This window comes from Methanomassiliicoccaceae archaeon DOK (assembly GCA_009911715.1).
Classification (GTDB): domain Archaea; phylum Thermoplasmatota; class Thermoplasmata; order Methanomassiliicoccales; family Methanomethylophilaceae; genus Methanoprimaticola.
In genome coordinates, this window is record CP047880.1 from 1264491 (window position 1) to 1322161 (window position 57671).

At 58.2% G+C, this 57671-nt stretch carries 50 protein-coding genes and 3 pseudogenes (2 of these 53 cut by a window edge); 42 read left to right on the forward strand and 11 right to left on the reverse strand.

Features of this window, described 5'->3' with window-relative positions; genetic code table 11:
* The 11 genes and pseudogenes from mtbB to JS82_06485 all read left to right on the forward strand — a co-directional run.
* Positions 1 to 43: pseudogene (gene mtbB / locus JS82_06435) on the forward strand ([dimethylamine--corrinoid protein] Co-methyltransferase); it begins 1358 nt to the left of the window's first position.
* 118 nt (positions 44 to 161) lie between these two features.
* Positions 162 to 1568 carry an amino acid permease gene (locus JS82_06440; GenBank protein ID QHK18422.1) on the forward strand — a complete coding sequence of 469 codons (1407 nt, stop codon included), beginning with the start codon at positions 162 to 164 and terminating at the stop codon, positions 1566 to 1568.
* Between the two features lie 55 nt (positions 1569 to 1623).
* Positions 1624 to 2118 carry a hypothetical protein gene (locus tag JS82_06445; GenBank protein QHK17763.1) on the forward strand — a complete coding sequence of 165 codons (495 nt, stop codon included), beginning with the start codon at positions 1624 to 1626 and terminating at the stop codon, positions 2116 to 2118.
* A 203-nt stretch (positions 2119 to 2321) separates the two neighbouring features.
* Positions 2322 to 2957, forward strand: a complete 636-nt coding sequence (locus tag JS82_06450; protein QHK17764.1) for a dimethylamine methyltransferase — start codon at positions 2322 to 2324, stop codon at positions 2955 to 2957.
* Between the two features lie 29 nt (positions 2958 to 2986).
* Positions 2987 to 4375: pseudogene (locus JS82_06455) on the forward strand (monomethylamine:corrinoid methyltransferase).
* A 230-nt stretch (positions 4376 to 4605) separates the two neighbouring features.
* Positions 4606 to 5985: pseudogene (locus JS82_06460) on the forward strand (monomethylamine:corrinoid methyltransferase).
* 301 nt (positions 5986 to 6286) lie between these two features.
* Positions 6287 to 7111 carry a hypothetical protein gene (locus JS82_06465; protein ID QHK17765.1) on the forward strand — a complete coding sequence of 275 codons (825 nt, stop codon included), beginning with the start codon at positions 6287 to 6289 and terminating at the stop codon, positions 7109 to 7111.
* A gap of 8 nt (positions 7112 to 7119) precedes the next feature.
* A complete protein-coding gene (gene pylB / locus JS82_06470) occupies positions 7120 to 8175 on the forward strand; it encodes a methylornithine synthase PylB (GenBank protein ID QHK17766.1) in 1056 nt (351 codons plus the stop codon).
* A gap of 16 nt (positions 8176 to 8191) precedes the next feature.
* The gene (gene pylC, locus JS82_06475) at positions 8192 to 9337 is read left to right on the forward strand and encodes a 3-methylornithine--L-lysine ligase PylC (protein ID QHK17767.1); all 1146 of its coding nucleotides are present in this window, start codon (positions 8192 to 8194) and stop codon (positions 9335 to 9337) included.
* Positions 9337 to 10146, forward strand: coding sequence for a 3-methylornithyl-N6-L-lysine dehydrogenase PylD (pylD, locus tag JS82_06480; GenBank protein QHK17768.1), 810 nt, complete (start codon positions 9337 to 9339; stop codon positions 10144 to 10146). The genes pylC and pylD overlap by 1 nt, the downstream gene beginning before the upstream one ends.
* Positions 10147 to 10150: 4 nt before the next feature.
* Complete coding sequence (locus JS82_06485) at positions 10151 to 11788, forward strand: methylamine methyltransferase corrinoid protein reductive activase (protein ID QHK17769.1); 1638 nt, start codon at positions 10151 to 10153, stop codon at positions 11786 to 11788.
* An 84-nt stretch (positions 11789 to 11872) separates the two neighbouring features.
* On the opposite strand, the gene JS82_06490 is transcribed toward JS82_06485, so the two are convergent.
* Positions 11873 to 12364, reverse strand: a complete 492-nt coding sequence (locus JS82_06490) for a regulator of amino acid metabolism, contains ACT domain protein (protein QHK17770.1) — start codon at positions 12362 to 12364, stop codon at positions 11873 to 11875.
* Between the two features lie 133 nt (positions 12365 to 12497).
* On the opposite strand from JS82_06490, the gene JS82_06495 reads away from it, so the two are divergent.
* The 7 genes from JS82_06495 (at position 12498) to JS82_06525 (ending at position 18145) form a co-directional block, all read left to right on the forward strand.
* Positions 12498 to 12770: a chorismate mutase gene (locus tag JS82_06495; GenBank protein QHK17771.1), complete on the forward strand. Its 273-nt coding sequence runs from the start codon at positions 12498 to 12500 to the stop codon at positions 12768 to 12770.
* Positions 12771 to 12827: 57 nt separating this feature from the next.
* The gene (larE, locus tag JS82_06500; protein ID QHK17772.1) at positions 12828 to 13610 is read left to right on the forward strand and encodes an ATP-dependent sacrificial sulfur transferase LarE; all 783 of its coding nucleotides are present in this window, start codon (positions 12828 to 12830) and stop codon (positions 13608 to 13610) included.
* A complete protein-coding gene (larB, locus tag JS82_06505) occupies positions 13610 to 14362 on the forward strand; it encodes a nickel pincer cofactor biosynthesis protein LarB (protein QHK17773.1) in 753 nt (250 codons plus the stop codon). Before larE ends, larB begins: the two co-directional genes overlap by 1 nt.
* Before the next feature lie 67 nt (positions 14363 to 14429).
* Complete coding sequence (locus tag JS82_06510; protein QHK17774.1) at positions 14430 to 14987, forward strand: DUF4365 domain-containing protein; 558 nt, start codon at positions 14430 to 14432, stop codon at positions 14985 to 14987.
* Positions 14984 to 16093 carry a hypothetical protein gene (locus JS82_06515; GenBank protein QHK17775.1) on the forward strand — a complete coding sequence of 370 codons (1110 nt, stop codon included), beginning with the start codon at positions 14984 to 14986 and terminating at the stop codon, positions 16091 to 16093. The genes JS82_06510 and JS82_06515 overlap by 4 nt, the downstream gene beginning before the upstream one ends.
* Positions 16094 to 16171: 78 nt before the next feature.
* Positions 16172 to 17236, forward strand: coding sequence for an aspartate-semialdehyde dehydrogenase (gene asd, locus JS82_06520; GenBank protein ID QHK17776.1), 1065 nt, complete (start codon positions 16172 to 16174; stop codon positions 17234 to 17236).
* A 114-nt stretch (positions 17237 to 17350) separates the two neighbouring features.
* Positions 17351 to 18145 carry a sirohydrochlorin cobaltochelatase gene (locus JS82_06525; GenBank protein ID QHK17777.1) on the forward strand — a complete coding sequence of 265 codons (795 nt, stop codon included), beginning with the start codon at positions 17351 to 17353 and terminating at the stop codon, positions 18143 to 18145.
* Positions 18146 to 18193: 48 nt separating this feature from the next.
* Here JS82_06525 and JS82_06530 read toward each other — a convergent pair whose 3' ends face one another.
* Complete coding sequence (locus JS82_06530) at positions 18194 to 18733, reverse strand: hypothetical protein (GenBank protein ID QHK17778.1); 540 nt, start codon at positions 18731 to 18733, stop codon at positions 18194 to 18196.
* 61 nt (positions 18734 to 18794) lie between these two features.
* On the opposite strand from JS82_06530, the gene JS82_06535 reads away from it, so the two are divergent.
* The 7 genes from JS82_06535 to JS82_06565 all read left to right on the forward strand — a co-directional run bounded on the left by JS82_06535 (position 18795) and on the right by JS82_06565 (position 23308).
* Positions 18795 to 19127: a QacE family quaternary ammonium compound efflux SMR transporter gene (locus JS82_06535; GenBank protein QHK17779.1), complete on the forward strand. Its 333-nt coding sequence runs from the start codon at positions 18795 to 18797 to the stop codon at positions 19125 to 19127.
* Positions 19124 to 19486: a QacE family quaternary ammonium compound efflux SMR transporter gene (locus JS82_06540; protein ID QHK17780.1), complete on the forward strand. Its 363-nt coding sequence runs from the start codon at positions 19124 to 19126 to the stop codon at positions 19484 to 19486. The genes JS82_06535 and JS82_06540 overlap by 4 nt, the downstream gene beginning before the upstream one ends.
* A 104-nt stretch (positions 19487 to 19590) precedes the next feature.
* Positions 19591 to 20454, forward strand: a complete 864-nt coding sequence (locus JS82_06545; protein QHK17781.1) for an ATP phosphoribosyltransferase — start codon at positions 19591 to 19593, stop codon at positions 20452 to 20454.
* Position 20455: 1 nt separating this feature from the next.
* Positions 20456 to 21517, forward strand: coding sequence for a histidinol-phosphate transaminase (hisC, locus tag JS82_06550; GenBank protein ID QHK17782.1), 1062 nt, complete (start codon positions 20456 to 20458; stop codon positions 21515 to 21517).
* Positions 21514 to 22110, forward strand: a complete 597-nt coding sequence (hisH, locus tag JS82_06555) for an imidazole glycerol phosphate synthase subunit HisH (protein ID QHK18423.1) — start codon at positions 21514 to 21516, stop codon at positions 22108 to 22110. The genes hisC and hisH overlap by 4 nt, the downstream gene beginning before the upstream one ends.
* Positions 22107 to 22820 (forward strand): 1-(5-phosphoribosyl)-5-[(5-phosphoribosylamino)methylideneamino] imidazole-4-carboxamide isomerase, encoded by a 714-nt coding sequence (locus JS82_06560; protein QHK17783.1) that lies wholly within the window; start codon positions 22107 to 22109, stop codon positions 22818 to 22820. The genes hisH and JS82_06560 overlap by 4 nt, the downstream gene beginning before the upstream one ends.
* Before the next feature lie 86 nt (positions 22821 to 22906).
* Entirely contained in the window at positions 22907 to 23308 is a 402-nt protein-coding gene (locus JS82_06565; GenBank protein ID QHK17784.1) for a transcriptional regulator, read from the forward strand.
* Between the two features lie 72 nt (positions 23309 to 23380).
* Here JS82_06565 and JS82_06570 read toward each other — a convergent pair whose 3' ends face one another.
* The gene (locus JS82_06570; protein QHK17785.1) at positions 23381 to 24385 is read right to left on the reverse strand and encodes a metalloregulator ArsR/SmtB family transcription factor; all 1005 of its coding nucleotides are present in this window, start codon (positions 24383 to 24385) and stop codon (positions 23381 to 23383) included.
* A 378-nt stretch (positions 24386 to 24763) separates the two neighbouring features.
* On the opposite strand from JS82_06570, the gene JS82_06575 reads away from it, so the two are divergent.
* The 10 genes from JS82_06575 (at position 24764) to JS82_06620 (ending at position 32829) form a co-directional block, all read left to right on the forward strand.
* Positions 24764 to 26110, forward strand: a complete 1347-nt coding sequence (locus JS82_06575; GenBank protein ID QHK17786.1) for an ABC transporter substrate-binding protein — start codon at positions 24764 to 24766, stop codon at positions 26108 to 26110.
* 40 nt (positions 26111 to 26150) lie between these two features.
* The gene (locus tag JS82_06580) at positions 26151 to 26870 is read left to right on the forward strand and encodes a methyltransferase domain-containing protein (GenBank protein ID QHK17787.1); all 720 of its coding nucleotides are present in this window, start codon (positions 26151 to 26153) and stop codon (positions 26868 to 26870) included.
* Entirely contained in the window at positions 26867 to 27937 is a 1071-nt protein-coding gene (locus JS82_06585; GenBank protein QHK17788.1) for an iron chelate uptake ABC transporter family permease subunit, read from the forward strand. Before JS82_06580 ends, JS82_06585 begins: the two co-directional genes overlap by 4 nt.
* 4 nt (positions 27938 to 27941) lie before the next feature.
* Positions 27942 to 28718: an ATP-binding cassette domain-containing protein gene (locus JS82_06590; protein QHK17789.1), complete on the forward strand. Its 777-nt coding sequence runs from the start codon at positions 27942 to 27944 to the stop codon at positions 28716 to 28718.
* 194 nt (positions 28719 to 28912) lie between these two features.
* On the forward strand, positions 28913 to 29461 hold the full coding sequence (locus JS82_06595; GenBank protein ID QHK17790.1) for an imidazoleglycerol-phosphate dehydratase: 549 nt from the start codon (positions 28913 to 28915) through the stop codon (positions 29459 to 29461).
* A gap of 4 nt (positions 29462 to 29465) precedes the next feature.
* Complete coding sequence (gene hisF, locus JS82_06600; protein ID QHK17791.1) at positions 29466 to 30218, forward strand: imidazole glycerol phosphate synthase subunit HisF; 753 nt, start codon at positions 29466 to 29468, stop codon at positions 30216 to 30218.
* The gene (locus tag JS82_06605) at positions 30215 to 30820 is read left to right on the forward strand and encodes a bifunctional phosphoribosyl-AMP cyclohydrolase/phosphoribosyl-ATP diphosphatase HisIE (protein ID QHK17792.1); all 606 of its coding nucleotides are present in this window, start codon (positions 30215 to 30217) and stop codon (positions 30818 to 30820) included. Before hisF ends, JS82_06605 begins: the two co-directional genes overlap by 4 nt.
* Entirely contained in the window at positions 30817 to 31467 is a 651-nt protein-coding gene (locus JS82_06610) for a histidinol phosphate phosphatase domain-containing protein (protein QHK17793.1), read from the forward strand. The genes JS82_06605 and JS82_06610 overlap by 4 nt, the downstream gene beginning before the upstream one ends.
* An 87-nt stretch (positions 31468 to 31554) precedes the next feature.
* A complete protein-coding gene (locus tag JS82_06615; GenBank protein ID QHK17794.1) occupies positions 31555 to 32118 on the forward strand; it encodes a hypothetical protein in 564 nt (187 codons plus the stop codon).
* A 51-nt stretch (positions 32119 to 32169) separates the two neighbouring features.
* Positions 32170 to 32829, forward strand: a complete 660-nt coding sequence (locus JS82_06620) for a hypothetical protein (protein QHK17795.1) — start codon at positions 32170 to 32172, stop codon at positions 32827 to 32829.
* Positions 32830 to 33272: 443 nt separating this feature from the next.
* Here JS82_06620 and JS82_06625 read toward each other — a convergent pair whose 3' ends face one another.
* A complete protein-coding gene (locus JS82_06625; GenBank protein QHK17796.1) occupies positions 33273 to 34739 on the reverse strand; it encodes an amino acid permease in 1467 nt (488 codons plus the stop codon).
* A gap of 506 nt (positions 34740 to 35245) precedes the next feature.
* Between JS82_06625 and mtnP the strand changes: the two genes are divergently transcribed.
* The 4 genes from mtnP (at position 35246) to JS82_06645 (ending at position 39309) form a co-directional block, all read left to right on the forward strand.
* A complete protein-coding gene (mtnP, locus tag JS82_06630; GenBank protein QHK17797.1) occupies positions 35246 to 36022 on the forward strand; it encodes an S-methyl-5'-thioadenosine phosphorylase in 777 nt (258 codons plus the stop codon).
* A gap of 48 nt (positions 36023 to 36070) precedes the next feature.
* Complete coding sequence (locus tag JS82_06635; GenBank protein QHK17798.1) at positions 36071 to 36487, forward strand: hypothetical protein; 417 nt, start codon at positions 36071 to 36073, stop codon at positions 36485 to 36487.
* Positions 36488 to 36575: 88 nt separating this feature from the next.
* Positions 36576 to 37868 (forward strand): hypothetical protein, encoded by a 1293-nt coding sequence (locus JS82_06640; protein QHK17799.1) that lies wholly within the window; start codon positions 36576 to 36578, stop codon positions 37866 to 37868.
* A 31-nt stretch (positions 37869 to 37899) separates the two neighbouring features.
* Complete coding sequence (locus JS82_06645; GenBank protein QHK18424.1) at positions 37900 to 39309, forward strand: aminopeptidase; 1410 nt, start codon at positions 37900 to 37902, stop codon at positions 39307 to 39309.
* Positions 39310 to 39348: 39 nt separating this feature from the next.
* Here JS82_06645 and JS82_06650 read toward each other — a convergent pair whose 3' ends face one another.
* The 4 genes from JS82_06650 to JS82_06665 form a co-directional block, all read right to left on the reverse strand.
* Complete coding sequence (locus tag JS82_06650) at positions 39349 to 39600, reverse strand: zinc-ribbon domain-containing protein (protein ID QHK17800.1); 252 nt, start codon at positions 39598 to 39600, stop codon at positions 39349 to 39351.
* Positions 39588 to 39944, reverse strand: a complete 357-nt coding sequence (locus JS82_06655; protein ID QHK17801.1) for a zinc-ribbon domain-containing protein — start codon at positions 39942 to 39944, stop codon at positions 39588 to 39590. The genes JS82_06650 and JS82_06655 overlap by 13 nt, the downstream gene beginning before the upstream one ends.
* Positions 39941 to 40273: a hypothetical protein gene (locus JS82_06660; GenBank protein ID QHK17802.1), complete on the reverse strand. Its 333-nt coding sequence runs from the start codon at positions 40271 to 40273 to the stop codon at positions 39941 to 39943. Before JS82_06660 ends, JS82_06655 begins: the two co-directional genes overlap by 4 nt.
* Positions 40274 to 40535: 262 nt before the next feature.
* Entirely contained in the window at positions 40536 to 45986 is a 5451-nt protein-coding gene (locus JS82_06665; GenBank protein ID QHK17803.1) for a hypothetical protein, read from the reverse strand.
* Between the two features lie 249 nt (positions 45987 to 46235).
* Here JS82_06665 and JS82_06670 point away from each other — a divergent pair, with 249 nt between their 5' ends.
* The 3 genes from JS82_06670 to JS82_06680 all read left to right on the forward strand — a co-directional run bounded on the left by JS82_06670 (position 46236) and on the right by JS82_06680 (position 49897).
* On the forward strand, positions 46236 to 47909 hold the full coding sequence (locus tag JS82_06670; protein ID QHK17804.1) for a hypothetical protein: 1674 nt from the start codon (positions 46236 to 46238) through the stop codon (positions 47907 to 47909).
* A 284-nt stretch (positions 47910 to 48193) separates the two neighbouring features.
* Entirely contained in the window at positions 48194 to 49198 is a 1005-nt protein-coding gene (locus JS82_06675; GenBank protein QHK17805.1) for a hypothetical protein, read from the forward strand.
* Between the two features lie 513 nt (positions 49199 to 49711).
* Complete coding sequence (locus tag JS82_06680) at positions 49712 to 49897, forward strand: hypothetical protein (GenBank protein QHK17806.1); 186 nt, start codon at positions 49712 to 49714, stop codon at positions 49895 to 49897.
* Between the two features lie 14 nt (positions 49898 to 49911).
* On the opposite strand, the gene JS82_06685 is transcribed toward JS82_06680, so the two are convergent.
* The 3 genes from JS82_06685 to JS82_06695 all read right to left on the reverse strand — a co-directional run.
* Positions 49912 to 50208, reverse strand: coding sequence for a hypothetical protein (locus JS82_06685; GenBank protein ID QHK17807.1), 297 nt, complete (start codon positions 50206 to 50208; stop codon positions 49912 to 49914).
* Between the two features lie 164 nt (positions 50209 to 50372).
* The gene (locus JS82_06690; GenBank protein QHK17808.1) at positions 50373 to 53681 is read right to left on the reverse strand and encodes a hypothetical protein; all 3309 of its coding nucleotides are present in this window, start codon (positions 53679 to 53681) and stop codon (positions 50373 to 50375) included.
* Positions 53682 to 54232: 551 nt separating this feature from the next.
* A protein-coding gene (locus JS82_06695; GenBank protein QHK17809.1) for a hypothetical protein crosses the window boundary here: on the reverse strand, positions 54233 to 57671 show its 3' portion. The gene runs 1493 nt beyond the window's last position; the window shows 3439 of its 4932 coding nt (coding positions 1494-4932); its start codon lies beyond the right edge, outside the window — the gene reads right to left on this strand; its stop codon occupies positions 54233 to 54235.

Consider the following 57671-nt stretch of genomic DNA (forward strand, 5'->3'; position numbering starts at 1 on the left):
CAAGATCAACAGCTGCGAGAAGTTCCGCGGAATGCTCAACTGAGCCCTTTAAATTATTTTTTCAGGGGGGCAAAGCCCCCCACCTATTTCCCTGAAAAATAGGTGGTTTCATGTCTGAAGAGAGTACGGGACTGGCACGTACAGTCAACTGGAAGCAGGGGATGTTCATCGCCCTCGGCGTTCCGCTTCTGATCGTTCCGTCCCTTTATGATGTCGAGCAACTAGTATGGGGTCTCTGTATCGTCGTTTGGACAGTGTCTGTCCTGCAGGGATTCGTCCAGAACCTTGCTTACGGGGAGATGGTCACACTCTTCCCCAACGCCACAGGCCTACCGGGCTGTGCGCAAGCTGTGTTTACAAAAGACAATAACGAAGGCAAGATCGACAAGGGTAAGCTCATCGGTGCTTTCAGCGCCTGGTGCTACTGGTTCGCCTGGTGCCCTGTCGTCGCCATCTTCACGATGATGATCGGTGACTACCTGGTCGCGATGTTCTCCATCGACTGGACCGGCTGGACACTCCTCGGGCTCTACATGCTCGTGGGTATCATCGTCGTCCTGATCATGTACGTCCTCAGTGCGCGTGGACTTGAGGGAGGAGCCACCGTCGGTACGATCCTCGCACTCATCTCGATGATCCCGATCATCATCATCCTCATCGGAGGACTCGCCGCTGGAATGTTCGACTTCAGCACCATCACGTCCGAGTTCACCTCACCCGACTGGTCCTGGAGCGGCAGCGAGATCGTCCTCGTCCTCGGATGCTTCGGACTCGCCCAGTGGAGCGCATGCGCCTGGGAGACCGCGGCCATCTACGGACCTGAGTACAAGGAGCCCGGCAAGGATGTCCCCAAGGCCCTGTTCGGCTGCGGAATCATCTGCCTGATCATGTACTTCTTCGTGTCCACTGTGGTCTTCGGATCCCTCGGTCACGAGGGAATCGCGGACGCCGTATACGCCACGCTCAGGCCTATCGCCGAGACCGCGTTCGGAGAGTACGGATCCTACATCGCTCTGTTCTTCCTCATCGTCGCCATGCTGCTGGTCATCCAGACCGGATTCCTCGGATCCTCCAGGACCCTCAACTCCATGGCCGGGGAAGGCAACCTCCCCAAGTGGTTCGGAAAGCTCAACAAGCACGGCATGCCTGCCAATGCGATGCTGTTCGTGGGAATCTTCAACCTGATTCTCGTGTTCATCATCGAGTACAGCGCGTTCCTGCTCGAGATGACGACCACTTCGATGACCGTCCTCACCGCTTCCGCCCTGGGATACTGTCTCGCCAACGGAATCGCCCTGTCCGCGTTCGTCATCACCAGGAGGAACGCCAGGTTCAAAGACCTCGACAGGCCCTTCAAGGCGCCCGGTGGATGGCAGTACGTCATCCTCGTGTTCGTGGTCATCCAGTTCGTCGTGTTCTTCCCGAGCCTGATGTACTGGAGCTACATCCAGTCCGGTGGATTCATCGCCATCGCGCTGGCCATCGTCATCCTGCTGATCTTCATCCCCGTCTGGTACTGGGTCCAGAAGAACCAGTCTGCGGGCAAGGAAGCGCAGGCAACCGAGTGACCCTGAAACAAACCGGGGGAGCAATCCCCCATTACCTTTCACACAAGGTGAACCCATGACAGACACCAAGGTCAAGATCTTCGATTTCATACTGCAGTCGCCGCTGCTCCCGGTCATCGGGATAATCTCATCCCTGATCGGAATCGTCGCGTACTTCCTGCCGTGGACATCCAACGGGTACGAGTACACTGCGATGGACTTCCTCACCGGCAACTCCGGCGAACTGACCGGCATCCAGGCATATCTCCCGACCGTCCTCCTGGCCTTCATGGTCATCATCCTGGTCCTCTCGGTACTGGGAGTGACGGACAAGCGCAGAGCGCTCGGATTCTACGGTATGATCATCTTCGGATTCGTCGGTCTGGCCCTCGTCGTGCTGTTCGGGAACTGGGTCCCGGTGGACGACTACAAGATCCTCGTCAACGGAGGACTCGGGTTCTACCTGGAGATGCTTGCCTGCATCATCTACATCTTCGCCGGAATCGTCGGGTACTCGGTGCGCCCACTTCCACCACCGCCTGCAAAAAAGACCAATCAGGCGCGTAAGTGAAGTGTTTCGCATCTTATATTTAAACATTTTTCCCTCTTTTCTCATTCGATTTCGAATTAGAATAAAATTTATATAGTATATCAAAAACAACTTATTCATTAACAGTAAACTTTAAATATTATGTTTTTTGAAATTGCGCTCAAAAAGATAACATTATATAGTGTAGAACAGATGTTAACATCACCCCCAAAGGAGGAACAAGAATGAGCAAAGAACAGATCCTCGCAGACCTCAAGACGTCTGTTGAGACATGGAACATCAAACTCGCCCAGGACGCCACCAACGCCGCCATCGCCGAGGGAATCTCCATCGGAGACATCATCGGAGACGGACTCGGAAAGGGAATGGAGGTCGTCGGAGAGAGGTTCGACAAGGCTGAGATCTTCCTACCCCAGGTCGTCGCCGCTTCCAAGACCATGGAGGCCGCTCTGAAAATCCTCGAGCCCCTGATGAGCAAGGGAGAGGGAGCCCTCAAGGGAACCGTCGTCATGGCTACCGTCGAGGGAGACATCCACGAGATTGGAAAGAACGTCTGCTGCGCCATGCTCCGCGGAGCCGGATACAACGTCATCGACCTCGGATGCGACGTTACCGCTCAGGACTTCATCGACGCCGGAGACGAGAACGAGGCCCAGGTCCTCGGTGGATCCGCACTCATGACCACCACCCTCGAGGCCCAGAGGGAGCTCGTCGAGGCCGTCAAGGAGGTCGAGGCCCCCTACAAGTGCATCTTCGGAGGCGCCCCCTGCAGCCAGGCCTGGTGCGACGAGATCGGAGCCGACGGATACTCCGAGACCGCCAACGAGATCATCACCCTGGTCGACAAACTCGTTTCCTGAAATCGGACAATCAACATAAGGTGAATAAAATGGCAGCAACAAGAGCGCTGACGATCCCTGACGTCTACGACAGGTTCGTGAAAGGCAAGAAGGTCAAGGTCGAGGACTGGGACTACAAGGTCATCCCCGAGAACCTGACCGCCCTGAAAGAGAAGTACAACATCAAGATCGACCCCAACACCATCATCCCCGAGGACAAGGAGCTCATCAACAACCTGTTCCAGGCCGGACTCGAGATGCTGGTCACCACCGGATACTACTGCCAGGACCTCGGCCGTGTCATGCACGTCACCGAGGAGGAAGTCTGGGAGGGAATCAAGAAGACCCCCACCAAGCTGATCCTGGGAGAGGGCAAAGACATCGCCAGGTTCTACCCCAGGCACGGCAACAGCCCCGTCAAGCCCATCATCCAGGGAGGACCCACCGGATCCCCCATCTCCGAGGACGTCTTCGTGCAGATCATGCAGTCCTACGCCCAGGAGGGAATCGTCGATGACCTCGTCAACGGAGTCATGACCACCATCGAGGGCCACCCCGCCAAATCCAAGACCCCCTACGAGATCCGCGCCACCATGGCGGAGCTCAGGGCCACCAAAGAGGCCAGGGTCAGAGCCGGCAGGCCCGGACTCGGTGTTTAGGGACCTGAGACGCCCCTCTCCGAGGCGGCACGTCTCTGCGCAGACCTCCCCAACGCGGGACACAGGATCACCGACGCCCACGAGTGCTCCCAGCTCAACGAGCTGAAGATGGACATGACCGGACTGAACATGCTGGCCGGATGGACCACCGTCGGCGACACCATCATGATCGAGCAGATGCCCATCCTCGGTGGATACACCGGAGGAGTCGAGGAGACCGCCATCTGTGATGTCGCTACCACCCTCGGATCCTTCGCCTGCTTCAGCGGAAACTTCCACCTCGACGGACCTATCCACATCAGGTGGGGAACCACAATGGCCCGCGGAACCCTCCAGGTCGCCGCCCACGCCGCAGCAGCCATCGACGCCAACACCGACCTGCTGCTCGCCAACCAGTACTACCCCATCGCCGGACCCTGCACCGAGATGTGCCTGCTGGAGACCGCCGCCCAGGCGATCACCGACACCGCGTCCGGAAGGGAGCTCCTGTCTGGATCCGCTGCCGCCAAGGGAGTCGTCCAGGACAAGACCACCGGAATGGAGGCCAGGATGATGGGTAACGCCGCTCTGGCTACATGCGGAATGAAGATCTCCGACGTCAACGACGTCCTGAACAAGCTCATCCCCATGTACGAGGCCCACTACACCGACGCCCCCGCCGGAAAGACCTTCCAGGAGTGCTACGACGTCAGGACCGTGAAGCCCACCCAGGAGTACCTCGAGGTCTACGACAAGGCCGTCGCCACCCTGAGGGACATCGGACTCGACATCAAGCACTGATTTCGGGATCGGCTAAACCATAAAGGAACCAGCCCGGGGGTCCGCCCCCGGGCACACACCGCCACAGGTTCCTTTTATTTTCCTCGCCTGTGGCGGTTAGCCAGCAACCTATCTCCTCATAAGCCGCGGCCGTCCCGCCGCGGCCCCTGGGGATGGAAAGTTATATATCTTAAAACTCGAAAAACTTAGACGAATCATTATATATCATGCACTGACCAGGGTGTTGCCAGATGACAGCGAAGAGGTATGTCGACATCTACGAGGCCTACGACCGCTTCTACGAGGGGAAGAGGGTCAGGGAGGACCAGTGGGACTACTCCATAGTCCCGACGAACGCCTCGCTGATGAAGGAGAAGTACGGCATATCCTTCGGACCCGACATAATCCCCACCGACGACGACCTCTGCGAGAGGCTCTTCCTCGCAGGCGTCGACATGCTCCTGACCACCGGCTTCTACAACCCAGACCTGGGGCGCGTGATGCACATCACCGAGGAGGAGCTGTTCGAGGGCCTGAAGATGGCCCCCAAGAAGCTCTCGCTGGGATCCGGGAAGGACAGGGTGAAGTGCAAGGCCCGCCGCGGCAACGCCCGCAGGAAGCCGATCATCCAGGGCGGACCCACCGGGGCCCCCGTGTCCGAGGACATCTTCGTGTCCATGATCAAGTCCTACGCCCAGGAGCCCGTCGTCGACACCATCGTCAGCGGGGTGCTGAACACCGTCAACAACCACCCGGCCACCACCAACACGCCCTGGGAGATCCGCGCCACCATGGCGGAGGTCCGCTATGTTCGCGAGGCCTGCCTGATGTCCCAGCGTCCCGGGATGTGCATATAGGGACCGGAGACCCCGCTGTCCGCCGCCGGACGCATCTCGTCGGACCTCACACCGCACGGGCTGAAGCCCTTCGACGCCCACGAGTGCTCCCAGCTCAACGAGATGAAGATGGACATGTCCGGCCTGAACATGCTGGCCGGATGGGGCGCCTCCGGGGACGTCATCATGATGGAGCAGATGCCCATCTACGGCGGTTACATAGGCGACATCGAGGAGACCACCATCTGCGACGTCGCCACGATGATCGCGTCGTTCGTCATATTCGACTGCGACATCCACCTGGACGGACCCATCCACATCAGATGGGGCACGACCACCACCAGGGAGACCCTCAAGATCGCCGCCCACGCCGCCGCCGCGCTGGACCTCAACACCGACTTCCTGCTGGCCAACCAGTACTACACCCTGGCCGGCCCGTGCACCGAGATGTGCCTGCTGGAGACCGCCGCCCAGGCGATCACCGACACCGCATCCGGAAGGGAGCTCCTGTCTGGTGTCGCGTCGTCTAAGGGCGTGTCCCAGGACAAGACCACCGGGATGGAGGCCAGGATGATGGGCGAGGCCGCGCTTGCCACATGCGGCATGGAGATCCCCGAGGTCAACCGCGTCCTCGACAGGGTCGTCGGCCTCTACGAGAAGAACTTCGGCAAGGCGCCGCAGGGGAAGAGGTTCCAGGACTGCTACAACGTCAAGGACGTGGAGCCGTCGGACGAGTACATCGACCTCTACGACGACACCATCAAGACGCTTCTCCGCTGCGGAATCGAGCTCTGAGGCCGTTTTCAGCATTCGGTATAAATAGTTGTATCAAACTTCTTACCAGTAATATTTATAATTTACTGTAATTTCAACCATCCATGAAAACCCTTATTTAAACTTGACTGTTGGACGGGAACACACAAGACCCAGATGTCCGAAACCGTGTGCATTCCAATGCTTTAAATCGGAAATCGTTATATAGGGTCTCAACAGGTTTTTCGTCCGATGGAGGGCGGTCCGGCGACCAGCGGGTCTCTAAAACCTAGCCAGCGGGGATCGACACCCCGGCCTTTCGCTTTCACATCGGTGACACCACATGAGTGTAAGATTCACAGACCCTCAGATTCAGCGCCTTATGGAGTACGGAGACGAGGACCGCTCCGACATGGAGTTCCCCGACACCGCGGAACGCGACAAGCAGTTCGCCAAGCTCATGTCGAAGACCCAGGCAGCGAACGACGCCGGTATCGCGGACCTGATAGCGAACCCTCACAGGCACGACCTCTCGCGCCTTGAGGCCGCCATCGCCGAGAAGCTCACGGCAAGAGGGTTCATCGAGGTCAGGACGCCTATCATGATCTCGACAAACGCGCTCTCGAAGATGACCATCACCCCCGAGCACCCCCTCTACAAGCAGGTGTTCTTCGTGGATGACAAGAGATGCCTCAGGCCCATGCTGGCACCCAACCTCTACGTGGTGATGAGGAAGCTCAGGGACCACACCGACGGTCCGGTGAAGATCTTCGAGATGGGCTCCTGCTTCAGGAAGGAGTCGAAGAGCAACGTCCACCTGGAGGAGTTCACGATGATGAACCTGGTGGACATGGGCCCCGACGGGGACCCGATGGAGTGCCTCAAGTCCTACATCGCCGACGTCATGGACGCCGCGGGACTGGAGTACACCCTGTCCAGGGAGGAGTCCGACGTGTACGTCGAGACCCTGGACGTGAACGTTAACGGAGAGGAGGTCGCCTCGGGGGCGATCGGACCCCACATCCTCGACCCCGCCCATGACGTCCACGAGCCGTGGGCCGGCGTGGGATTCGGGCTGGAGAGGCTGCTGATGCTCAAGAACGGCAAGAGCAACGCCAAGAAGATGGGCAAGAGCAACACCTACCTCGACGGATTCAAGATCGACTGAGTGAGAAAATGATAGACGAGATCATTGACAGGGCCGTGAAGGGAGGCGAGGTCGGCGTCGACGACGTGTACGAGCTCATGTCCATAAGCGACCCGAAGGAGCTGGAAACCCTATACGAGGCTGCCAGGAAGGTCAGGGACGCCAGGTTCGGCAGGAAGGTCTTCACCTACGGCTTCGTCTACTTCTCCACCTACTGCAAGAACAACTGCGCGTTCTGCTACTTCAGGAGGTCCAACGGCGAGATAGAGAGGTACCGCAAGGACAGGGAGGAGATCGTCCAGCTGGCCGGAAGCCTGAAGGACGCCGGGATCAACCTGGCGGACCTGACAATGGGCGAGGACCCCAGGATGTACGCCGACGACTACAGGCTCCTCCTGGACCTGATCTCCGCGGTTCACGACGAGGTCGGCATCAACATCATGGCGTCGCCCGGGGCCCTGCCCAGGGAGATGTTCCCCAGGCTCAGGGAGGCCGGGGCAGACTGGCACGCCTGCTACCAGGAGACCTACAACAGGGAGCTGTTCTCCAAGCTCAGGCTGGACCAGGACTTCGACGCCAGGAAGAACCAGAAGCTTTGGGCCATGGAGGCCGGGCTTCTCGCCGAGGACGGCATGATGATCGGACTCGGGGAGACCGTCCGCGACAGGGCGGAGACCATCCTCGAGATGGGCTCCACAGGCTGCCAGCAGATTCGCGCCATGACCTTCGTGCCCCAGGAGGGAACCCCGATGCAGATGCTCAGGCCGTTCGACTCCACCGAGGAGCTCAAGGCCATAGCCGTAATGAGGATCCTCTATCCCGACAGGCTCATCCCCGCCACCCTGGACGTGGAGGGCATCGCCGGGCTCAAGACCAGGATCAGCGCCGGCGCCAACGTGATCACCTCGATCGTCCCGCCGAACAGGAACCTGGCCGGCGTCGCGCAGCACGAGCTCGACATCGAGAACGGCAACCGCTCCGTCGAGCACGTCTTCTCCATGCTGGACGAGATGGGCTACAGGCGCGCGACCAGCTCCGAGTACAGGGCGTTCCTCGACGAGCACAGACCCAGAGGGGGCGCGTAGGACGAGACTATGCATTGTGGGCGGTGCTCTCCAGGGGATGGAGGCCGCGTTCCTGGGGAAGAAGGCGGGCTTTGAGACCGTCGTCGTCGACAGGAAGGAGACCGCACCGGCGCTCTCGATCTGCGACGAGCCCCATGTCCTGAACCCTCTGGACGATCCCGCGGAGGCCAAAGGGATCTTCGAGTCATGCGACGCGGTGATCCCCGCGTGCGAGGAGCTGGACCTGCTCGAGGCCCTCGACTCCTCGCTGTCGGGGACGTCCGTGCCGTTCCTTTTCGACCTGAAGTCCTACGGCGTCTCCTGCTCCAAGAGGAGATCCAACGACGTCATGGCCTCGGTCGGCGTCCCGCTGCCGCAGCCGTGGCCCGAGTGCGGGTTCCCGGTGATAGTCAAGCCGTCCTCGCAGAGCGGGAGCATCGGCGTGTCGGTGGCGTTCAACCAGCAGGACATAGACAGGGGCCTGGAGACCGTCAGGAGGCTCGGGGACGATCCGGTCATCCAGGAGTTCGTACACGGGCGCAGCATGTCCGTGGAGGTCATAGGGAACGGGGAGACCGCCAGGTCCTTCGTGACCACCGAGGTCGTCCTGGACCACAACTACGACTGCAAGATGGTCCGCTGCTTCCCCGACCTGCTCAGCCCCGAGGAGGACGAGCTGTTCGGCAGGATAGGCAGGGACGTCGCGGAGGCCATAGGCCTCAACGCCCTCATGGACGTGGAGGCGATCGACACCCCGAAGGGGCTCCGCGTCCTGGAGATAGACGCGCGCATCCCGAGTCAGACGCCCGCCGCCATATGGACGGGCACCGGGATCAACCTGCTCGAGGAGCTCGTGGCGTCCCGCACTGGCAGGGAGACGGGCAGGGGGAACAGCGACAGGTCCGGCATATACTGGCACCTGTACCAGCAGGACGGCGTCCTCCGCACAAGCGGCGAGAAGGAGTTCGGACACGTCAGGAACCCAAGGATGGAGAGGGGCCTGTTCGGCAGCGACGACTCCATCACGGACTACGAGCCCGGCAAAAGGGACTGGCACGGCACGTTCATGGTGTCCGGCGACACCCCCGAGGAGGCCGAGGCCAGACGCGAGAGCGTCATAAACAGGATTATCGAAGAGTGCCAGGTGGACACGTTCATCGACGGCGCTCCGGATGTGATATGATGACAAGGCTCACACCAGACATGATCAAGGACGTCCCGGAAGACAAGATCGACCTGGACACCAGGCTAATGCAGGCCGCCGGAAAGACGGTCAAGGGCATCGCGCTGGAGGCCGCCGGCCTCCCGGAGGACACCGACCTCTCCGGATTCAAGGTGGCCGTGGTGCCCATCACATCCGGCCTGGGCATCATCAGCGGATTCTCCGCGTCGGTCGACGCCATCGTCAAGAGGCTCGGGATGGACAGCCACGTCACCCAGGGCACGGACGTCAACGGCTTCACCGAGGCGGTGCGCGAGGGCGCGGACATCATCATGATGGCCGACGACAACATGTTCATAGCGTACAACGTCAGGGAGATGAGGGAGACCGACAACTCCTGGGGCACCGCCAGGGGATACGCGGTGGCGCTGAAGAACGCCGCCGGCGGGCTCGAGGGCAAGAAGGTCCTCGTCATCGGGGCCGGGATGGTCGGATCCTGGGCCGTCAGGTTCCTCATGGACATGGGCGCCGACGTGTACGTTACCGACATCGTGTACGAGAAGGCGGAGCGCCTGAGCCAGTACGGCGCCAAGCCGCTCCGCGACGTCAGCAAGGCGATCTCGGAGAACACGCTGCTGCTCAACGCGGCACCGTTCATAATCCCGGGGGAGATCATCGCTGAGGGATCCATATTCTCCAGCCCCGGTGTCCCCCATTACTTCGACCAGGTGGGCAGGAGCAGGGCCAAGGCCATCATCCACGACCCCCTGGAGATAGGCGCGGCGGTCATGGCCGTCAACAGCGCAGGATACTCGATCAAAAAGGAGTGATGAAATGAGATACGGAATAGCATTGGACCTCGGAACCAGCGGGTTCCGCACCCAGGCGATTGACCTGGACACGAAAGAGACAGTGGCCACCGCGATCACGGAGCGCCACCCCATCCCCGGCATGAACGTCATCGACCACGTGAACTTCGCCATCAAATCCGGCGAGGACGTGGCGAACGGACTGATGATCGGGGCCATCAACAACCTGTTCAAGGAGTTCAACATCGACCTGTCCAAGGTCGAGGTGATCGCCGTCTGCGGCAACCCCTTCCAGCTCTCCCTCTTCCAGAACATCGAGATCAGGGACCTGGCCTACGCGGGCAAGAACATGCTGAAGGAGCTCGGTGTCGTCTCCCCTCCCAGGGACGGGGACGTCATAGACGCCACCTCTCTCGGCATCAAGGGAATGCCCAACGCCAAGGTCTACATCCCGCCGGCGGTCACCCACGAGATCGGTGCGGACGCCATCGCGATGATGCTCATGACGGACATCCTCGACGAGAAGGAGCCCTGCATCGTCGTCGACTACGGAACCAACGCCGAGATGGCCCTTGTCCGCGACGGGAACGTCTACACCGGATCCGCTGCCGCCGGTCCCGCCCTCGAGGGGCAGGAGATCGAGCGCGGAATGCTCGCCGCCCCCGGCGCCCTGAGCGAGGTCGAGATAACCGACAGGGGCTGGAGATGCTACGTGCTGGACGACACCATCGCCGCCGTGGAGGGAGACCTCATCGACCCCGTCACCGGGGAGGTCATCGAGGAGGGACCCATGCACGGACAGGCTGTTGGAATCACCGGTACCGGAGTGATCGCCGCCCTCTGCAACGGACTGAAGCAGGGCATCATCGTCCCGCCGAAGATCCAGACCGAGGACGGGCTCCTGCACCTGCAGGACGGGATCACCATCTCCTCCCACGACGTGGAGGAGGCGGGTAAGGCCATCGGCGCGCTCCGCGCCGGATTCCTCACCCTGCTGGACGACTCCGGCCTCTGGGTCAGCGACGTGAAGAAGGCGTACATGTCCGGCGCGTCCGGACTCTACGTGGACGCCAGGAAGGCCCTCCAGATCGGAATGGTCACCCCCGGCGCCACGGACATCGTCCAGTTCGGGAACACGTCCATCGGACTCGCCAGGAAGCTCATCTTCGGCGAGGTCACCCTCGAGAGCCTCAGGGAGTTCGCCAAGAAGCTCAGGGCCACCCACTGCATGTTCGCCACCGCGCCCGTGTTCAAGGACCTGTACTCCATCGAGTACTCCATCTGGTGCGGAGGCATGCCGTACTCCGAGTACAACAACATGCTCGACCTGTACAACCTGCCCCACCTCCCCGACATGCCCGACGCGAAGGACGTGAAGGTCACCCGCCTGGCGGTGAGGGACCTGCCGGACACCGAGAAGTGCAAGGTCCACATCATCAAGTCCGGAACAGTCCTCACCGGAGTCCTGGACGGGTGCATCGGATGCAAGAAGTGCATGAAGGCCTGTCCCGAGCAGGCCCTGACCATCGTCCCCGAGGGAGTGTCCCAGTACAGGGCCAACATCGAGTCCGACCGCTGCGCCGGAACCGCGTGCAGGAGATGCGAGGCGGCCTGCCCCAAGAGCGTCATCCACACGTCCGAGCTCAAGACCCTGGACGCCTGAGATCCCCGTGAAACAGAAGGCGGGCCCGCCCCTTCCCGGGGCCGGTCCGCTGGTTAATAATTATTCTGAGTTTGTGAGAGAATTTCACTTGATCAGAACGCTGGAGACCCCGCGGCACGACCTGAGCTCGGGGATCGCCTCCGGCGGGATCCTCCCGTACACCACGACCTGGAGCACCGCCCCGTTGCCGGAGTCGTCGACGACGGCCTGCCTGACAGAGACGTTCGCCCTGTAGAGGACCTCCGTGATGTCCGCCAGGATTCCGGGGAGCTTGGAGTCCGTAGGGGTTATGACGATGGAGGAGCATCCTATCTCGGGGGCCATGTCCGACATCGACAGCATCGGCCTGACCTTCGTGAAGATGGCGTCGAGCTCCGGCGTCGAGGATATACGTTCGAGCGTGGACCTGACCACCCTCCTGTCGACGCCGCATGCGCGCCCGATGGCCGAGTCGCCCTGTTCGATGTCGCCGCAGTACGCGTGTCCGTCCGCGACCCTGATGCCGCAGGAGAGGAGCTTCCCTGCCACCTTCTGCTGGGACGGGTATCCTTTGAAGTAGTCCCCGAGGAATTCCATGGTTCGGCATATCTTGGAACATTGATAAACATATTTGTTCATCAAAGCCTACATTGTGCAGAATTGTGCTCCGACCTCGTCCTTCCGACAAACTATATAAAGACGTGAGGAATGCGAACAATCGGTGTGACCAGTGCCGAACACTGACGAACTCAGACAGCAGATCGAAGTCATCGACGAGCAGATCATCGACCTCATCGCGACCCGCATGGAGATCGCGGACGAGCTCGCGAGAGCCAAGAAGAAGAGTTCTCAGCAGTACTGGGACGAGGAGAAGGAGAGGGAGGTCATCCAGAGGTACCACGAGCTCTGCGAGGAGGTCAGCCTGTCCGAGACCGAGGCCAAGCAGATCGCCGAGGTCATACTCCACATCTCCAAGGAGAGGCAGAAGCAGATCTTCGAGTGACGCCCTCCGTATTCTACATATGGATGTGTGCTCCAGCCTGGGGCATACTATTAAACGATGCTGTGCATCGGTGTGGCAGTGCCCAGCAAATCGAGCCTAGAGGCTTTTTTCAAGGACAACCATCGCGTCGCCATCGGGTTCTCCGGCGGAGTGGACTCATCCTATCTTGTCCATGTGGCCGCATCCGAGAGGGCCGACGCGCTGCCGGTTTTCATAAAGACGCCGTTCATCAGGGATTCCGAGCAGAGGGATGCCGAGGAGTTCTGCCGGAGACGCGGGATAAGGATGGAGGTCGTCGACATAGATCTCTACTCCGACGAGAGCGTCGTCAGCAACGGCCCGGACAGATGCTACCACTGCAAGAGGGCTATGTTCGAGAGGGTGATCGAGGTCGCCAGGGAGAACGGATGCGACGTGGTCGCGGACGGGACCAACGCCTCCGACCCCGTCGACGACAGACCCGGCGTCAGGGCCCTCCGCGAGCTCGGCATTAGGTCGCCCCTGAGGGACTCCGACCTGTCCAAGAGCGCCATCCGCAGGATCTCGCGCATGGACAGGCTCGAGACCTGGAACAAGCAGTCCAACTCGTGCCTGGCGACGAGGATCGAAACAGGTGTGAGGATAACGCCCGACCTCATTGGCAGGGTCGCCGCCTCCGAGGACGCCGTCGCAGCGCTGGGGTTCTCCGGGATCAGGGTCCGCACGGACGGCAGGTCGGCGAAGGTCCAGTTCACCAAGTCGCAGATTGCGGACGCCCGTGCGAGGGCGGATGAGATAAAGGAGGCCGTCGCACCGTACTTCGACGATGTGACCATCGACGACAAGGTGAGGGATGACTGATGGACGGACACGGGGTTAGGGAGGTTCTGCAGGAGGTCGCCGACGGCAGGATCTCCGTCGACGATGCTGTTCTCAAGCTCAAGCAGCAGCCGTTCGAGGACATGGGGTTCGCGAAGGTGGACCTCCACCGCGGACTGAGGCAGGGCGTCCCGGAGGTCATCTTCGGGGCGGGCAAGACGCCCGAGCAGATAGCTTCCATCGCAGAGAGGATGCTGGAGCGCGGCGAGGCGTCCGTGCTCATAACGAGGATATCTGCCGAGGCGGCGGATGTCGTCTCCCGTTCCATAGACCTCAGGTACGACCCCGTCAGCCGCATCGGCGTGGCCGGAAGGCTGACGGACGAGCACATCGGCAAGATAACGGTGATGACCGCCGGCACCAGCGACATCCCCGTGGCCGAGGAGGCCGCGCAGACAGCCGAGGCCCTCGGAAACAACGTGGTCCGCGTCTTCGACGCCGGGGTCTCAGGCATACACAGGCTCCTGGCCCATTCCGACGACATCATGACCTCCAGAGTCATAGTCGCCGTGGCGGGGATGGAGGGAGCGCTCGCCAGCGTCGTGGGCGGAATGGCCGACTGCCCCGTCATCGCGGTACCCACCAGCGTCGGGTACGGCGCCTCGTTCGGGGGGCTGTCCGCATTGCTCACCATGCTGAACTCCTGCGCCAGCGGGGTCTCCGTGGTCAACATCGACAACGGGTTCGGAGCCGGATACCTGGCTAGCATGATCAACCACATCGGCCTGGACTAAATACTAAATACTGTCGTTTCGATACTTATTTGCAATCGAAATCGAAACGAAAGAGGGTTGGTATTTGGTGAGTGAATCTGTATACTGCGGATGTCTGGAACAGCCTTACAATCACAACGACTGGAGATACAACCAAATCAAGGAAGAACTGTGTTTCACATACCTGTCAACGATTTGTGCATTCCTGGGTGCTACCTTAGAACGTAAGACTCGCCCGATGGACAACGCTGGAGTAGACGCCACCATCGAACTTCCACCGAACGGAACAAGAAAGAGTCCCCTTCGTATCGACGTTCAATTGAAGGGGACATCGGTCCCCAGGTTTGATGATCTGAACGAATCAATCGTCTTCAGTCTGAAGAAAGACCTTTACAACATTATGTGCTCTCCGAGAACCACCCCATGGCTTCTTATGATACTAGTCCTGCCTATAGAGGTAGAAAGATGGGTGGTCGTAACCGACGAGGATCTTATTTCAAGCGGTACAATGATATGGTGTGATGTATCCTCCTCTGAAGCGATGGTAGGTGACAGCGAGGTAAAAATAAGAATACCTACCACGAACAAAGTCACTGAACAATGGTTACATCACGCACTGTTCAGCCAGTTGGAGATGATGCAATGAGGATCGACGGCTACTCTTACGATGTTCTCAAGCAGATTAGCCCTCAGAAGATCAGACTGTATCTGACATCGTGCGGATGGGAGCTGGACCACAGGACAAACTTCCACGACGTCTTCATAAATCCCAGAACTAACGATGTAGTGACTGTCCCGAACAGCAGGGACTACACGGATTACGCTTACAGAGTGGAAGAAATCGTCAGCACTGTCTCTGAATCGGATAACGTCTCGGTGCAACGTGTCATCACCGGCATGACTATATCGTCATCGTCCGACTGTGTGGAATATCACTACAACCCAGAGAACGGAGAGATCGGACTCATCCCCATCCCCGACATGATGAGCATAATCGAGACTGGAAACGATATCAACAACTTCGCATTCAGAGACCTGTGCGAGTTCAAGCCGTCATACTCTTCATCTTCATGGAAAGGAAGGAAGGAGCTCGAGGGCATCCGCATCGGACCCACTATCCCTGGAAGTTATGTCGTCCAGTTCATATATCCGATAATGGAGGGAACGGGACAGATAGGTACAGACCTGGAAGGACACATCATTCCAGACAACATCAATCTGTGCAGATTGTGCGACAAGATCGAGTCGTCTCTGGGCGAAATCATCGAAGCCGCGGAGAGAAATAGAACAGAACTGGATCCGGAACTGAACATCTCCCACAACTTCGTCAGTTCTGTAATGGATTTGAGTTTCGAAAACGCCTACATGGACATCCGCAGGATTAGGACCCTAGGGAAAAAGGACCCGCTCCCAAAGAGCTACACTCTGTCCAAAACCATATTCCCGAGGATATCCGCCATAGAGAATAACATGCGCCCCAGAGAGATGACCCTGGAGCAGGATTTCATAGGGAGGATCACGAAATTCAAAGATCCCCGTGAAGCGGTCAACGAAGAACCAGCGGAAATCACCATAGCGTTCATCGACAAGGAGGGGGGACTGGCAAAGGCAACATTCTCCCTGAGCGGTGAAGACCTGGACAAGGCATACGATGCGGCGAAATCGCGCAGCAACGTGCAGGTGTCCGGAACATTGACGGGCGGAAGATACAAGCGCATCGTCGACATCAAGTCGTTCAAAGTTCTAATCTGAACATATGGCAGACCCGGTCCGCGCGCTATCTATTAATGCCTGCCCGAGATTCCCCGTCCTCATTGGGGGAATCCCGAAATGAGCAAGATCAGCGTAGCAGTCCTCGGAGCGACGGGGATGATTGGGCAGAGGTTCATCCAGATGCTGGAGGACCATCCGTATTTCGAGATCGAGGGGCTTTACGCCTCGGAGAGGTCCCAGGGCAAGAGGCTCGGGGACGTCCTGAAGGTCAGGGACCACGAGTACCTGAACGACACCATGGACAGGAGGATCGAGACCATGGACATCTCCAAGATCGCCAAGAACTGCAGGATCGCGTTCAGCGGCATCCCCTCGGACCTCGCCGGACCCACCGAGTCCCAGCTCGCCGAGGCCGGCGTCGCCGTGTTCACCAACGCCGGAAGCCACAGGATGGACCCCCACGTGCCCATCCTCATCCCGGAGGTCAACCCCGACCAGTTCGAGGCGGTGAAGGACCAGCCCACTTACAACAGCACCGGCGGGTACATCGTCACCAACGCCAACTGCTCCTCCACTGGAATCGCCGCGCCCCTCAAGGCCATCGACGACGCCTTCGGGCTCAAGCAGGTCTTCGTCTCCACCTACCAGGCGCTGTCCGGCGCCGGGTACCCCGGAGTCCCCTCCCTGGACGCCGTCGGCAACGTGGTCCCGTTCATCAGCCACGAGGAGGAGAAGATGGAGTCCGAGCTCGCCAAGATGCTCGGAACCTACGCCAGGGGCGAGTTCGAGTTCGCCAAGTTCAAGGTCATGGCCAACTGCGCCAGGGTCCCCGTGGTGGACGGCCACCTCGAGTCCCTCGTCCTGGACATGGAGCAGCAGCCCACCCTCGAGGAGCTCGAGAGGTGCCTCGTGGACTTCCGCGGAGAGCCCCAGAAGCTCGGGCTCCCCTCGGCACCTGTCCAGCCCATCATCGTCAGGAAGGAGGAGAACAGGCCCCAGCCCGTCTTCGACGCCATGGCAGGAAGGCCCGCCCGCGCGAGAGGCATGGCCGTCACCGTCGGCAGGCTCAGACAGAGCAACGGGTACTACAAGGCCTTCGCCATGAGCCACAACACCCTCCGCGGAGGGGCAGGGGGATCCGTCCTCAACGCCGAGCTCGCCAAGGCCAAGGGCATCCTCTGACATCGGGCTCAACCGCCCGCCAAACCACTCCAAACCCCTTCCTTCTCCCATCGTTCGACGCATCCAACGCTCGTCACCTTTAATTGTGTTGGATGTTATGTCCAACAGATATCAATGGCAGACTGCAAGAGAGCCATAGTCGTGACCAGCTTCGGTACGAGCTACAACGAGAACCGCGCCAAGACCATAGAGGCCATAGAGCGCCAGGCCGCCGAGGAGTTCCCCGGCTGGGACATACGCCGTGCGTTCACCAGCAGGATGATCATCAAGAAGATCCTGGAGCGCGACGGCGAGAGGATCGACTACATCTCCGATGCCATGGAGAGGCTCGTGTCTGAGGGCTACGGACAGGTCGTGGTGCAACCCACGCACATCATGAACGGCACCGAGTACGACGACGTCGTCAGGATCGTGGCCGACCACTGCGGGAACATCCCCGTGCTCAGGATGGGCAAGCCCCTGCTGACCACCTCCGAGGACTACGACGAGCTCGTGGAGGCCCTGGAGGGGTCCCTACTGAAGGAGATCGCCGACGAAGAGGCGCTCGTCCTGATGGGGCACGGATCCGAGCACTACGCCAACGCGACGTACAGCCAGCTCCAGATCAAGCTCTGGCTCGCCGGACACGACGATGTCTTCGTCACCACCGTCGAAGGGTACCCGGAGTTCGACGACACCATCCGTCTGATGGAGGGCTGCGGGAAGAAGAAGGCCGTGCTGTTCCCGCTGATGGTCGTCGCAGGAGACCACGCCAACAACGACATGGCGGGCGACGAGGACGACTCGCTGAAGTCCGTGCTAGAGTCCCACGGCTACGAGGTCCGCTGCATCGTCAGGGGCATGGGTGAGTACCCCGAGTTCAGGGAGCTCTTCATGGACCACATCAGGGACGCGGTCTCCAAGATCTGACCCCGACCCGATGAAAAAAGCGGGGGCGACCCCGCATCTCAACCTTTCTCAGAGGTCCAGAGCGACCATGGCTGTGGCCAGCTCCCCGAGGGGCTGACCGAAGTACCTGTGGATGATTGTGTTGCTGGTCGGCGACGGGAACCATATGACGCATCCCGTCTCCTCCGGGATCCAGCCCGTGCTCCCGCGGTAGGGGACGGCCAGCATGTCCATGGTGGGGGTCCCCTCGAGCGGTATCTCCGGGTACATCACGAAGTCCTCGGAGATGAACATCACGTCGTGGCGCTTCGAGTACTCGAGGATCTGGGACTTCGGGATGTCGTGACCGACGATCCTGCCGTCCTCCCCGACCATGTGCATCGTGACCTCGTCGGGGGTCCAGAACGTCTCGTCCTCGAACACACAGATCACGGTGTTCCTCCTCAGGCACTCGTCCAGACCCGAGTTCCTCACGGGCATGCTGCCCATCGCGCCCGTGACGGTGGCCTCCTCCTCGAGGATCATCCTGCACAGGTCCTCCGGCATGACCTCGGCGCGTACGGCGCCCCTCTCCCTCATCAGTCCGTCAAGTACCTCCTGGACTTCCATGATGGATGTAACCTCCCAGACAATATTTATGTTCGAGGATGGATTAGCCTGTCCTGATAAGATGGATCCGGCTATCCTATGGGTGATCTTCGGAGGGTTTCTCGAACCCGTCTGGGTCATCGGTCTGAAGAAGTACAACGACACCCGCAACAGGCTGTGGGCCGTGGTCGCCATTGTGTTCATGTTCCTCAGCCCGTGCTGTCTCGCCTTCGCCATGGAGACGATGTCGGTGGGCGTGGCCTACTCCATCTGGACCGGCATAGGCGCCGTCATGACCCTGGCCACCGGCGTGGTCATGTACCACGACAAACTGGACCGCCTGAAGATCCTGTTCGTGTTCCTCATCATCGCAGGGGTCATAGGCCTCGAGATGTCCTCGGAGGTGGTCCTGTGAACCACAACTGGCTGTGGATCCTCGTCGGAGGCGTGTTCGAGACAGGATGGGCCACTGGCATGAAGATGTCCGAGAGCTTCACCAACATCCCCTGGACCATAATCACGCTGATTCTGATCGTGTACAGCGTCCACTTCCTCAACAAAGGGCTGAAGGAGGGTCTGCCCATGGGACCGTGCTACGCCGTCTGGGTGGGCATCGGCGCCGTCGGATCGATCATCGTGGGTCTCGTGGTCTTCAACGAGATGCTGAACATCCTCGGATGGGCCTTCCTCGTCGTGATCATCATAGGCATCCTCGGCCTGAACCTGGTCACCGAGGGCGAGTCCCCGGAACCCGGGGACGACAAGCGCGAGTGACGCCCGCAACGGTCGCCGTCCGCCCTGCCCTCACGTGCGCGATGTGCGGGCGCGACTGAAACCTTATCTACGTCGCGATTATAGGGAAACTCCAGAGGAGCCAAATGACGCTTAAATTCGGAGTACCCAACAAAGGACGCTTGAACGAGAGGACCATCGAGCTGCTCGCCAAGGCGGGCATCGACCTCGGAGAGGACGTCGGACGCAGACTGTACGTCAAGGCGAGGAACCAGGACATCGAGGTCCTGTTCCTCAGGGCCCAGGACATCCCGGAGTTCGTCGCCACCGGTGCCATCGACATCGGGATCACCGGACAGGACCAGGTCGCCGAGGCCGGGGCGCAGATCGAGCAGGTGCTGGAGCTCAGGTTCGGATACTGCCACATGGCCGTCGCCGTCCCGGAGGCCTCCGGGATCAAGGACGCGTCCGAGATCAAGGATGGCAGCAGGATCGCCACATCCTACCCCAACATCGCCAGGCGCTACTTCGAGTCCCTCGGCAAGGACGTCAGCGTCATCGTGGTCACCGGCGCGGCGGAGATCATGCCCTACCTCGGCATCTCCGACTACATCGTCGACCTCGTCTCCACCGGCTCCACGCTCAAGATGAACAGGATGATCGAGGCCGGCAGGATCCTCGACTCCCAGGCCGCGGTCTTCACGTCCAAGCAGTCCATGGAGAAGTACGGGGAGCAGATCGAGGAGATCGCCAGCTCCATCCAGAGCGTCATCGACGCCGAGAACAAGAGGTACATCATGGCCGACGTGCCCAGGGACAGGCTCTCCGACGTCGAGCGCATCATCCCCGGGATCGGCGGACCCACCATCCTCGACATCGCGGGCAACAGCGGCTTCATGGCAGTCCACGCAGTCATAGACTCCGACCAGACGTTCCACGTCATCGCCGAGCTCAAGAAGATCGGCGCCAAGGGCATCCTGACCACCCCGATCGAGAGGCTGGTGAACTGAGATGGAGCCCGACAGGAGCATAATGAGGGAGACCACCAGGGACTTCCAGACGTACTACAGCCCCATGCTCCACGGAGAGGTCAGGCTCGACACCAACACGAACGTCCTCGGCTCCAACCCTGCCGCCGCCGAGTACCTCAGGACCCACACCTGGGACCTGAACGGATACCCGGACACCTACTCCAGGGACCTGCGCGCGGCGCTGGGGAAGCTCTACGGCGTCGACCCGGACTGCATCATCGCCGGCAACGGGTCCGACGAGATGATTGACGTCATCTTCAAGACGTTCACCAACTGGGGGGACAACAGCGTCGTTCCCGTCCCCTCCTACTCGCTATACGACTACTTCGTCAGGATGAACGGCGGCAGGGCGATCCCCGTGGACCTCACGGAGGACTACCAGCTCGACGTCGACTCCATGGTGAAGCAGGAGAACGCCAAGGTCACCATCGTGCCCTCGCCCAACAACCCCACCGGCAACTGCTTCAGGACCAAGGACCTGGAGGAGCTCATATCCAGGTTCGACGGCATCGTCGTCATGGACGAGGCCTACACCGAGTACACAGGCACCGACGGGTTCATCAAGAGGGCGACCGAGTTCGACAACCTAGTCGTCACCAGGACGTTCTCCAAGGTCTACGCCATGGCGGCGCTGCGCGTCGGGTACATGGTCGCCAACAGAAAGCTCACCGACATGATGATGAGCGTCAAGATCCCCTACTCCCTGAACGCCATCAGCGAGGGGGCCGCGGTCGCCGCGCTGAAAGACCAGGACTTCGTCAGGAGGAGCGTCCAGATGGTGACCGAGCAGAGGCCCAAGCTCGAGGCGGGGCTCAGGAAGCTCGGATTCGAGCCGTTCCCGTCCGACTCCAACTTCATCCTCGCCAGGTCCCCCATCGACCACACCGCCCTCGTCGAGGGCCTCAAGAAGAAGGGCGTGCTCATACGCGACTTCGGGTCCAAGCGCAGGACCGAGAACTGCGTCAGGCCCACCGTGGGCACCGAGGAGCTCAACAGGCTGCTCCTGGAGAAGACGGCAGAGGTGATCGACGAATGCCGCTGAGGATCACGCTGACCGACTACGGCGTCGGCAACCTCTACTCCATCCGCAGGTCCCTCGAGAACTGCGGCGCGGAGGTGGTCACCGTCAGGGACATGAGGGACGTCCTCGACGCCGAGTGCGTCGTGTTCCCCGGCGTGGGGGCTTTCGACAAGACGATGGAGAAGCTGCAGCCCTACAGGGAGGACATCAGGGAGAGGCTGCTCTCCGGCACCCCCGCGCTGGGCATATGCATCGGCATGCAGATCATGTTCGGTTCCAGCGCCGAGGGCACCACCCCCGGCCTAGGCGTGTTCGACGGCGACGTGGTCCCGCTCACCGGGAGGGTCGTCCCGCACATGGGATGGAACCAGGTGGTGTCCGACGACCCCCTCATGGAAGACGTCGGTGACAACAACTTCTACTTCGCACACTCGTACCGCGGGAACCCCGCCGAGGACATCACCATCGGCACCACCGAGTACGAGGGCGCCGAGATACCCACGTTCTTCAGGAAGGCCAACACGTACGGCACGCAGTTCCACCCGGAGAAGAGCAGCTCGTCCGGCATGGCGTTCCTCAGGAACTTCATAGCGTTCGCGGAGTCGGTACTGTGATGGTCATACCCGCAGTCGACGTGCTGGACCACCAGGTGGTGCAGCTGGTCGGGGGAGTCCCCGGCAGCCAGCAGATCGTGATGCCCAACCCCGCGGACGTGGCCGAGATGTGGGTCGACAAGGGTGCCAGGTACCTGCACCTCGTCGACCTGGACGGAGCGTTCGGGAAGGAGAACAACATCCCCGTCTTCAAGAGGATCATAAGGGACGCCGGCGTCCCTGCACAGGTGGGGGGCGGCATCAGGTCCGCCGAGACCATCGACGACCTCATATCCGCAGGCGCGGACCGCGTGGTCGTGGGGACCAAGGCCGTCAAGGAGCCGGAGTGGCTGGCGGAGATGGCCGACAGGCACCCCGGGAGGATCGTCCTGGGACTGGACACCAAGGCCGGGCGCATCGCCATCAAGGGATGGCAGGAATCCGCGCAGATGACAGTCGGGGAGATGTTCGACATCATCAGGGACCTCCCCCTCGCCGGAGTGCTCAACACCAACGTGGACGTCGAGGGCCAGAAGAAGGGCATCGACGAGAGGCAGGCCAGGGACTTCATCTCCAGGTGCCCGTGCGACGTGATCTCGTCCGGGGGCGTGACCTCCAGGATTGACGCGGACATCCTCGCAGACGCGGGGGCCGTGGGCGCGGTCGTGGGTCTGGCACTCTACACCGAGGTCATCAAGCCGTGGGAGTGGGACACGCCCTGGATGGCGTGAGCCACTCCGCCGCAAACACCTTACCGACCATTTTTCGGTTTTCCTAACGGCGTTACATTTAACTCATGTAATCCAATCCTCGGCTCATGAAGATGCCCTGCGAGCTGATCGTCACCCACATCCTCCCCACCGCCAGGGGAGCGCTGGCCAAGGAGCTGGTCCACAACCACGGAATGACCCAGGTGCAGGTGGCGAACCTCTTCGGCGTCACCAGCGCCGCCGTGTCCCAGTACATCAAGGGGCTCAGAGGCGGGAACAACCTCATCGACAAGAGCGCCTACCGCGAGGACTTCTACAACATGATCTCCGACACCGCCGACATGGTCGCCGACGGCAAGGACCTCACCGAGGCCCTGTGCGAGATCTGCTCCTTCGTCAAGAGCAGCGGGCTGCTCAAGGCCCTGTACGTCTACGAGGGCTACAGCGGCGAGCTCGGGGTGTGCATGGAGTGCCCCAGGACCACCATCACCATCCCCGAGGGACTCTGAGAGAAAAATACACTCTGGATGACGACGATAGGTATTGTCGCCACATCATACCTGAAGATGTTCGATTCGACCTTACGAGACCCCTTCGATACGGTTGCACATCTCGAGGATCGACCTGATAACATACGGGTTTACTAGGCTGTACTTGACTTCCTTTCCTTCTTTGGTGGATTCTACTATCCCTGCTTCTTTCATGATCTTCAGATTGTGAGACACCAGTGATGACGAGGCACCGACAGTGACGGAAATCTGACTGACGCTCATCCTCCCGCTCATCAGTGCTATTATGATCTCCATCCTCTTGGCGTCTGCCATCGCTTTCAGGGTTTGCAATCCTCCGGTGCCCACATTCTCCACTCTCCGGGCAACCTTTTCCAACATGGAATCATCGATGGGCTTGCGGCATATCTCCTGATCATAGGGACTCGCATCGTCATAGGGCTTCTGTGCACTGATGATGAAATTACTGGGGAGCTTCATGAAGCCGTTCTCCGTGAGAACGGAATAGGAGTAAGAATCCAGTGACAACACATGGATATCTGTCATTCCCAGGCCCAACAATGTGGACACGTCCCATGTCGGTCTTCTCTCACGGGTCAGAGGCAGCTCATATGCCAACTTCCTGATGATGTTCAGATCCACCCCGCCGACATTCGTCTTGGCATGTAGGTTGTTGTCAACACCGTTCTTAAGGTCGAGATACTGCTTCCTGCGACGATAGTCTTCATCGAAAAGATCCAGATAGTAATTACCATCAAGGATCGCCATGTGTCCGCCGGGTTTCAACAATTTCAACCATCTTTCATAAGCACCTACCGGATCCTCAAGGCACCACAATACACTCCGGGCAACTACAAGATCATAGGACGCTTCGGGCAACTCGGGATTTTGAGCATCCATTATCCGATAGTCTATGGAGAGACCGAGTTCACGTGCGTTTCTCTCTGCAAGGTCTATCATCCTTTTAGACAAGTCCAAGGCCGTCACATCATGACCCATCTGTGTGAGCCAAATTGCCATCAACCCAGCGCCTGTACCCATATCTACGACTCTCATACTGTTGTTCAGGTCTATCACATGACCTAGAGTCTCTACAATCCGTTTCTCCGAATTTAACGAAATCCGGGTGGCCAGACTGTATCCGGGAGCGCGCAAATCCCAGAATCCGATTACACGGCTCTGGAGTTCAGTTCCATGATTATGCTCTTCGTTCACTTCATGAATTGGATGATTAATCCAATATTTACCTGTACTGCAATCTCGTCAAATATAACCACTAATCAGCCATTCATTTGAACTAATTTTCAATCATTACTGATAATTGGCTATTTACTTTAAATAATTTGAATGAAGAATGATGTTATGTTGGTATATACATCCAACATTGTGGCAGATTATCTAGCCATGGTGATGAATATGAATACAAAGCAAATTGGTGCCATTGCGGTGGTCCTCGTGATTATTATCGCAGGAGTCAGCGTGTACCTGGCATTCGGCGGCGGATCATCCAACAACGATCCCAACTACGGCCTTAGCGACAATATCGATGGCCGTCTCACAATATTCGGAAACGCAAACAACGATGACTACATCGATCAGAGGGATGTGGAGGCTGTTGAATCCATAATTTCCGGTGAAGTCGAACCCGTCTACTTCGACTGCAAGCTTTCCTATGGCGGAGCGACCGTTCAGAGAACTCTCGCAGACGCCAACTGTGACGGGGTTGTTGATGAAACCGACCTTGACATCATCCAGCGCATGGTTGACAGGGAAGTGGGGATGCAGATCCACTTCTACGATGTCGACGGAGTTGCCAGTTCATGCACATACCCTCTCGACACGATGGCGATCGGATACAAGAGCAACTACGAGGCCGTTCTCATCCTCGGGGCAGAAGACAAGTGCCTCTACGCCTGCAACCAGGTCTCAGACAACGGAGCCTACAGCAAATGGTACACCGCATTCAGCGATGCCCAGGGAATCGGAAGCAGGTTCGATCCCGACTACGAAGTGTTTGTAAAGGAAGGAAACGAGAAACCCAACTGTGTCATCACTGGCACCAGGGCATGGTTCGATGCCGATATGGAGACCACCCTTGCGCCCCTCGGTATCGATGTTGTTCGCCTCCCGTTCTGGGAGGACAACGTAACAGTCTCGGGCATCATCACCCTCGGATATCTCCTCGGCTGCGAGGATGCCGCATACGATTACGCAGAGACTGCAGACAGCGTTCTTGAGACGATAGAGGACACCCTGTCGAACGTCCCCCTTGCGGACAGACCCCTGGTCTACGCCTCATACAATGGGACCAAGATCTCCACGATGCACAACGGCGTTCATGAGTTCGTCACCGCTGCTGGAGGAAAAACGGTCCTCGACATCGGAGGATATCAGGCCGGAACGAACATCGACGGAGAGGGAATCATCAGCATGAATCCCGACTTCATCGTATTCAGCGTCTACTACGGATTCCTGGAGGAGTATGACAGTCTCGAGACCACCAAGGACTACGTCTACGACATGCTCACGAACTCCGACGGAATGTACTTCAGTCTGATCGAACAGACCAACGCGTACAAGGAAGGCAACGTATACATCTTCGATCAGGGAATGTTCATGGGTCCTGCCAGCTACATTCCGATAGCCTACATGGCCAATCTGCTGTATCCGGACCTGTTCGATTTCGATGTCGACGCCCTTTTCACCGAGTATCTTGAGAAGTACCACCCCGAGTTCTCCATCGAGGACTTCGAGGGACTCAGCTACTACAGCTTGAATGAGGTGCTGAACTACTACAACTGAGGGGACGGGCTTCGGCCCTCCCCGGATTTCCAGTGATCCGATGGAACTGACAGAGAATATCAGGAAGTATTGGGATCTCCGGAGCAGAGGTTTCTCGGAATCTGTTATCTACGAGATTTCAACAGGAGAGTCGGAAAAAACCCTCGAACTCCTGGAATCGATGGGTGTAGCTGCCGGAGACAGCATCCTGGATGTGGGATGCGGACCAGGGTATTTTGCTCTCGCCCTAGCAAGATCCAGAGTACATGTCACGGGAATCGATTTCTCCGAAGACATGATCGAAAAAGCTCGCACAAACGCTTCGAAATACAACTCCGATGCACGCTTCGTTGTAATGGACGCACAGAAGATGAGCTTTCCAGACGACACGTTCGACCACGTGGTAAGCAGGAACGTTCTGTGGAACCTCACACGTCCAGAGGATGCGTATTCTGAGATCTTCAGGGTATTGAAGCCCGGCGGTTCTGCGGGCATCCTTGACGGGAACTTCTACCTGATGGACAAGGAAACGTCCGGACATCATACCCATGACCAGGACTGTCACAGTCGCTTCAACAGGGGAGAGGTGGATTTCTCAATCATCGAACGTCTGGCGAAGGACCTGCCACTCAGCTCCGTCGAACGCCCAGCGTGGGATGTGAGCGTCCTAGGCAAGATGCACGAGTGCTCATCGGTGGAGGTGAGATTCCTCAAACACTCCGATGATGGATGTTCTCCGCCATCGTCATTCGCCATAATCGCCAGAAAGGTGATGCGATGAATCCAGAAGAAACATCCTCCGATATGGAAACCGAGTACCACAGGTACGTCTACCGCAAGATCGTCTTCATCCTGGGATGCGTACTGGCGATGTTTCTTGTGTTGGGCTATGCAGCAACGATCGGATCCTCCGGAATCTCGACATTGGATGTCTACAGGGACATCTGGTACCATTTCGTCGACCCCAGCAAATTGGACACGACCATCGATTGGATAGTCTTCACCAACCGCCTGCCCCGCATAGCTACAGGACTGGTGGCTGGAATATCACTGGGAGTGGCCGGCGCGGCAATGCAGAGTATGATGAAGAATCCGTTGGCTGACCCATACACCACGGGAATATCCTCAGGAGCTTCGTTCGGTGCTACACTGGCCATCGTCATGGGGTTCAGCATCGCAGACCTGGGAGGTACGGCAGGGATGGTTGTCACAGCCTTCGTCTTCGCCCTCATTCCTGCGGCCGTCATAATCCTGGTGTCCTCTCTGAAGAACACGTCCGCAGCGACCATGATCCTTGCGGGAATCGCCGTGATGTATCTGTTCAATGCCTGCACGACGATAGTACAACTGAGAGCCTCGGATGCAAGCCTGTCCGCGGTATTCCAATGGTCCATCGGTGATCTGAGTGGAGCCACCTGGGAATCGTTCTACGTCATCACCGCATTCACGATCGTGGGCACGATAATACTGATGGCGGTGTCGAAGAAGCTGAACATACTGATCACAGGAGACAAGAACGCCACGGCACTGGGCCTGAACGCTCACAAACTGAGGATACTCCTGCTGATCGTCATCTCCCTGATGGCAGCATCTGTCGTGTGCTTCACCGGAATCATCGGATTCGTCGGATTGGTCGCCCCCCACATCGTCAGGATATTCATCGGATCCGACAACAGATACCTAATACCTGCATCCGCAGCATTCGGAGCAGTGCTGCTGATGATAGCCGATCTGATTTCCAGGATGATCATCGCACCCACGTTCCTGCCTGTAGGGGTGATAACGGCATTCATCGGATGTCCGCTGTTCCTGTATCTGCTAATCAAGCAAAGAAAATCCATGTGGTGATAGGATGGACATTCAACTGAAAGGAGTGGAGTTCGGATACGACTCGGATGTCATGGTGCTGAAAGGCATAGACTTCGAGTTCAACAAACCGGAGTTCATCTGCATCATGGGACCGAATGGGGTAGGGAAATCAACATTGATCCACTGTATGAACAAGATCCTGAAACCCACCGGAGGGACGGTCCTCATCGATGGGAAGGACATCACTGGAATCAAGCTGAAAGAATTGGCCCGCAACATGGGGTATGTCCCCAACGCCACTGAGGACGCCTTCCCTCTGACTGTGGTGGATACAGTCATGGTCGGCCTCCAGAACGACTACAAGTTCGGAACCACTTCTGATGACCTGCAGAAGGTACACGATGCACTGAAACTCATGGGCATTGAGCATCTGGCGATGCGTAACTTCGACGAGCTGTCCGCAGGGCAGCATCAGAAGGTCATGCTAGCCCGCGGACTGGTTAGAGAACCTTCCGTAGTCCTCCTGGATGAACCGACCTCAAATCTTGACATCAGACATCAGATAGAGGTGACGAAGGTTCTCAGCCGCCTGCCTCGTGACAAGGGCATGACGGTGATCATGATTAGTCACGACATCAACATCACCGCCAAGTTCGCGGATAGGATCATCATGCTCCATGATGGGGAGATCTATGCTGTGGGAACACCTTCGGAGGTTCTGACGAAGGAGAACCTGCATATCGTCTACGGAGTTGATGCGGACATAATAGAGAAAGACGGACGCCCGCATGTGATACTGAACGATGCCTATCCGGAATGATGAAAACCTTTTCCAGACGGGGGAGACCCCGCCCAAACCGTTTCTCTAGACGGGAACGTAAAACATGTTGTACTCTCAGACGGCATCGTCCTCATAAGTGCACGTACCTTCTTCGAAAACCGATTCTTGAGCACGAGTCATGATGCTGACGCGCATACTATTTTTATCTGCTATCCCTACGCGGACATGTTATCATGACCGCCAGGACGTCCTCAATAGAGCGCAGCACAAGGGAGACCAGAATCTCCGTGGACCTCGACATAGACGGCACGGGCAAGTTCGACGTGACCTGCGAGATCCAGTTCCTGAAGCACATGACCGAGACGCTCGCCAGGTACGCCGGCTTCGACCTCGTCCTGAGCGCCGAGGGCGACAACGACCACCACATCATCGAGGACACGGCGATCACCCTGGGGAAGGCCATCAGGCAGGCCATGGGCGACGAGCCCATCGAGAGGATGGCCACCGCCGTCATCCCCATGGACGACGCCCTCGTGATGGCGTCGCTCGACCTGGTCGACCGCCCCTACGCGGACATCGACTGCCCCGACCCGCTGTACACCCACTTCATGAGGAGCCTGGCGATGTCGGCGGGCATGACACTCCACATCGTGGTCATCAGGGGGTTCGACGAGCACCACATCGTCGAGGCCGGGTTCAAGGCCACGGGCAAGGCCCTGGCCGAGGCCCTGAGGCGCCGCAGCACCGAGCTGAGCACGAAGGACCGCGAGATCATAGCGTGATAAGATGCTGACAAAGAGGATCATTCCGTGCCTTGACGTGAAGAACGGCAAGGTCGTAAAAGGGATCAACTTCAAAGGGCTCCGCGACGTGGGGTACCCGCCGGAGATGGCCGCGGCCTACGAGCTGCAGGGCGCCGACGAGATAACGTTCCTGGACATCACCGCGTCCCTGGAGACCAGGCAGACCATGCTCGACATCGTCTCGGAGACGGCCGGCAAGCTGTTCGTGCCACTGACCGTCGGAGGGGGCATCAGGAGCGTGGACGACATGAGGGACGCCCTCAACGCGGGAGCCGACAAGGTCTCCGTTAACTCCGCCGCCGTGAAGGACCCGGACATCATCTCCGAGTGCGCCGAGAGCTTCGGCAGGCAGTGCGTCGTCGTCGCCATCGACGGCAAGAGGGTCGACGACCACTGGGAGGTCTTCACCCACGGGGGAACGAAGCCCACCGGCATCGACGCCGTCGAATGGGCCAAGAGGGCCGAGGACCTGGGCGCGGGCGAGATCCTGCTCACGTCCATGGACACGGACGGCGTGAAGACCGGCTACGACATCCCGCTCACCGCCGCCGTGGCGGACGAGGTCAGCATACCCGTCATCGCCTCCGGCGGATGCGGATGCAAGGAGCACATCTACGACGTCTTCGCACAGACCGGTGCGTCGGCGGCGCTGGCGGCATCCATCTTCCATTACAACGAATGCACTGTCGGAGGGGTCAAGGAGTACCTCAGGGACAGGGGGATCGTGGTCAGATGAACGACCTGAAATACGACGAGAAGGGACTGATCCCCGTCGTGGTCCAGGACTGGATCACCAACGAGGTGCTCATGGTCGCATGGGCGAACGAAGAGGCAGTCTCCAAGATGTACGAGACCGGATACACCCACTTCTGGTCCAGAAGCAGGCAGAAGCTCTGGAAGAAGGGGGAGGAGTCCGGGCACCTCCAGAAGATCAAGTCCATCCAGAAGGACTGTGACGCCGACACCCTGCTGGTCAGGGTGGAGCAGGTCGGCGGCATCGCCTGCCACCTGAACAAGCCCTCATGCTTCGACGAGACCATCTACGGCAGCACCGAGGAGACGATGGCCATCATCCCCGACCTCAGGAGGGTCCTGAAGGACAGGCACGAGAACCCCGAGGAGGGCAGCTACACCTGCAAGCTCTACGACAACGAGACGAAGATGTGCAAGAAGATCGTGGAGGAAGCCACCGAGTTCGTCCTGGCCATCAAGGACCGCAGCGAGGACGAGATGTGCGGCGAGCTTGCCGACCTGATCTACCACACCATGGTCGCCGTCGAGAAGATGGGCGTCCCCATGGGGAAGGTCTACAGGGAGCTCTGGGAGAGGTCGCAATGAGGGCCGATCTCCACACCCACACAGTGTTCAGCGACGGGGAGCTGATCCCCGCCGAGCTCGTGAGGAGGGCGATGGTCCTCGGTCACGACATGATCGCCATCACCGACCACGTGGACATGACCAACGTGGAGTTCGTGGCGTCCAACGTCGCGAAGGCCGTGGAGCTCTGCGAGGACTACATCAGGGTCATCCCCGGGGTGGAGATCACCCACGTCCCGCCGTCCAAGATCGACCACGTGGCGAAGCTCGCGAGGAGAAACGGGGCGGAATGGATCGTGGTCCACGGGGAGACCGTCACGGAGCCCGTCGCCCCTGGAACCAACCGCGCGTCCGCCGAGAACCCCGAGATCGACGTGCTGGCGCACCCCGGCTTCATCACGGTCGAGGAGGCGCAGATCGCCAAGGACAACGACGTCCTGCTGGAGGTCTCCGGCCGCGCCGGGCACAACATCACCAACGGCCATGTGGTCAACGTGGCCAGGGCGGTCGGCGCCAGGATGGTCGTCGACTCCGACACCCACTCCCCCGAGAACCTCATGGACGACGCCGCGGCCAGGACCGTGGCTTTCGGCGCCGGCATGACCAAGGAGGAGGCGGAGAGGGCGCTGTACGTCACCCCCTACGAGGCCACCAGGCACATCGCCTGAACGGCCCACCCGCCGGGGCCGACGGCCCCGGCCCTCCGCTGGAGGTCACTCAAAGCTTTTAATTAGAGGTACGGTCTAATCGTCCCGATGACCCAGCGTGAGGACATCTACTGGAACACGTTCCTCCCCGCATTCTTCACTAGGATATCCGACATCATCAAGAACAGGATAACCGCGGAGCTGGAACCGCTCGGGCTCACCAACGCCCACGCCATCTACATCATGGCGCTCACGCTGAAGGACGGGCAGACCATGGTCGGCCTGTCACAGTTCCTCGACCTGGACACCTCCAACACCAACCACGTGATCAAGGTGCTGAGGGAGAGGGACCTGGTCTGCGACGACCGCGTCGACCAGTCCAAGAAGAAGTTCAGGATATTCCTGACGCCGGAGGGGAGGCTCCTGGGCCTGTACCTCATGGACTTCCAGACCAACGTGGTCAACGAGTGCTTCAAGGGCATCTCCGACGAGGAGATCCTGTTCATGCGCAACATCATGATCAGGCTGCTGGAGAACATCGACCCCGACCTGGAGAACTACATGCAGAGCAGGTACCAGGACCCGTTCTACACCTACCTGCACGTGGACCTCGGGGACGAGAAGTTCCATGTGGTCAACCACATCCGCAGGCGCCACAGGGACGAGGAGTGAAAGAATCATATCCGCGTAAACCATACGGGAGAGGTAGTCAGAGGGAGAACCATGGGAAGGATCGTATCCATTGTTTCCAGTCCCAGAGAGCAGGGCAACACGGACACCCTGGTCCACAAGGCGATGGTCGGAGCCATGGGCCTCTCCACCAACACGTTCTCGCTCTACCGCATCGCCAGGATGCGCATGCGCGGATGCATGGCTTGCGAGGCCTGCAAGTCCCGCGGAAGTTGTATCCAGGAGGACGAGCTCACGCCCGTCCTCGAGGACATCCGCGACGCGGACGCCCTGATCGTCTCCACGCCGGTGTACTTCGGCCAGGCGTCATGGGCGTACCGCATCTTCGAGGACAGGATGTACTCGTTCCTGGACAAGGATCTGAGGTCCACCCTGCCCGAGGGCAAGGACCTGATCATCGTCGTCAGCTACTCCTCCGACAGGGAGGCCGCGGAGAGGATCGCGGACCACATCAGGCATCTGATGGTGGACTTATTCCGCTTCAGGCACGTGGGGACCATGATCTACTGCGACCACAGCAGGACGACCCACGCCAAGGACGACGAGGAGGCCTGCCGCATCGCGGTCAGCCTGGGGACGTCCCTGCATGTCGCCGTCCCGTTCGACAACCACTCCGTCGTGTCGATGCCCGAGGACGATGCCCGTCGCGGCAACACGCGCCTCGAGCCCGGATTCGTCTGGAAATCCCAGTGAATCCGCATATTTTATTCTGGAATTGTCCCGAAACAGTGGCAGCCATGCAGTTCCACGGGTGCTGTGTCATCATAAATGATGTTGGACGAATCTTTTTTGATGAATGACCCAATATTTTTTTAAACCCCTGTTGCTATTACTTATTCAACCGAATTATGGGACGCCCCCATCCGTACGGGGATGGCGGTTGTCCGTGCAGGTCCGGTTCCGCACCTTAACCGGTTCCTGCGAAGGGATCGGGGGTGGGGAACGTTCTCCTCCTTACACGACTCCGCCCCGATCCCAGGTCTTCGAAACCCCCTTACGATGATCCGAGGGACGCCCGACCCGCGACTGTCCGGAGACGGATGGAGAAAAAGAAAAAGGGTGTCCGCCCGCTGCCACGGGCGGACGGAGGAAATAATGGAAGAGGTTTGTTGGCTTTCTTCCGAAGATCCCTCGGATCATCCAGACGAGTAGTCCTCTTCTGTGGTGTCGTTGGGATCGTCGTTGCGGTGGAGTATAAACCAAATTGGTACATAAACCAACAGGATGATCGCACCCAGGATCACAGACTGATATCCGTAGATTGCGATGCTGTATACAGCGCATCCGGGGATCAGGATGAAGAACTGGTAGATCATGATGGCCCATGCGACGTAGTACCATCCCTTCGGTGCTATGTACTCCCTCTTGTCCCTGATCTCCTTCCAGCGGTCCTCGCGCCTGAACTTGATGAAACTCATCATGGCGAATCCGAGGGCGATGCAGAATCCGAACGAGGAGGCGGCCAGAATCATGGCGGGGCTTCCCAGGGGGATCATGCACATACCGACCACGAACTGGAAGAGCATGGCGTAGATGGGAGCGTCGTTCTTGTTGGTGTGGCTGATGAACTTGGGCATGTTGCCGTGCTGCGACATGCAGTGCAGCGTCCTGGAGGATCCGAGGAACGCGGTCTGGATCAGCATGACCATTCCGGCGACCAGCAGGATCAGAGCGATCCAGGAACCGACGTCGCCGAAGTCGATGATGGCGATGGGCACCAGGGTGGCGTAGCCGTACTCGTTGATTCCCTCCATTCCGAGGGTTCCGAACACGGACAGCGAGACGAGGAAGTAGATGACCAGACAGACCAGTCCGCAGCTGATGAGTGCCTTGGGCAGGTTCTTTCCGGGGTCCTTGTACTCGGCACCGTACGTGGCTGTCGACTCCCAGGCGCAAGCGCTCCACTGGGCGACGGCGAAGGCACCGAACATCACGAAGATGTCATGGATGGACCAGCCCCACTCCGGGGGAAGGAACTCGTCGACGATGACCTGGGTGTCGAACGCTCCGTTGAAGAACGGGATGAGGACGACGACGACCAGCGGAATGATCGTGATCGCGGCGAGGACGAGACCGAACTTGGCTCCTCCGGAGAGACCCTTGGAACCGAAGAACGTGATGAGTGAGAATATGATGAATCCGAGCACGAGGTTGAGCAGGGTCGAGTTGACGCCCGCCAGAGGCTCGATGAACTCCTGGAGGTAGGCTCCCGCGGTGATGGTGAAGATCGGGATGACGGGGGTCCAGGTGAACCAGTAGGACCAGGCGCAGAACGCACCTACGAACTTTCCGAGGTTGTACTTCTTACCCTTGTACTTCTGAGGATTGTTGAAAACCCTCTGTGCACACGCACCGATACCGGGCACCTCTAGTGCCGCGGCCATTTCTCCGATGGCCATGTTCTGGAGGAAACCCTGGATGACCGACACCGTCCAGATGACGATACTGAACGCCCAGACCGAGCCTGAGATGTCGTACAGAGAGGGAAGGATCAGGATGGGCACACCCATGGCGATGATGAGACCCTGCTTCCAGTCGATCGACTTGGCGAGGGTGTTCGCCGGCCTCCTCTGGCATGACACGAAACTATCTTCTTCTGACATATAACGCACCCCTGGACCGGGAGATGGTATAGACATCCTCCATGTCCGGTTGTCTGTTATTGGATTAAACTCAATCCATCAGTATTTAATCGTTTTGGGTAAATATAGAAACATTTTTATATCGGGTCAAATTAATCGGCTATTAAATGTGCTTGCTCAAAATTTCTGATATTTAAAATAATCCTATTTACGAGAAAATAGTTGATTTTTAAGTGAATTTTTAAATACCAAAAAAATATCAGCCTCGGCTTTACTTATTATCAAGTAGAATCATCAGAAAACTGTACCCATTTTTCTGCATCCAGCGATGATTCCGAGGGGTTTTTCCACATGGTAATTCCAATACTATTGTGATAACAGACGCCTTTTGATGACAGAAACCGCGGGATTCTATGTAATCTACATACGACCAACGGACGGACCACCCATCCAACGGACAGACTCCTCCGGCGACCTGCCGCGGCGGGGATGCGCTCACCTTTATAGGGCCCCTCCGATAACGGTGCATGCCAGAAATCGCAATCATCGGCGGCACGGGGATCTACAACCCCGACACCTTCGAGACCATCGAGGAGGTCTTCCCCGACACACCCTACGGGAAGCCCTCGGACCCCATCCTCGTCGGAAGGATCAACGGTGTGGAGGTCGCGTTCCTCTACCGCCACGGCAAGAGGCACCAGTACCCTCCGACCAACGTCCCCTACAGGGCCAACATGTGGGCGCTGAAGGAGCTCGGCTGCAAGTACATCATCTCAGCCTGCGCCGTCGGGTCCCTGCAGGAGCAGTTCGTCCCCGGGGACCTGGTCATCGCGGACCAGTTCATCGACTTCACCAAGAGGAGGGACTACACCTACTTCGACGACAGCGCGGTGCACATCTCCATCCCCGACCCCTTCTGCCCCTACCTGAACGGGATCTTCGCCGAGACCGCGGAGGAGATGGGCATCAGGTACCACAGAGGCGGAACATACCTGTGCATCGAGGGCCCCAGGTTCTCCACCAGGGCCGAGAGCAACATGTTCAGGCAGTTCGCCGACATCATCGGCATGACCGTCGTCCCCGAATGCCAGCTGGCCAGGGAGCTCGGCCTCTGCTACTGCAGCCTCGCCACCATCACAGACTACGACGTGTGGAAGGACGAGCCCGTGGACATCGCCATGGTCAACAGGACCATGTCCGAGTGCCTCGCCAAGGTCCTCACCCTCCTCGAGAGGGGCCTGCCCAAGATCGGGGACGGGTGCTCCGAGTGCATCGAGGCGGCCAAGGGCGCCGGGGCGCTCTGACCGTCCTCTCAACAGGCGGGGCTCCGCCCCGCCCTCCTCCATCACCACATGATCGTTTTCGCCTACGGCACGCTCACCGTCGACATCGTCCGCGACAGGGTGCTAGGTCATCCCGTCGACACCGGGGACGCCGTGCTCCGCGGGTACTCCAAGGTCTGCGGGTGGGACTACCTCACGCTGGTGCCCTCGGACTCCTCGGTCAGGGGAGTGGTGTTCGAGGCGGATGCCGACGACGTGGCGCGCATGGACGTCTGGGAGGACGTCCCCGTGTACTCCCTGGTCCCGGTTACCGTGGAGACCGACGACGGCCCCGCGGAGGCGCACACCTACATCATGGGCACCCCGCCGGAGCACTACGAGACGGTGGACGACTCCTGCGTGGCCGCCATCCCCATCCTGGAGATCATGGCCGACCTGGACAGGATGCTCGGCCGCAGGCGATGGGGACTCCGTTCGCGTTTTTGATATCATTTCCGTTGAGTGAATTCCGTTTTTGATATTATCAATGTGCCATTGATTGTATGTTTATATTGTTATATGCATATCAAGGCGGATGTTCCGCAGCATAGAGGCCACCCTGGAGCGCTGGAGGGCCGGCGACAGGAGGGAGCCGCTCGTCGTCGAGGGTGTCCACGGCTGCGGAAAGACCCACACGCTGGAGAGGTTCGCGGAGAGGTTCTTCCCGGACCATGTGCGCCTAGACCTGAGGGAGAACGTGGCGGAGCAGGCGGTGTCGGTGGGGCAGCCCGTCAGGATCGTGTCCGAGATCGGGAGGCTCACGGGGACCGAGGTCACCGAGAGAACCCTGATCATCCTGGACAGCTTGGAGAGGGCGCCGGCGGTCATGGACAACGTCCGCAGGCTGGCCGCCAGCGGGCTCTGCGCCGGCGTCGCCTGCGCGTGCGCACGCGTCGGGACGGTGCCCGGATCGATCCCGATGCACCCGATGTCCTTCGACGAGTTCCTGGTCGCCTGCGGGGAGGAGGGCCTCGCTGAATCACTCTCCGACCCCTTCTCCGAAACGGTCGCATCAAGCCACGGGAGGCTGCTGTCGCTGATGCGGGAGTACTGGGCGGTCGGGGGTCTGCCTGGGGCGGTGTCAGCGTGGCTGTCAACAGGCGACAGCCGCATGGTGGACCAGGAGATCTCCAGGGTCCTCGACTCCATCCGCGAGGACGCGATGCTGTCGGTGCCGGGGATCGCCGGAACGCTGTGGTCCGTGATGACCAGCGTCCCGGAGCAGCTCTCCGGGAGGAACCGCAAGTTTATGTTCAGCCGGGCGGTGCCCGGGGCCAGGTCCAAGACCCTCTTCGAGTCCATTCGCTGGCTGGAGTCCTGCGGGGCCGTCCACAGGCTGCGCATCGCCGAGGACGTGGACCCCGCGGACGACGGGGACTCCGTCCCGCCCAGCTTCAAGCTCTACGCCTTCGACACGGGTGCGCTGAGGGTCCTGGCGGGGATCCCGCTGGAGATGCTCCTGTCGGAGCAGAGGGCCGCTGCGATGCCCGCGGACGGCCTCGCCGAGGACTTCGCCCTGACCGAGATGATCCGCTCCGGGATGGAGGGGATGTACTGCTGGAGGTCGGGGAACAGAGCAGAGGTGGCGTTCGTCATCGGCTCCGGAGAACACAGGGTGCCGATGCAGCTCAACATCGGCAGGATGGCCTTCACACGCAGCATCGCCGAGTTCAGAAGGAGGCACCCGTCGGAGAAGGGCGTGTACCTGTCCCCTCTGGCGCCGGACCTAGGAGCAGACCCCGTCAGGATCCCGATCTACGCGGCCGGGCACCTCCGCGACATCCTCCCGGAGGCTTCGACGACATCGTCGATGGGACAGCAAGATTGAAGTACGAGCGCAAACACTGTTCGCGGACATGGTGAAGAAGACCAAAGGCCAGACGCTGGCCGAAGACATCCTGTCCAACCCCAAGAGCCTCCCCGAGAAGGACCCGAAGCTCCTGGAGAAGGCCGCGGAGTTCTGCGAGGGGTACAAGGCGTTCCTCGCCAACAAGACCGAGCGCGAGGTCATAGACTACGTCCTGCCCATCCTGAAAGACCGCGGGTACACCGAGTACGTCCGCGGAACGAAGTACAAGGCGGGCGCCAAGTTCTACAAGGTCAACCGCAGCAAGACCATCATGATGTGCACCAAGGGAAAGAAACCGGTGTCCGAGGGCATCCGCGTGTGCGTGGCGCACATCGACAGCCCCAGGCTGGACTTCAAGCCCCACCCGCTGTTCCAGGACGCGGACATGGCGTTCTTTAAGACCCACTACTACGGGGGCATCAAGAAGTACCAGTGGACCACCATCCCACTTTCCATAAGGGGTGTGGTGCACACCTCCGACGGGAAGACGGTGAAGGTCAGGATCGGCGAGGAGGACGACGAGCCGTCGTTCCTGATCACCGACCTGCTCCCGCACCTGGCGCAGAACCAGATGAGGAAGAACGCCTCCGAAGTCGTGGAGGGGGAGCAGCTGAACCTGCTGCTGGGATCCTGGCCCTACGACGACGAGAAGGTGAAGGACAGGGTGAAACTTGCCATCATGCAGATCCTGAACGAGAAGTACGGCATCAGGGAGGACGACTTCGAGACCGCGGAGCTCTGCGCGGTACCGGCGTTCAAGGCGAGGGACCTGGGCTTCGACAGATCGATGGTCGCGGGCTACGGGCAGGACGACAGCTCCTGCGCCTACGCCCAGTTCATGGCCGAGCTCGACGTGAAAGACCCGGAGTACACCACCATGACGATCTTCGCCGACAAGGAGGAGACCGGCTCCGACGGCGTGACCGGCATGAGGTCGTTCTTCTTCAGGGACTTCGTGGAGGACCTGGCGCAGGATGAGGGATGCGAGGTCAGGCACGTGCTGCAGAACTCCGTCTGCCTGTCGTGCGACGTGAGCGCGGCGTTCGACCCTGCCTACCCGGACGTGCAGGAGAGGAACAACTGCTGCTACCTGAACCACGGCCCGTGCATCGCGAAGTACGACGGCGCCAGGGGCAAGTACAGCACCAACGACGCCTCTGCGGAGATGATGGACTACGTCATCGGCATCTTCAGGGACGCCGGCGTGACGTGGCAGATCGGAGAGCTGGGGAAGATTGACCTGGGCGGAGGAGGCACCATCGCCTCGGAGATCTCGGTGCACGACATCGACACCGTGGACATCGGTGTGCCTGTGCTGTCCATGCACGCGCCCGTGGAGGTCACCGCCAAGGCGGACGTGTACATGCTCTACAAAGCAGTGCTGGCACTGTACAATTCCAAGAAGGCCAAGGCCTTCTGAACCCTTTTTTCCGGATGGGCTAACGCCCATCCATTCTTCTCATCTCAGGTTCCTTCCGCAGGACCTGCAGAACGCATCGTCGGGATTCACGACGGAACCGCACTCCGGACAGAACGCCCCGCTGCCGGGCTCGTCCTCGACCTTCCTGAACACGCCGAAGGTGGCCAGTCCGGGGAAGCAGAGGAACAGTGCCAGAAAGGGGAACCCGTAGACCAGCCCAATGATCGTAACGGCCACGGACGCCACGGATATGGCCAGCAGGATGATGCTGGCGGTGCTCAGCTTCGCCATCGGAGCCTCCTGCCGCAGACACCGCAATACGTGTCCTTGATGGACAGAGGCGCGCCGCAGTTGGGGCAGTATCCGTTGCCCTCGCCGGGATCTGACTCCGGCTTGGGAAGGTCGGTGACGACTTGTTCCGCCGCCTTGGGCGGATCGGGAATCGCCGCGGAACGGGAGTCCACGTTGCCCCTTCCGAAAAGGACGGCGCCGGCGGCCACCACAGAGGTGAACACGAACACCAGCCCGGTCCAGACCGGCCCGTGGTAGATAATCATGAAGGGCATGGCGAGGAACACGACCACGCCGAGGATCATGAGGATCAGACCCAGGGCCTTCATCGACCCGGGGCTCATAGCTTCCTCCCGCAGACGCCGCAGAACTGGAAGCCCTTCTCCAGAGGGGACCCGCAGTAGGGGCAGAATCCGTTGGACTCGCCGTCGTGCGCCTCGGGCTCGACCTCGTGCGGGAGCTCAAACCCGGGAATCTGGCTCTCCTTGGGCCTGAAGCCCTCGTCCCTCCTGGACCTGACGACGATGTAGAGTCCGTAGGCTACGACGAGGACGCCGACGAGGGAGAACAAGGCGCCGGGCCCGACAGACATGGAGGAGGTCATGGCGATCCATATCAGTCCGAATATGACGTAGAACATTCCGGCGAAGACGCTGCCGACCCTGATTGACATCCCATCACCTTTGGTTGGGAATTGGCTGGAGGGTAATTAACGTTTGTCGGTGACTGGTGGAGGTGTGGAAAATCTCCGTTCCAGCGGAAGTGCCAGCATGGATAGGAATAGGTTGAAGTTGGGTCCCCGACCCCTTAACTCCGGGGACCCGTTTGCTGTTCAGGTTTCTGGTGAGTTGCGCTCTCTCAACGCGGGAGCAGATGTACTCGTTTGTTCGCGTTCTTGTGCGTTCAACCCTTTGTATTCGTTGCTGTTGTTACCTTCAGCTCCTCATGAGCCTCATGGCAACCATGATGGCCATGATCACGATGAGGATGACGAGGACGATCAGGAGGTAGTCGGTGAGACCCATGTCGGATCCGTTTCCTCCCTCGATGACAACAGATGTGTCTGCGGGGGTGGCTCCGGAGGCAGCGAGAGTGAAGGACACATCGCCGGCGTTGATGGTGATGGTTCCTCCATTCTGGACGGTCTGTCCGTTGAAGGTGATGGTTGCGTTGTCGATGCTGTAGTTGGCGTTGGCCGTGATGGTCACGGTGTGGGTGCCGACAGACAGGTAGTATCCATAATTCTCACCAATTGTCAGGTATGTGTCGATGGTCAGGCCGTCGATGTAGATGGTCAGACCGGTTCCCTGGGAGATGGTTCCGGGGACGTCCGAGACAGCGAACTGAGCGTAGGCGGCATCGTAGGCGGAGATCCTGTCGGTGTTGCCGAAAGCAGCTTCCTGCTGTCCGGCGACAGCCTCCTCGGCGGTCTCGTACCACCTGGGGTTGGTGTCGTATCCGTTCAGCTCGATGGCTCCGTCGGCACCGTTGATGGAGTTGACGGGGAGGGTGCTGGTTCCGTAGGCGTAGATGGTGGCATACTCGGCCTCGTTGATGTAGTACACGGTGCTGGCAGCCTCGGACTCGCCGGTGGCGGGGTTGAGCTGGATGGCGGCTCCGCTGAGGTCGGCTCCGGCGTAGGCCAGGATGTATCCGAATCCGGCGGGGCTGAATGTGACGGTTCCAGTAACGGCCCCGGTCGCTGCGGAGTTGAGCTGGGAGGGCTTGTCTCCGAGAATCAGCTTTCCGAAGCTGTTGGCAGAGGTTCCGCCGATGACCAGCTCCTCTCCGTCGGCGACGGACAGGGTTCCGGTGACGCGGACGGTGTTGGTGTCGATGTTGAGTCCCTTGGAAGCGTCCAGGGTTCCGGAGACCTCGATGGCTCCGATTCCGTCGATACCGTCGGCGTGGTTGACCTCGAGGGTTCCCTCGATGACGACCAGAGGCTGTCCCTTGTCGCCGGTGGCCGTGACATTGAGGTCGCCGGCGTTGTCGATGACCATGGTGGCTCCGGAGGCGACGGTCAGTGTCGCATCCTTTCCGACGATGACGTCGGCTGTGACGGTGCCGGCGGACACGGTGACGGCTCCAATGTATTCTCCGGAGACCTTGACGTCGTACTCGGTGGCGGAGGCTCCCTCGGTGACCGTGGTCTGGAGGGTGACGCTCTGGGCGTTGGTCATCTGGACGGACGCGTTGGAGGTTCCGTCTCCGCAGGGGGCTGCGAAGGTGGCGGAGACGCGGGTGTTGTCTCCGATCTGGACGTTGACGTTTCCTCCGAGGGTGATGGTTCCCGCGGAGAGGATTGTCATGTTCTCGGGGGCGTTCGGGTTGGTGGTGTCGACGGTCATCTTCACGATGCTGATGTTCAGGGCGAGGTCCTCCACGGATGTGAAGGTGACGTCTCCGGCGGAGACGATTCCCTTGATGGTGACCGTGTTTCCGGCGAGGTTGTCGTTCTCGCTCGCGGTCTCGGCGGCGAATGCGATGTTGGAGACGTACCAGTAGGTGGAGGCTCCGGACATGATTCCGAAGTGGGCTCCGGCGACGTTGGCCATGGCCGCGGGCTCCGCGGAGGTCATGGTCCTGGCGTAGAAGACGCCGTTGATGACGATCTCGGAGTCCTCGTCCTCGGTGTTCACGGTGATGGCGCCCTCGGTGGTCTCGAGCATGGCGAGGGTTCCGTTGACGGTCAGTGTGGCTCCGTCGACGTAGATGGAGCTGTTGTTGTTGTCCGCTGCGGGTGCGACGTTGGTTGTGACGGTCACTCCCTCGGGGATGGTGAGGTCCTCCTCGATGGTGATGGCCCTGTTGAGGGTGATCTCGGTCATTCCGGACTCGATGGCGTTGGCCAGGGAGGTCCAGGTCCTGGAGGCACCCTGGGTGGACATGACGTCGGCGAGGACGGCCTTGACGTTGAGGTCCTCGGCGTAGTCCTGGGATGTGAAAGTTCCCTCGACGACGATCTGTGTGGTGTTTCCTCCGGTTATCGTGGCTCCGTCCGCAAGGACGACGGTGGCGTCCTCTCCGACGGTGATGGACCCGTTGTTCTGGATCTGCACGTCGATTCCGGTAGCGATGCTCACGTCCTCTCCGACGGTGACGTTTCCGAGCACGGTGATCCTGTCGTTGTCGGCATCGAGGGCGGCAGCGACGGCGTCAGCGAAGTTGGTGTAGTAGTCTGTGGTGGTGGCATCGACGCCCGTGGTCTTGACGACGTACTTGACGGCGTTGATGTTGGTGATGGCCATGGCGTTTTCGGATGTTGCGATAAGTCCGTTGACCGTGATGGGTCCGGAACCTGTCATCTCCTTGTTGTCGGCAGGGTTCGCATTCTTGGCGGTGAAGAACTCGATTCCTCCATCCACCACGAGGGCGTGGTTGACGGTGAAGTTGACATAGTTGCCGAAGTTGAGTTCGGCTCCCTCTGCGACCATGACATAGGCAGAGGCTTCATCATCCATTGTGCTCTTGACGGGAGCTATGTCGTTGCTGCTTATCAGGACGGTCGCCGAGTTGTCGTTGATAACGGCTGTGGCCTCTCCGCTTACAGACATGACGGTCCTGTAGTTGCGTACGTTCTTGTCCTCGGCACCGGTGGTGTCGACGTAGTCGAACCTCTCGCTGACGACGGATACGGTGACGTTCTCCACATTGGTGAGAGAGACGACGTTTCCGTCGGAGACGAACTGGCCTTCCCTGATGGACTCGTCCAGGATTCCCTTGTCGGTGACGTTGACGGTTCCAGAGACGGATCCGATTGTGATGGTCTGGCCATCGTACAGGACGATGGTGGCACCGGTGGATGTTCCATCGATGGAGACGGTGCCGAAGTCGTGGATGAATCCGGACATTGTTCCGTTCATGGCGAGGGTTCCGTAGACCTCGAACATGTCGGCGTATCCGGACTTGCCGGCTCCTACCTTGTCATATCCGGTTGCAGGTGCCTCGAGGATGTTCTTGTTCCTGTTGTTGTCGGCGACGCCGGCGATGGTGACGGTTCCGTTCTCGTTGATGACGAAGTCTCCGTCGACGTCGAGGACGGATCCGCCTGTGGCGTACTCTCCAACGGTGACGGTTCCGTTGATCTCGGCGGAGGAACCGGCCTTGAACTCGGCCTCTCCGAGGATTGTCAGAGTTCCGTTCACGACGAGGCTCCCGCTCTGGTAGACGTACATTGTCGTCCTTGCGGGAACGGTGGCGGTGCTGTCGATAACGAGGGTTCCGTAGACGTCGACGAGGGATGTGACGTTACCGGTGAGGGTCAGGGTGGTTCCGTATCCGACGCTGACCTGGCTGGAGGTGTTCTGGTAGACGACATCCTCGTTGTTAACATCAACGGAGGATCCATCCTTGGCGTCGACGATGATGAAGAGGTCGGACTCTGTGATGTCGAGGGAGGATCCCTTGCTGACAACGATGCTGGAGTCTGTCCTGTTGCTCTGGACTGTCACATCCTCCATCGTCACGGAGGCCCTCTGTCCGGCATCGGTTCCTTTTCCGATCTGGATTGTGATGTCCGATCTTTCAGCGATCTCGATGGTGATTCCGTTGAGGTCGAGTGTGTCCGTGATGACTATCTTTCCGCTTCCGGTGAAGTTGACGGTCATTCCGGGCTGAGCTGTCTTGAGAGCTTCGACGGCCTCGGGATTGTCGCCTGTACCGCTGATAGTGATCGTGATGTCAGTCTCGCTCATGTCGGTGACGTTTCCGGGCGTAGTGACGAACGTGAGGACCTCGCTCTCGTTCATGGCATAGACCTTGCATCCGTTGGCACTATTGACAATGGGCTTCGCAAGAGCATCGGACTCGGCCCTGAGGCTTCCGAGAACGAACAGTTTCGCAGAGTCCTGGAGGGTGATCTTTCCGTTCTCGCCGTCAAAGATGACGGTCTCGTTGCTTCCGATGACTACATTTTCGGTCACGTTGATCGGGGAAGAGATCGTGATGGATCCGATGGTGACTTTGTTGAGGTTGACGGTGTATCTCTCATTGGCAGTGACGCCGTTGAGCTTGGTGTCGAAATCGCTGTAGATTCCAGAGGCGATTGTCTGTCCCTGGGTTCCGAGGATCTCCACGGTGGTTCCTGTGAATTTGATGTGCGAGTTTCCGTTGCCCTCAAAGGAGATGTCAACAGAAGCGACAGTGTCGTTTCCGGAAATCCTGTTGACGGTTCCGTCGAAGGATCCGTTTCCGCGGATGTACATGGATCCATCAGCGTTGAAATTGACGGTTCCAGTCGCACCAGCCTTGTTTACGAACAGGGTTCCGGAGTAGGGCTCATCGCCGAAGGATCCGACGAGAGTAACGTTGGTTTTCGCAGATCCAGTGAAGGATCCATCCGCGACGTAAATCGCGTCGATTCCGCTGTTGCTGGCAGTGATGCTGTCAGCTTTGACTGTTCCAGCGGCTCCGACGGAGAGTTTTCCGTTCTCACCGACGATAATGGTTTCGGCCTTGAGGGTTCCGTTCACGATGAGGGTTCCCTGGACGCTCACATTGGTGTAAGACTCCTCCCCAGTGATGGTGTAAGTGACTCCAGCAGCGACACTGAAGTTGTTCTGAACAATGTCTCCGTTAGCATCCTGAGTGTAGTTGGTCTCAGGCACTGTGGTGTCATAGTCATAATCGGTGTAGTCTGTCCTGTCGTAGACGTTGGTGCAGTCCTGGTAGTCGTTGTCGTCCACAAGACTGTCCTCCTGGGCAGGGGTGAGACCGAGGGTGGTTGTTGTGAAAGAATCAGATCCGAAACGGTCGTTCATAGAGTATTTCTCGGCCACAGTGATTCCAGAAGCGGACCATTCCTGGCTTCCAGAAGTAGCAGTGGATTTGAATCCCACGAAAGTGTTGCCCTTGATGTCGAGATTCGCATCGGATGTTCCATAGGGGAATATTGTGATGGCGTTAGCAAGCTCTCCGTTCTCGTCAAGCGTGAAGGTGCATCCGGTGATGGACACCTGCTTTCCGAGGAGTGTGATTCCAGACCTCTCGAGAGTCTGTTTATCATCTCCCTTGACGAAGATATTGAGTCCCTGAAGGGACACACCATCCACAGCAACAGCTGCTTTTCCATTGAGACCGTAGATGGCGAATCCGCCGTAGATGTTGACCTCGGCGTTCTCAGCCGCCTTAATGGTCAGGGGTTTGTCAATTTTATACACACTGTAGCTGGAGGAAGTACCGTAGTCTCCGGCGGACAGCACGAGTGTATCGTTGGGCTGAGCAGCATCGATGGCTGCTTGGAGGTTGTCAGCGGAATTGGGAGCAACATTAGTTTCCACTCCCTGGACCTCCTCAGAGGGCATGACGACAGCAAGCGCGCAAACAACCATGGCGAGCACGGCGATGGCGGCGAGCAGTTTGGTCTGCCTTCCTTTCTCATTCATGTTCATTATCATAGGAACACATGACGAATCCTTCCTAAACGGCGATTATACTCTTATGAAAATACATCAGAACGTAGGAAATTCATTATTGTCTGATGCAAAACGACGTATTGAAGGTGACAAATGACTCCAATGGAACTTTTGGTTTTCACCAATAAGACCATCATGTGATGTTACCAAAGCTGTTCAGGAGTTGATTTCTAAATTTCAGACCATTACCTTATTTAGCCGGGTGCGTTCTTAGGAACCATGTCTTCCAGAAGAGCGTCGCGTAGAAAGGATGAGAATCCACTGGAACAACGCATCGTTCCTTTGGATAAGCTTTTGAAGGAGAGGCGGGTGCCAGTTCTCTTCATCGGTGCCGGAATAACCAGGAGATACTGCAACACGGTGGGCTGGAACGAGCTCTTGGAATACATCGCAGCAAAATCAGGAATCGATCGTTTCCAACTCAACGGCATGCGCAAGAAAATTGAAAGCGACAACCCGGAGTACGATGTGAATCCCGCTCTTGCGACCGAACTCCGTAAAACTATGATCGACCTAATATCCTCTGGTAGAATCGGTCTTTCCGATTTCCCCGAACTATCCGATGACGAATGGAAAAACATGGAGACGCTGGATCCGTTCAAGGTTCTCGTATGCAATAGGGTTTCACACATCGAACTCACGGACGATCCCAAGTTGGTCACGGAATTGAATATGTTCAGAAAACTGTCCAGAAAGATTCCAGCTGTGATTACCACGAACTATGACAGATTTCTGGAACAGGAAGTCTTCACGGACTATTCGGTTCTCGTTTTTCCAGACGACTACTACTTCAGCGACTCGGACGGGTATGGGGATATACTCAAAATTCACGGGACAGCGGAGAGACCGGACACCATCGTGATTACTACTGAGGACTATGACGGACTGAAATCCGACTCCAAGATAGTCATGTCCAGAATAACTTCTCTGATGTGTAACAACCCCATCATATTCATCGGATATTCAATGTCCGACAGCGAGATAAACGGGATCATCACAGACATTGTAACTTCTCTGAGACAGACGGATCTGGACCGCATCAGAAACCACATGGTCAGAGTAGATGTGGATTCGAATCTAACGAAGACAGTTTGGAATCCATACCTTGTTGAACACGATGGTAAGAGGGTAGAGATCATGAACATGACTGTCCCCTCCTTGGATGTCCTCTACAACTATCTGGACAAGTTCTCCCCGACCGCCACTCCGTCAGAGATTAAGAAGTACAGAAGCATGATTCGTGAGATTGTCCTTACTGCTGATCCACAGTCCAGAAGATTGGTGTTCATTAACGAGAAGGAGATCGAAAGGGCCGGACCGGGCGAATTGGCCGTGATGTTCGCGACCGAGACGTCCCTCAAATCGTTGATGAAGGGAATCATCGGTTACGACATATCGGACGTTCTGATGGATGTCCTCTACGACCGCCCAGGGATGCTCGAATCCAAGACTGCTTTCCTTACCTGGGCTTCGGACAGCAGGATTTGCACAGGGAACAAGTACATCCCAGTGTTCCACTACATAATGAAATTCGGAATCTCTCTTGACGATCTCCCGGAGAATGTGTCCGTTTTTATAAACACCATGATTGCACATCTGGATAACAAGGTTGAACAGATGAGAGTCCAATGCTCCACGGTGACATCACTGGAAGATATTGATAGGTTCCTGTCCGGGAAGCCGAGATCCTTCCATCGCTGCGAGGCGTTGATGTATTTCTATTCAGTCGGCATAATCAATAGGTACTCGTACAGGTCAAAACTCCAGAGCGCTTATTCGGATATCGTCAGGGATAATGGCGAACATGCCAGGATTCCTCCGGAGCTTAGAGCGGCAATAACCTATATCGATTACAACACCTTCAAGAACTCGGAGAACAAGAGGGGCGCGTGAGCATCTGTACTCTCTCACACTTGGTGCAAGGTTGCAGAGCCCACGCTTAACAGTCTGACAAACCTTTACTTGAATAAAAACGGTGAGTACAAACTATTTTTGTGGTAGATTGACCATCCTCTCTCACCATGAGAAGTCCGTGTGATTCACTTGACCGATTCAAGAAAGATCCATAATGTCAGATTTGGCCCTGATGGCATAACCGCAAAACTCCAAAGACCGCTGTATTGGAGGGAGCCCCATCGGATGACGGCACATACATCGGGAGCGGCGGAGGGGAACGGATGAGGACGCTCTACATCATCGGCAACGGATTCGACCTGGCCAACGGGGTCAGGTCATCGTACAGGGACTTCAGGGAGCACCTGCTGTCCCTGGGCCCCGAAGGCGTCCGCATGGCGGTGACTCTGGAGTCCTACCTCGGGTCGTCCCCCGACCTGTGGGGCGACTTCGAGGAGAGCCTCGGGTTCCTGGACCGCGGCATGGCCATGGACTCGGTTGACGACGCCTTTGATAATGACAAGGACGCAGAAGGGTGCGTGGAGAGGGGCCTCGCCGGGGTCACAAGCATCGAGGAGGAGCTCCCGCGCCTGTTCCGCTCCTGGCTGCGCACGCTCCGCGCCGAGGGGTCCGTGTGGGAGCCGCCGGTCCCGCTGGACCCGGACGGGGCGTACATCGACTTCAACTACACCGACCTGCTGGAGAGCAGGTACGGGATCCCCCGCGGGAACATCCTGTACATCCACGGAAGCGTGGCGGAGGGCGACGGCAGCATCGTGATGGGGCACGGCTCCGACCCGGACAGGTCATACGGGGAGTGGGTGTCGTCCCTGCGGGACGACCCCTCCTACCGCCCCTATGTCAGGGACGCCGACGGGGAGGTGTCCAGGAACACCAGGCTCTCGGCCCAGGCCTACGGGGAGTACCCGGTGAGGGACGGCGAGTGGGGGTGCGACTCCAGGCGCAGGGCGATGGAGATCGCGAAGGCCGGGATAGAGGAGTACTTTGGGATTACGGCGAAGAGGTGCCAGGACGTCATAGAAAGGAACCGCGGGTTCTTCGACTCGCTCCGCGACGTGGGGCGCGTGGTCGTGATCGGGCACTCGCTGTCGCCCGTTGACATGCCGTACTTCAGGGAGATCATCAGGTGCAGCGGCAGCCCCGACGACATCATGTGGGAGGTGTGCTACCGCAGCAGGAGGGCCAGGGCGGAGAGGTTCGCTGAGGACCTGGGGCTCGACCCGTCCAGGGTGAGGTACGTCTGCACCCTGCCCGGGGATCGGGAGTGACGCCCGTCGCTGAACCCCGCGAACATACGCATCCGGATTGTGCTGCAGACTGCGACATCCTTTCTCAGTACACAGCATCGAAACGGAACGCATCGGTCTGGAGTCTGGAACGTATCCGCATCCGACATCCCGGCTCTGAACCGATCGTTCTCCCCGAGGCCGTTCGGGTCCGGGGTTATGATCATCGTTTATATCACTGACATAAAGATGACTATGACTGTGATGTTAACGATGATGTTTTGATCGAATCGTGACCGTATCGACGGCATGCGATTCGTCCGAATCCTGCTTGGATTCGAGATGTCTGGCTCTGTCACCGACCACGCTCGGATTGATGGGGTTCCGACTATGGTCATCGATGGTGTTTAGCTGAAGAGTACTGATCATAACTGATTGAATCATGACTCTCGAAGTCGGATGCACGGGCTCGGAGCCACGCCCGCATCGATCGCCGTTGCACATCCATTCTAATGAGATGAAGAGGCCCATCCATAGTGGCTGCATCCTGTGATATTGCCCGAGTCCAGGGTGGGCAATCCTGACTCCGATCCGGGTATGTTCATGCACCGCACGGGCGAGGCAGTTGATCGCAGCAAGAGTCACTGCCATGACCCGGTCCGCCTGAAGGGGGAGCTTGGAACGAACCTCGGCGAGCTCCTGATAGGCATGCGCTCGGAGAGGGGTAGACAAGACCGCTGATGACGGATCCGATGTCATAGCAAGTCCTCATCGACACCGTGCCTGAGGGTCTCCTCTGCCTCCAACAGAAGGCAGACGATCCTCCGACCCTTCTCGGTGAGCGTCAACACGCATCTGTTCCCTTTTCCAGCTGGCTCCATGATCAGAAGGCTCTCGTCACAGAGCATGTCGATCTTCTCCCTGGTGTGGGCGTTGCGGGAGACTTTCCGGTAGATGTCCGATCTGAGGCACATCGGATGATCGTGCACGTAGAGCAGGATGTCCACGGTGTTGGCGGACTCCAAGAGCCCTCCGATCCTTGTTCTGCTCATGCTATCGTCGAATAAGAAAAGGGGGAAATCGGATCCGGCCCCTTAACTCCGGATCCTTGTTTGTCATTCAGGTCTCTGTGAGGATTCACGTTCTCTCAACGTGCGAGCAGATGTTCCCGTTCGTCTGACGTTCGAACCCTTAGAGCAGTTGTTTTTCAGTGCGTTCAGCTCCTCATGAGCCTTGTGGCGACGATGATCGCCATGATGACGATGAGGATGACCAGGACGATTAGGAGGTAGTCGGTGAGTCCGAGGCTGCCGGAGTCTCCACCGTTCTCAATGACGACCTGTCCTGAGGACGGGACGGCACCGGAGACCATCAGAGTGAACGTCGTCATGTCGGAGGTGATCTCGATTGTGCCTCCGTTCTTCACAGTCTGTCCGTTGAAGGTGATGGTGGCGTTTGTTCCATCGTATCCCGTGGTGACATCGAACGAGATCACATGGGTCCCTACTCCAAGCTGGTATCCCACATTCGGGTCCCATGCGAGACTGTCGATGTAAAGGTTCAGACCGGTTCCAACGGAGATGACTCCTGTCACAAGTGCAGGCTCCATTCCGATGTAGATGTTCTCGTAGTCTCCGATCTCGAAGTTGCCCTTTACTGCTGCGAGCTTCTCCTTGAAATCTGAGAAGTCGTAGGTGTCGTTCTGGGCGTCATAGATGATGCCCTTGAATCCGTCGATGACCCCAATCAGCTCGTTGTAGATGGTGTTCCCTTCAGACTTGAAGTCGTTGATGCAGTCGGTCATTCCCTCGTCGACGTAGAACTTGGCGGTGTCATACCTGACGCCGTTGACTTCGGTCATGAGGAGGATGAGCTCACCGTAGACGCCATCCTTGGCGTAGACCGTCGCAACCTCGTTTCCGTTGACGAAGAACTTGGTGCTGTTGATGGTGGTGGATCCAGGCGCGACGATCTTCACTCCGCTGACATCGGATCCAGGGTAGGCGACGATGGCCTCTGCGTTAACGTCACCGGAGATCGTTCCGTTGATGAGTCCTACGACGTAGGATGCGGAAGCTCCCTCCTGGGAGGCGACTGTTCCGTTGACCATGGTGACTACCTTGTTCACGAAGGTTCCGGTTCCGGTGATGTTGACGGTTCCGTTGATGTATGCGACATCAGCAGTGAGGTCGCCGTTGACAGTGACGGTTCCGTTGACCTTCAGTCCTGCAAGACCGGATACGACAGAATCGGTGAAGAGAGGCATGTTTCCGGATGTTGTGTTGAATCTGTATCCGGGGTTGGTGCCGGCGATGAGGCTGCCCTCGTCCCTGATGACGAGCTCTGCGCCCTCGGCGACGGTCATGTTGTCCGTGTTGTAAGTGGCAGTGATGTACACGGTGCCGGATACGATGGTGATGGCACCGTCGGAGGTGGCAACGCCTCCACTGGTCCTGTTCATGGATGCGATCTGCATCTGGTAGGTCGTCTCCTCGTCTGTACCGATCGCGACATTGGAGATTGTGGCATCCTTGTTGGCGTCCAGAGAGATGGTCGCGCCTCCAGCGGTGATGCTGCCGGTCAGGTCCCCATTGTATGTGTTGACTGTGACCTTTCCGGAGAGGGTGATGGTTCCAGCTACGGCGGAGTCGTCGGAGTTGTTGTAGATGTACACGGTCTGGTCAAGTCCCTCTGGGGCTGTGAATGTGACATCACCCATGTTGACCTTGCCGTAGAAGACGATGGTTGTGGTTGTGGAGGACGCATCGGCTGCGACGGAGGCGGAGGAGATGAAGTTGCCCTCGACCTCGCCGACGGTTCCGTTGAAGTAGGCGCCGTCGAGGATGTCGCTGTCGGTGCTCCAGTCATTCCAATTGATGAAGTTAGCATCGTTCACATTGGAGATGTAGTTGTTCACAACGATGTTGCCGTTCTCGGCACCGGCCTTGTCGGATTTAGTGAGCTGGAACTGGGTTCCGCTCATGTTCAGGACTCCGTTGACAGTGAACGTGGCGCTCTCCACGATGATTCCGGGAGTGTCAGCAGCTGTGTCATCCACAGTGCCGTCGGCGACGACAGTGACTCCCTCGGGAATGGTCAGGTTCTCGTCGATGGTGACGGTTCCGTTGAGGTTGATGGTCTCGCCGGACTGGGCCTCGGAGAGCGCGATCTTGAGCGTGGTGTATGTGTAGATTGTCTCGGTGTCGGTGTCCGTGGTCTTCTTGACCTCGTACTTCATCTGATCCTCGTTGATGTTGGTGTCGTGATCGACGAGTTTGCCGAGGACGTACATTCCGCTCCATGTGCCCTCGAACTCAAGGGACGCATCTGCAGAGACTGTGACGGTGGCTCCCTCGGCGACGATGGCTCCACAGAGGACGGTAACATCGGTGTCGTCGGGGATTGTGACATCAGAGCTGATGACGTAGCTTCCGCGTCCGTCATCGGGGTTCTGTCCGGTGTACCAGGAGTTGGCGAGTCCGCAGATGTAGACGTCGGTGACGCCTCCGGCGACGGAATCAGTGATCGCGGTCTGGAGGTCTGTGATGTGTGTGATGCCGTTGTCGTCCTCCCAGAATGCTCCGTAGACGGCGAATTTTCCATCCACGGCCGAGTTATTGTCGATGTTGACGGAACCGCCGTTGACTGCGAGTATTCCCCTGTCGTTGTTGTTATTCTGAGAAACAACAGCGTTCGCATCCAGAGTCATCTTTCCGACGACTTCGATGGTTCCCTGAATGGTATTGACTTCGGTTGCAGTTTCAGGAGATTTGATGTTCAGCTCTCCGTTGAGGAGGACATATGTTCCAGAGGTAACATTGAACTTGGCCGTGTCCTCGACGGTCAGCTTACCGCCAATTACGACGGTTCCCTGTACGAAGTCGTTGTACATATGGGACACTGTGGCTTTTGCCGCATCTTCGGATGTGTAGTATCCAGAGAGATCGTTGCCGTTAAGGGTGATGCTTCCATCGGCGACTGTTCCGTCGATGTTGAGCATGTACTGCTTGATGAGTGTGGTTCCATCAGCGTCCTTCTGATAAGCGTTGATGTTGCTGGTAGTGGTGGTGAATGTCAGATTGGAAACGTCCTTTGTACCAGCAGTTGTGTTACTGATCTCGATGGAGGCATCGGAGACAACGGTGCCGGTTCCATAGGAAGAGACTGTGAAACCACTGTCGGAGAGGCCGTTGAACTTGAATGTTCCTCCAACGGCGATGTTGGCGTCGATGTTGGAGATGGAGGCGTTCTTCTTGACCTCAAGGGTTCCTCCGTTGTTGATGAAAATCTGCCTGTCAGAAGCATCAGATGTGATGATTCCGCTGTTTGTAGCTGTGAGTTTTCCGTTGACTACGACAGCGTTAGACTCGATATCGGTGGTGGACTCCCCATTAATGGCAAATGAAGAGCCTTTATTGACCTCTACTTCTCCATTGATTGTAACGAGGCCACCAGTTACTGTAATCTTACCTCCGTTCTGAAGGGTGATTGTGACGCCTTCGTCGACCATGAAGTTTCCGTTCATGATCTGGAGGTCTCCCGCACCGCTAATTGTTAGGTCTTCGACGACCCTGATGTTAACATTATTGAATGGCTGGGGAGCGGTCAGGGTGTTAGCTCCGTAGATCTGATAATCGTCATTAGACGCCGCATTGCTCTCCTCAGAAAAGAGGAGTGCAGAGCCAGCAAACACCATGGCGAGCACAGCTACCAGAGCGAAGAGTTTCACTCCGTTCGTTTTGTTCATTATAGCATTCATAGGAACACATGACGAATCCTTCCTAAACGGCGTGAAACAAGAAGTTTCTACATTGAATCCGACCAGCTGCGGTTTGAAAATCGTCAGAAAACATGCTGAAATCGTCTTGAAATCGGTTCAGAGGAACAGATGCTCGATGATTTGTATAGTTCGGGAAAGGGTAAAATGTAAGGTGGAGGGACGGCCCCTTAACTCCGTCCCTCTCGTTTGCTGTTCAGGTTTCCGTGGGTTCACGCTCTCTCAACGTGGGAGCAGATGTACTCGGTTTTTCACGTTCTCTGTCGTTCAACCCTTTCTTCGTTCGGTTTACGTTACATTCAGCTCCTCATCAGCCTGATGGCGACGATGATTGCCATGACGACGATCAGGACCACGAGGACGATGAGCAGGTAGTCGGTGAGGCCGAGGCTGTCGTCTCCGCCAGTGGACGGTGTGTCGGGGGTGACGGGTCCAGATGCCTCGACTCCTGTGATGACGATGTTGTACACAACGAAGTCTGTGGTGGTGCTACCATACTGCTCTCCGAACGGATGCTCGAAGTCGATGTCTCCGTGGTAGTCGACATCGTCCTTGAGGTAGGGCATGTCGGAAGACAGTGTGAACTTGCCGTCGGTCATTGTCTGACCGTTGATTGTCATGGTAACTGTTCCAGAGAATCCGTTGTCGAGCCTGTATGTGACGGTGTGCTCACCTGCGGGAAGCATGATGTAGACGTTGCCGTAGTACCCAGAGAGTCCGGCGGTGGCTACGAGGTCTCCGTCGACATAGACATCGGAGATTCCCGACTCGATGGTGAACGTCACCAGGTATACATCCTCGACGATGTATGCGCTGACGGTGTTGATGGTTCCAACCATATCAGTTGCGGCGACAGGAGTGACCTTTCCGTCCTTCTCGTACTGCCAGTAGTCGGCGTAGACTCCATCGAGGACGGGTGTCAGGACAGCGTTGATCTGGACGTTGTTCAGAACAGTGTATACTGTCATGTACAGCTCGTCCTGCACCATGTACGCGGTGGTCTTCTTACCGTTGATCTGGGCATCACTGACAGTATTGTCGGCCGCGAGGTAGATTGTCTGGACAGATCCGAGGGCGCTCTCGGCATTGACAACGGCACCAGTGTATGTGTTCCACTTATCATCGACTCCGATGTAGAGGCTCTTGACGGTGGTGGCTCCGGGCTGGACGCCGGCAGCGGTGTCGGCGGCTCCGACGGTGAAGGTTCCGAGGACGTAGATAGTCGTAATGTCTGCGTTTCCAGACTCCTGTGCGACCAGGGTACCCCTGATGATAACCTTGTCAGCATCGACCTTGGCGTTGCTGCCAGTTATGGTCAGTGTGGCTCCCTCCGCGACTTCGAAGTCGACGTTAACGGTGGCGGTTCCGAGGACATATACCTGTCCGCTTGCGATAGAGATGGACGGGTCGTCCACGTTCTGACCGGTCTCGGCCTGGTTGACGGTTCCGAATACGGTCATTCCCATGACGTCCGCGGAGACCTCAGTAGAGGCAGCGGTGAGTCCGGTGACGTTGACAGCGTCGACGGATCCCTCGGCTGTGGCGACTGTTCCAGTGAACCAGCCGTTCACGGCGAGTGCGGCGTACTGCAGGGTGACGGTTCCGGCGTTCAGCTCAGCGGCGGCGTAGTTGTCGGCGGCGGTGCCGTTGGTCTTGGCTCCCATGACGGTGACGGTCACGGGCTCGGTCTCAGTCCCGGTGAAGGCGATGTCTCCGACAGTGTTCTCTCCATAGATGTAGATGGCAGTGGCGTCGGATTCGGCTGCGATGGCGACGGGCTCGATGAACTTGTACTGTCCGGTGGTCGTCAGAGCGATGTAGTACGCTCCAGCGACATCGTAGTAGGTGTACAGCTGATCAAGAGTACCGGCCTCTGTGGTCTGGAAGGTTCCGTTGACGACCAGCCTGGATGTGGTGTCGGAGACCTCCTCATCGAAGGTGGTCTCAGCTGCGATCTGGGATGCTGTGGTGAGGTTACCGTTGACGGTCAGGGTGACATTGTTGTTGACGGTCACGGTGGATCCGAGGGGCACGACGAGGGTAACCTCGGCGGGCACGGTGAGGTCGGAAGTGATGGTGACGTCGGTTCCGGTGATGGTGACAACGTCTCCGGGCTGTGCGCCAGCAAGGGCGGTGGCGACGTTGGTGTAGGTGATCTCGTTGCCGTTCTCGATGGTGACATCGCTTTCGACGTCTCCCCTGTCGTTCCTGTCGTTGAGGAAGTGGAGCGTTGAGAAGACGACGGCATCGGCTCTGACATCACAGCCGTCTGCGATGTCAACGGTGATTCCGCGGTTGTCGGCGGCTCCGATCTGGAGGGTTCCGGTTCCGTTGATGTTGACGGTGGCGGGGACCTGCACACTCTCGTCGACGATGACCGTTCCCATGACCTCAAGGGAGACCTTGGTGGTCGCGGCGGAATTGTCGGCGACAGCTGTGGCCAGAGAGGTGTAGATGTTCCTGGGCTCAGATGCTGCCCTGTAATAAACAGCGTTGACGTCGGTGACAGTCTCATATGCGGAGATCTTTCCGGTGACGGTGGTCTGGCTTCCGCTCAGGTTTACTCCTTCAGCTAGGGTCACTGTACCGGAAACGGTGAAGAGCCCGGAAACTTTGATATCGATATTCTCGTCGACGTTCAGAGTTTCAGTAACTTCGACTCCAGTTCCAACGATGTTTTCGTCAGAAACGTGAGCTGTACTGGAGATGTCGATTTTGATGATGTTGCTAGTCTCACTAATCTGATCGTTAGAGTTGACATTCACAGAGGCGTTTCCGGACATCTGCAGAGAATTGACGTAGCTCGTGACGCTTCCCTGCGTCTTAGCGATGACGGACTCTGTGAAGATAAGACCCTCGATTGCAGAGTTGACATAGGATGTATCTTCGTCAAGACTGATAGTCACACTGTTGTTATTGAGTGCGACGGTCTGACCGACGGTAAGACCAGCATCAGTGATTTCCAGAGATGCACTTGTGCTTCCGAAGGAAACGGAGTGAATGTTGACGACGGCTCCAGATGCGGCCATGTTGATGGTGGCAGCTCCGGCGATGCTGGCACCGTCCATGGTGATGGTTCCAGAGTTCTTGATTCCGCTGGTATCGACGGCACCCTGGAGACTGAGTGTTGCCTCGGATCCGATTTCGAGTCCGTTGTTGGCTGTGAATGTACCCATGGAGGTGACCGAAGCCGATCCTGTGAGCTTTGTGGGTGCGTTGAATGTAAGTGCAGCGTCCTCCTCAGAGGAAACGGTTCCGGAGATGTCTACCTCTTTGGACTTGGTAACGGTGAAAGCTCCGGTCTCATAGACGTTGAGGTTACCAGCGATGATTACATTGGCAGTGCCACTGTTCACGATGATTCTGGAACCCTCCTCGATGTACACGGTGGTTCCCTCGGGGATCTCCAGCCCTCCCTGAATGGTGAGCGTGGCCTGTCCGGTGACGGTGAGTGTACCGGATACGACCATGTTCTGGTTAAGGGGGAAGGTTGTGTTGGTTCCGTAGACTCCGGTCAGCTCTGCATCGATCATGGCACCGGAGACGTTGATTGTTCCGTCTCCAGAAAGGGTGATGTTCTTGAAGACAGCACCATTGAGAGCATTCCAGACTCCAGGAGTCTCTGCACCGTTAACATTGCTTGTATCGACGGTAATGGCGTAGATGTTGTTAGAGGGAGTACATTCAGATCTAGTGTCATCAATCGCAGTAACTGTTCCATACTGATTTACTGTTCCG

Excerpts from the sequence above, each read along its gene's own strand:
- JS82_06440 (QHK18422.1), top strand. The coding sequence starts at position 162 with ATGTTCATCGCCCTCGGCGTTCCGCTTCTGATCGTTCCGTCCCTTTAT.
- JS82_06445 (QHK17763.1), top strand. The coding sequence starts at position 1,624 with ATGACAGACACCAAGGTCAAGATCTTCGATTTCATACTGCAGTCGCCG.
- JS82_06450 (QHK17764.1), top strand. The coding sequence starts at position 2,322 with ATGAGCAAAGAACAGATCCTCGCAGACCTCAAGACGTCTGTTGAGACA.
- JS82_06465 (QHK17765.1), top strand. The coding sequence starts at position 6,287 with ATGAGTGTAAGATTCACAGACCCTCAGATTCAGCGCCTTATGGAGTAC.
- pylB (QHK17766.1), top strand. The coding sequence starts at position 7,120 with ATGATAGACGAGATCATTGACAGGGCCGTGAAGGGAGGCGAGGTCGGC.
- pylD (QHK17768.1), top strand. The coding sequence starts at position 9,337 with ATGACAAGGCTCACACCAGACATGATCAAGGACGTCCCGGAAGACAAG.
- JS82_06485 (QHK17769.1), top strand. The coding sequence starts at position 10,151 with ATGAGATACGGAATAGCATTGGACCTCGGAACCAGCGGGTTCCGCACC.
- JS82_06490 (QHK17770.1), bottom strand. The coding sequence starts at position 12,364 with ATGGAATTCCTCGGGGACTACTTCAAAGGATACCCGTCCCAGCAGAAG.
- larE (QHK17772.1), top strand. The coding sequence starts at position 12,828 with ATGCTGTGCATCGGTGTGGCAGTGCCCAGCAAATCGAGCCTAGAGGCT.
- larB (QHK17773.1), top strand. The coding sequence starts at position 13,610 with ATGGACGGACACGGGGTTAGGGAGGTTCTGCAGGAGGTCGCCGACGGC.
- JS82_06515 (QHK17775.1), top strand. The coding sequence starts at position 14,984 with ATGAGGATCGACGGCTACTCTTACGATGTTCTCAAGCAGATTAGCCCT.
- asd (QHK17776.1), top strand. The coding sequence starts at position 16,172 with ATGAGCAAGATCAGCGTAGCAGTCCTCGGAGCGACGGGGATGATTGGG.
- JS82_06525 (QHK17777.1), top strand. The coding sequence starts at position 17,351 with ATGGCAGACTGCAAGAGAGCCATAGTCGTGACCAGCTTCGGTACGAGC.
- JS82_06530 (QHK17778.1), bottom strand. The coding sequence starts at position 18,733 with ATGGAAGTCCAGGAGGTACTTGACGGACTGATGAGGGAGAGGGGCGCC.
- JS82_06535 (QHK17779.1), top strand. The coding sequence starts at position 18,795 with ATGGATCCGGCTATCCTATGGGTGATCTTCGGAGGGTTTCTCGAACCC.
- JS82_06545 (QHK17781.1), top strand. The coding sequence starts at position 19,591 with ATGACGCTTAAATTCGGAGTACCCAACAAAGGACGCTTGAACGAGAGG.
- hisC (QHK17782.1), top strand. The coding sequence starts at position 20,456 with ATGGAGCCCGACAGGAGCATAATGAGGGAGACCACCAGGGACTTCCAG.
- JS82_06565 (QHK17784.1), top strand. The coding sequence starts at position 22,907 with ATGAAGATGCCCTGCGAGCTGATCGTCACCCACATCCTCCCCACCGCC.
- JS82_06580 (QHK17787.1), top strand. The coding sequence starts at position 26,151 with ATGGAACTGACAGAGAATATCAGGAAGTATTGGGATCTCCGGAGCAGA.
- JS82_06585 (QHK17788.1), top strand. The coding sequence starts at position 26,867 with ATGAATCCAGAAGAAACATCCTCCGATATGGAAACCGAGTACCACAGG.
- JS82_06590 (QHK17789.1), top strand. The coding sequence starts at position 27,942 with ATGGACATTCAACTGAAAGGAGTGGAGTTCGGATACGACTCGGATGTC.
- JS82_06595 (QHK17790.1), top strand. The coding sequence starts at position 28,913 with ATGACCGCCAGGACGTCCTCAATAGAGCGCAGCACAAGGGAGACCAGA.
- hisF (QHK17791.1), top strand. The coding sequence starts at position 29,466 with ATGCTGACAAAGAGGATCATTCCGTGCCTTGACGTGAAGAACGGCAAG.
- JS82_06605 (QHK17792.1), top strand. The coding sequence starts at position 30,215 with ATGAACGACCTGAAATACGACGAGAAGGGACTGATCCCCGTCGTGGTC.
- JS82_06610 (QHK17793.1), top strand. The coding sequence starts at position 30,817 with ATGAGGGCCGATCTCCACACCCACACAGTGTTCAGCGACGGGGAGCTG.
- JS82_06615 (QHK17794.1), top strand. The coding sequence starts at position 31,555 with ATGACCCAGCGTGAGGACATCTACTGGAACACGTTCCTCCCCGCATTC.
- JS82_06620 (QHK17795.1), top strand. The coding sequence starts at position 32,170 with ATGGGAAGGATCGTATCCATTGTTTCCAGTCCCAGAGAGCAGGGCAAC.
- JS82_06625 (QHK17796.1), bottom strand. The coding sequence starts at position 34,739 with ATGTCAGAAGAAGATAGTTTCGTGTCATGCCAGAGGAGGCCGGCGAAC.
- mtnP (QHK17797.1), top strand. The coding sequence starts at position 35,246 with ATGCCAGAAATCGCAATCATCGGCGGCACGGGGATCTACAACCCCGAC.
- JS82_06635 (QHK17798.1), top strand. The coding sequence starts at position 36,071 with ATGATCGTTTTCGCCTACGGCACGCTCACCGTCGACATCGTCCGCGAC.
- JS82_06640 (QHK17799.1), top strand. The coding sequence starts at position 36,576 with ATGTTCCGCAGCATAGAGGCCACCCTGGAGCGCTGGAGGGCCGGCGAC.
- JS82_06650 (QHK17800.1), bottom strand. The coding sequence starts at position 39,600 with ATGGCGAAGCTGAGCACCGCCAGCATCATCCTGCTGGCCATATCCGTG.
- JS82_06655 (QHK17801.1), bottom strand. The coding sequence starts at position 39,944 with ATGAGCCCCGGGTCGATGAAGGCCCTGGGTCTGATCCTCATGATCCTC.
- JS82_06660 (QHK17802.1), bottom strand. The coding sequence starts at position 40,273 with ATGTCAATCAGGGTCGGCAGCGTCTTCGCCGGAATGTTCTACGTCATA.
- JS82_06665 (QHK17803.1), bottom strand. The coding sequence starts at position 45,986 with ATGAATGAGAAAGGAAGGCAGACCAAACTGCTCGCCGCCATCGCCGTG.
- JS82_06670 (QHK17804.1), top strand. The coding sequence starts at position 46,236 with ATGTCTTCCAGAAGAGCGTCGCGTAGAAAGGATGAGAATCCACTGGAA.
- JS82_06675 (QHK17805.1), top strand. The coding sequence starts at position 48,194 with ATGAGGACGCTCTACATCATCGGCAACGGATTCGACCTGGCCAACGGG.
- JS82_06685 (QHK17807.1), bottom strand. The coding sequence starts at position 50,208 with ATGAGCAGAACAAGGATCGGAGGGCTCTTGGAGTCCGCCAACACCGTG.
- JS82_06690 (QHK17808.1), bottom strand. The coding sequence starts at position 53,681 with ATGAACGGAAACTTCATGGTCGACGAAGGCGTCACAATCACCCTTCAG.